We start from the raw sequence: 57,671 nt of genomic DNA on the forward strand, positions 1-57,671 counted from the left end.
CCCTGCCGAGCCAAGCGAATGTCCGTTCGAACACCCACCGGCAGGGCAAGACCTCGAAGCCGGTGGCTTTGTCAGACCGCTTTATGATTTCGATGGTCCAACGTCCCATGGAGGCCAGGGCCGACTTGAGCTTGTCCCCGGCATAGCCACCGCCAGCGAAGATATGCCGCGTCCACGGGAACCGCTTGCGGATTGCGGCCAGCACATCAACGGCACCGTCTCGATCCTGAATGTCGGCGGCATGAACGAGGATGAAGATCAGGAAACCGCAAGTGTCGGTCAGAATATGGCGCTTCCTGCCTTTCACCTTCTTGCCCGCGTCAGAGCCTGAAATTCCGCCACTTTCGGTGGTTTTGACCGACTGACTCTCAATCACCCCGGCACTGGGCGACGCCTCACGCCCCTCGATCTCACGCAAGTTCATGGCCAGGACCGTGTTGATTGCGTCGAACAGACCGGCATCCCGCCAGGCGTAGAAGTAGCGTCGCACCGTCGACACCGGCGGGAAGCATTTGGGCAGCAGGCGCCACGCGCACCCGCTCGCCGCAATGTAGAGCATCGCATCGAGAACCTCACGCATATCAGCGTACGCCGCCGCCCGCCTCTCTTCGCGGGCGGAAGGAACGGCGCTGCCAAAAGCTATTCCCGATCCGTCATATCGCTTGGATATCGCAATCCATCCCGGCTATGCTCCCGCCGGGCAATACCAGTCCATGCCACCATTCACTCCATCTCCTCGCAGAGAGTCGTGAATCACAACTTGCTGGTATTGCTCAACAACTTTTGGATCGGGCACTAAGGCGCTTGGGAGGCGAGCGAAGAGACTGGTTTCGCGCTGGATCTTCTCATTGAAGGGGTATGTAGCCAACATTGGGTTCCATGATCCACATGTCGCATTCGACATAGCAGTTGGACGCGCGCAATGCTTTAACGGCTCTGCTGTCGACATCTATTCGAAATGCTCCCAGTTGGATTTCACCTATCTTTTGGATTGGTCCCAGCGGCTCGCAGTCCCATCCCATAGTTTGCACGAAGTCCGACCATATGGCTTCGATGACCATGGTGAAGCTTTCGATCCCCATTAGAAGCCCGTACTGGACCAAAGCGCTAGCCAATTGATTGGCCACGATTCGCCGCCTCTTTCCTAATATCTTGGGAGATAGATGAATTTGATTGATCTCTCGGATCGAAAATCCCCTGGGGACCTCATTTTTGCACAAGTCGGGAAAGATCGAGCCAAGTACATGGGGGCGGTCCGTTCTTAGCAATCGTAATGAGCCGAGCTGCGTACTAACTGAAGGGTCCCTGACCACCAGATATTCAGTAAAATGATCGTCATAATTGTCCGGTTCATAAGGCCAGTCCCGTAGAATGATCGGACAATGAGAAAAATGAGAATTATGGCCGTAATAACTTAATCCGTGTCCTGACGGTATAATATTTCTTTTGGTAATATTGATTAGTCTCGAAGAAATATTAATAGGATATTTTATATCAAGATTCTGCCTTTTCTGTAAAATTTTAGAGCCCATATTCATACCATTCCTGATTGATACAGTGGGCCTTCCTCTTTACCCCCTCCAATATTTTGTCGCAAAAGAGATGTATAACAGTTTGTATTTTTTATGTATTGTATAATATAAAATCGCAATATTACTCCATTTTATTTATTATATCTATAATTTTATCGCTAATTAATTGGTGTATTATTATTAGTATACTAAATCTTATACTATAAAAATTGAAAGTGTCCAAATATAATATAACTATATAGAATACCTAAAATAAATGTCATAATAATTATATAATATATACCATGAGATTTACAAATAATATTATAAAACTTCTAGATAAAATCCGGGTAGAGGATCGTATCACGAGTAGAAATCAAAGCGGTTTTATCCCGGAGCCTTCGAAGCAGCCTCCGAAACGCTCCGGGATGCTCCAGAGCGCTTGCACGGTCGCCTGGAGAAGTGCCCCATAAGGGGGTGCACGCCGTACTGAGTGTGCGGGGGGCCGCTGAAAGCGGCTGGTACGGCATGGGTGCCTAGGCGCATGCGTCTAGGCTCTCAGCACGCGGGCAGGGGGGTCAGTCTCCCGGCTGAGATAAATAAATATTACGGAATTGGTGAAGGATGTACAAGCATTTATCGTAAATTCCATAAGAATCGATGCATAGACATTATGCTCATGCCGCAATTATTGCGCGATACGTACGATTCAGTGGCAGTGCCGGCATCATCTCCGCCCTCAACGGCCGCTTCACCGTATCCTACGATAGCAAAACAAGGAATCGAAGCGGTGTGGATTGGAGTGCAGAAATGGAGTCCGGCCCAGATTTGATGCTGTTTGCCGGGGAGGTTTTGATTGGTTCCTCAGACGGGGCAGCAGCAGCTTCGTCGGTTACGCGGCACGGCGGTGGAGCGCTTACGATATGAAGAATATGTTTGCTTGTAGGAGAATAATTAGGCCATTTTAGAAGAAGCGGAATGCGGCTCGCCATCGTCTGCTGGACCGATCATGGCCGAAGATATGTACGGGCTGTATCGCTGCTAACCGGAACGAACCAAGTATAGACTGATGATTGTCGCCCTATGTGATCTTCAACCGCTTGGATGACACTGTCGATTTCCATCGCGCACCAGATCTTCATTTTTATTCAGGATGCGCAAGGTGATTCTCCGGAGTGAACGATCATCGTCATTGCGATCCGTCATCTATCCCTTATCGGTGGACTGGTGCATTGCCGCTATCACGCAGTTGGTCCAGATAGTCACTCCACCACTGCGCCATTTCAACACGTTCGCCCCAATAGGCGGACTGGTTGTAAATGCGTCGCACGCTGCCCGCGACCATATGTGCCAGTGCCCGCTCGATGGCGTCGGGATTCCATTTGCCCGATTCGTTCAGGAGCGAGGACGCGGACGTGCGGAAGCCGTGCGCGGTCATCTGGTCCTTCGAATAACCCATGCGTCGCAATGCCGCGTTGATCGTGTTATCGCTGATTGGCCTCGCTCGCGTCCGTATCGACGGAAAGGCGTAGCGCCCAGAGCCGGATAGAGAACGCATCTCCGAAAGGATCGCCAACCCTTGCCTAGACAGAGGCACCGAATGGGGCTGGCGCATCTTCATCTTCTCTTCAGGAATGATCCAGACAGCTTTGTCGAAGTTGACCTCCTTCCATTCCAACTGTCGGATTTCACCGGGGCGCTGGAACACATGTGGCGTGAGTTTCAGGGCATACATGACGGCGGGATCGCCCTGATAATCTTCTATTGCCCGGAGCAATGCGCCGAACGTCGCGGGGTCGGTGATCGCCGGGAAGTGCTTGACCTTCGCTGTGGTCAGCGCGCCTATCAGCAGTTGAGCCGGGTCACGCTCCGCCCGCGCCGTTGCTACCGCATAGCGAAACACGCGACTGGCGAAGGATCGTAAGAGATTGGCCGTTTCCAGTCGGCCCCGCCGTTCATGTTTCCTCAGTTCATGCAGCAGTTCCTGCGGCGTGATGTCCGTTATGGGACGCTTGCCGAAATCGGTGCCAAGCAGCTTCACGAACCAGCGCATCTTTTCCAGCGTCGGCTCCGCCAGCCCCTCCCGCGTTTTCTTCTCGATCAGTTCTTCGGCCACGCTGCCAAAGCTGTTGCTGGCGCGGATGCTTGCCTCGATCCGCGCTTGCCGTTTGGCACTGTTCGGATCAATCGAATGAGCAAGCTGTCTGCGGGCAGCATCACGAGCTGCCCGCGCCTCGGCCAGAGTGATTTCCGGGTAGGACCCCAGAGCCAGTTTGCGCTCCACGCCATTCATTCGGTATTTGAGCCGCCACAGCTTGCTGCCCTTTGGGTTGACCAGTAGGTAAAGCCCCTGAGAATCTGTCACCTTGTAAGGCTTCGCTTTTGGCTTGGAGTTTCGGATTGCCGTATCGGTCAGCGCCATTGGGGGCCTCGATAATGTGGGGGCCTCGCGAGGCCCCCAAGGTAGGCCCCCAACGTCTGCGGTTGCAGGCAAATAGAGGCGGTCGCTGCCAACCAGCGATTACCTGTAAACTAGCGGAAATGAGGGGTTTTTTCAATTATCAGCGAGCGTTGGCTGACAGCAATCTGGAGGCCCGAGCCGGAATCGAACCGGCGTATACGGATTTGCAGTCCGCTGCGTCACCACTCCGCCATCGGGCCTCGGCGTGGGACGCCGCAGATGTGCGGCTTTTGGTGCAAAGTCAAGCCGGGCTGTGATAATGAGGGGCAAGATTCTGGCGACGGCGCACGCAAAGCCGCTTGGCGTGGCCTGTCCGCTGATTTAGAGGTCCGCATATGCCTTTTGCTGTATTGCTTTCCTAATACAGTTCCCATAGAAGCTATCCCAATCGAGGAATTGTCGTGACCGAGCAGAATTTTTCATCGATGCGGACCGCCATGGTTGAAAGCCAGCTTCGCACCAGCGATGTGGACGATCAGCGCGTGATCGCGGCGATGGCGCATGTCGCGCGCGAGGATTTCGTGCCGGCCGAGCGGCGCGCGATGAGCTATATCGATCGACCCATCCCGCTGGCTGGGGGGCGTTCGCTCAATCCGCCGCTGATCGTCGGCCGTCTGCTCAAGGAAGCGCAGATTGCCGACGGCGACAAGGTTCTGCTGATCGGCGCCGCCACCGGCTACAGCGCGGCCTTGCTTGCCAATCTGGGCGCGCGGGTGACGGCGGTCGAGGAAGAAGGCGGGCCGGAGATCGCCGTCGCGGGCGTGACGGTGGTGCGCGGCCCGCTCAACGGCGGTGCTCCCGAGGGTGCTCCCTATGATGTGCTGTTCATCGACGGCGCTGTGGAGGAAGTGCCCGCCGCGCTCGTTCAGCAGCTTGCCGAGGGCGCCCGGGTCGTGACCGGAATCGTCGAGCGTGGCGTCACACGCCTGTGCGGCGGCCGCTTGGTAGCCGGCTCTCTGGGCCTTGCGAGCCTCGCCGATCTGGAGATGGTTGTGCTTCCGGGCTTTGCCGGGCCGGAGAAATTCACGTTCTGAAAGGGCGCATTGGGGGGTCATGACAGCAAGGCATCAAGTTCTTCGGCGCCGTGCCGTATCGGTTCTGCTGCTCATCTCCTCCGCCATGACCGGGGCGGCGCAGGCGGAGACGTTGCAGGGCGCACTGGCCAAGGCCTATCGGTCCAACCCGACGCTGACGGGTGCGCGCGCGGGGCAACGGGCGACGGATGAGAGCGTGCCGATCCAGAAGGCCAGCGGGCGGCCCGGCCTGGACGTGACCGGCACCTATAGCGAAAGCCTGCAGAGGCCCACCATCAGCTTCACATCGCCGCAGCGGACCTTGGATGCGAATGCGCAGTTGCGGGTCCCGATCTATGCAGGCGGCGCCGTGCGCAACGGCGTCAAGGCCGCCAAGACCCGCGTCTCGGCCGGACAGGCTGATCTGCGCGGGACGGAGGCCACCGTGTTTTCGCGCGTGGTCGCGGCCTATATGGATGTGATCCGCGACAGTTCGGTGGTGGCGCTCAACCAGGCCAATGTGAAGGCGCTGGAGGTCAATCTCCAGGCGACGAGCGACCGGTTCGAGGTCGGCGATGTCACGCGGACCGACGTTGCCCAGTCCGAGTCGCGACTGGCGCTGGCGCGCTCGAGCCTCCAGACGGCTGAAGCGAACCTCATCACCAGCCGCGAAAATTATATTTCGCTGGTCGGAGAGGCGCCCGACGATCTGCAACCGCCCCCTGCGTTGCCCGGACTCCCCGCTTCGCCCGACATGGCCGTTCAGGTCGCGTTGAAGGACAATCCCGATATTCAGGCTGCCGCCAAGGCAAGGGAAGCGGCGGGTTATGACGTGAAGGTCGCGAAGGCCGGCGCGCTGCCTACGTTGAACGCGTTCACGCAGGCGGGCTACACCAATTATCTGCACTCGCTCAACTCCGCGGCGCAGGATGCGCAAGGCAATATCGTCGAGGGGCCACAGATCAACAAGCAGGCCGCGGCGGGCCTTCAACTGACCCTGCCCTTCTATCAGGGCGGCCGTCCGGGCGCGCAGGTGCGCCAGCGCCAGGCGCTCGAATCGCAGGCGATGGAGCAGGAAATCGAGGTGGAACGCGGGGTTATCGCCCAGACGCGGTCCGCTTATGCGAGCTGGCAGGCGTCGCTGGAAAGCATCCAGTCGAACCAGAAGGCGGTCGATGCCGCGAACCTTTCGCTGGAAGGGGTGAGGGCGGAAAATTCGGTCGGCAGCCGCACCATCCTCGACATATTGAATGCCGAACAGGAGGCGGTGAACGCCAAGGTCCAGTTGGTGACAGCGCGGCGCAACGCCTATGTTGCGGGGTTCAGCCTGCTGGCCGCCATGGGCCATGCCGAGGCGGACGACCTCAATCTGGAGGCGGGCGCGCTGTACGACCCGATGGTGAATTACGACCGGGTGAAGGGCAAATGGTTCGACTGGGGTTTCGACCCGGCACCCAAGGTCCAGTCGACGCGCACCGTTGACTCGCCCGCGCAAAACGCCAATGTGGACCCCGCATTGGCACAGCCTTAACGCTATTTTAACCTCGCAGGGCGTTCCTGGCTTCTGCTATAGTGTTGTGGCGACAGGAACAGGGGTTAACCATGGGCGACATGAGCAAGGAACCCTCGATGGAGGATATCCTCTCGTCCATCAAGCGGATCATCGCGGAAGAGGGCGAGGAGGTCGTGCAGACCTTGCCGCGCCGGGTGCGGGCCGAGGCCAAGGCGCCGCCGGCTGCGCGGGCGGCGGTCGAGCCGGTGGCCCCGACGGAGATCGAGCCTGAAATCGACGAAGTGCTGGAACTGACCGACGAGGTTGCCGTGGAGGAGCCGATGCCTGCCCACCGAACGTCCCGTGCGCCGCGCGCTGCGGTTGAGCAGGAGGATGCCACCATCCTGTCGGTCGAAAGCGAAGTGGCCGCCCGCCATTCCCTGTCCGCTTTGTCCTCCATGCTGGTGACGCCCAAGGAGGGTGAGGACAATACGCTGGACGGGCTGGTCCGGTCGATGCTGAAGCCGATGCTGAAGGAATGGCTCGACGCGCGGCTGCCGGCCATGGTCGAGGATATGGTCGCCAAGGAAATCGCCCGCATCACGGGCCGCTGAACCGCGGGCGGAAGGTGATTCGTCCCTCGCGGGCCAACGCTTGCGCTGCTGGCGTCGGCCTCCCGCCTTTTTGAATGTGGATTGCTAGGCGGTTGTTTCTTTATTTCGCGAGCGTGGTTGATCCTTGCCGGTCCTGGTAACGCCGCCTACACCTTTGTCATAGCTGTCGTGCGGCTCCTGAAAGGCGTTGCGCGATCCGATCCAAGGGTGTTTTTCATGAAATATCTTCTGCATGGCGTCGTGGGCGCGCTGGCGCTGGCCCAGATGCTGTCGCTCACCCCTGCCGCTGCCCGGCCATTCACGCCCAGCGACATGGTCGGCCTGAACCGGGTATCGGCGCCGTCGGTCTCGCCTGATGGCCAATGGCTCGCCTATCAATTGCGCACGACCGACCTGGCCGGGAACAGGGGGCGGACCGACCTTTATCTGCTGGACCTGCGCAAGGCGGCCTCTGCGCCGCGCATGATCGCGTCGGTGGCGGACAAGAATGAAAGCGCGCCGGTTTTTTCCGCGGACGGAAAGTCGCTTTATTATCTCTCCAACCAGAGCGGTGACGATCAGCTCTGGCGCGTGGCGCTGGCGGGCGGCAAGGCCGAGCAGGTGACGAGCGCGCCGGGCGGGATTTCGGGCTTTCTGCTCAGCCCGGCCGGCGACAGGGTAGCGTTGTGGGCCGACCGGCCGGTGGGGGCGAAAACGCTGGACGATGCGAAGGCCGCCCCGCCCCCCGGTGCCGGGACGGGCCGCACCTATGAGCAGCTGTTCGTGCGTCATTGGGACATGTGGGCCGATGGGCAGCGCTCGCAGATTTTCGTGATGCCGCTCAGCGGCGGTGGCAAGGCGATCTCCGTCATGGGCGCGCTGGTCGGGGACAGCCCGTCCAAGCCCTTTGGCGGCGCCGAGGAGATAGGCTGGAGCGCTGACGGCAAGACATTGTTCTTTGCGCTGCGCGAGGCGGGACGGATCGAATCGCTTTCGACCAACCTCGATATTTTCAGCGTTGCGGCGGACGGCAGCGCGGCGCCGGTCAATCTGACGCAGGCCAATCAGGCGACCGACACCATGCCCGCCGTGTCGCCGGATGGGAAATGGCTGGCCTATGCGGCGATGAAGCGGCCCGGCTATGAGAGCGACCGGCTGGTGCTGATGCTGCGGAACATCGCGACCGGTGAGGTCAGGGCGCTAACCGAAGGCTGGGACCGGTCGGTGGCGTCGATCGGCTGGGAGGCGGACGGCAAGGGCATCCTCGTCACCGCCGACGATGTGCTGGACCATCCGGTGTTCCGCGTAGACATGGCTTCGGGCAAGGTCGTGCGGCTGACGCAGGCGGGACATGTCGGCAGCGTCGTGCCGCTGCCCCAGGGCGGTTTCGTCTATGCGCTCGACAGCATCCAGTCGCCCGCGGATTTCTGGAAGATGCCAGCAAAGGGCAAGCCCGTGCGGCTCACCAGCGTCAATGCGGAGAAGCTGGCCGGAATCGATGACGTGTCGGTGCAACGCTACAGCTTCAAGGGCGCCAATGGCGACACCGTCTGGGGGCAGATCGTGAAGCCCCTGAAATCCTCCCAAGCCGGTGCAACGGGCAAGCTGCCGGTGGCATTCCTTGTCCATGGCGGGCCGCAGGGCAGCTTCAATGACAGCTGGTCCTATCGCTGGAATCCCAAGGCTTTTGCCAGCCATGGCTATGCGGCGGTGATCGTCGATTTCCACGGCTCGACGGGCTATGGCCAGGCCTTTACCGACAGCATCAACAAGGATTGGGGCGGCAAGCCGCTGGAGGATCTGAAGCTGGGTCTGGCGGCGGCCGCGGCGAAGGATGCGCAGGTCGATGCAGGCAATGCCTGCGCGCTGGGCGCCAGCTATGGCGGCTATATGATGAACTGGATCGCGGGCAACTGGCCGGACGGCTTCCGGTGCATCGTCCAGCATGACGGCGTGTTCGACGCGCGCGCCATGGCTTATGAGACGGAAGAGCTATGGTTCGACGAATGGGAGCATGGCGGCACCTATTATGAGAAGCCGGAAGAATATGAAAAATGGAATCCGGTGAACCATGTGACGAACTGGAAAACGCCGATGCTGGTCGTGACCAGCGAAAAGGATTTCCGCATTCCCTATACGCAGGGGCTGGCGGCGTTCACCGCGCTCCAGCGCCGGGGCGTCCCATCGAAGCTGCTGGTCTTTCCGGACGAGAATCACTGGGTGCTGAAGCCGCGCAATTCGCTGCAATGGTATGATGAGGTGCTGGGCTGGCTCGACAGGTGGACGAAGCAGTAAAAGCGCTGGAACGGGATGGGAAGGCAGATTAAGGCGCCTTCCCATGACCGAATTGCCCAAGACCTTCGACCCCGCCGAAATCGAGTCCCGCTGGTACGCCCATTGGGAGGAAAAAGGCCTGTTCCGTCCCGAACGCCCGGACGCGGAACCCTTTACCATCGTGAACCCGCCGCCGAATGTGACGGGCAGCCTGCATATCGGCCATGCGCTGGACAATACATTGCAGGACATCGTGATCCGCTACGAGCGGTTGCGCGGCAAGGATGCGCTGTGGGTGGTGGGCACCGACCATGCGGGCATCGCGACCCAGATGGTGGTCGAGCGGCAGATGGAGGCGCGGCAGGACAAGCGCACCAACTACACTCGGGACCAGTTCATCGAGAAGGTCTGGGAATGGAAGGCCGAGAGCGGCGGCGCGATCACGCGCCAGTTGCGGCGGCTGGGCTGCTCGATGGACTGGGCCCATGAGCGCTTCACCATGGACGAAGGCTTTTCGAAGGCCGTCATCAAGGTGTTCGTCGAACTGCACAAGCGCGGCCTGCTCTATCGCGACAAGCGGCTGGTGAACTGGGACCCCCGTTTCCGCTCGGCGATTTCGGACCTGGAGGTCGAGACGCAGGAAGTGAAGGGTGGCTTCTGGCATTTCCGCTATCCGCTGGCCGATGGCGTGACGCTGGCCAATGGCGCCGACCATATCGTCGTGGCGACCACGCGGCCGGAGACGATGCTGGCGGACATGGCGGTTGCGGTCCATCCGGAAGACCCGCGCTACAAGGATGTCATCGGCAAGGATATCCTCCAGCCGATCACCGGGCGCCGGTTCAAGGTCGTGGCGGACGAACATGCCGACCCGGAACTGGGTTCGGGCGCGGTCAAGATCACGCCGGGCCATGACTTCAACGATTTCGAGGTGGGCAAGCGGGCGGGCTTCCGGGCGGCCGAGATGCTCAACATGTTCGACGCCGACGCCAATGTGGTCCAGACCGCCGACGGGCTGATCCCGGAGCGGTTTCTGGGCCTGCATCGTTTCCGGCACGACGGCCGGGACGGCGCGCGCGAACTGGTCGTCGCGGAGATGAAGGCGCTGGGCCTGCTGGTCCCTTATGTGTCGAAGAACAAGGAGGGTGAGGAAGTCGAGGCGGATTTCGAGCCGCGCACCATCCAGACGCCCTTTGGCGACCGCTCCGGCGTGGTGATCGAACCTTGGCTGACCGACCAATGGTATGTCGATGCCGAGAAGCTGGCGGTCGCGCCGATGCAGGCGGTGCGCGACGGGCGGATCGAGATCGTGCCCAGGACATGGGAAAAGACCTTCTTCAACTGGATGGAGAATATTCAACCCTGGTGCGTGTCGCGCCAGCTCTGGTGGGGGCATCAGATCCCTGCCTGGTATGACGAGGACGGCAACCCCTATGTCGCAGAGAGCGAGGAAGAGGCGCAGGCGCTGGCCGGCAACAAGAAGCTGACGCGCGATCCCGATGTCCTCGACACCTGGTTCTCCTCGGCGCTCTGGCCCTTCGGCACGCTGGGCTGGCCGGAACAGACCGAGACGCTTTCGCGTCACTATCCCAATGACCTGCTGATCTCCGGCTTCGACATCCTGTTCTTCTGGGATGCGCGCATGGCGATGATGGGGATGGAGTTCATGGGTCCGGAGCGAAGCGACCCGCAACAAAAGGTGCCATGGCGCAAGCTCTATCTCCACGGGCTGGTGCGGGCGGCGGACGGGCAGAAAATGTCCAAGTCCAAGGGCAATGTCGTCGATCCGCTGGGCCTGATCGACAAGTTCGGCGCGGATGCGTTGCGTTTCTTCATGGCGGCCATGGAAAGCCAGGGCCGCGACGTGAAGATGGACGAGAGGCGGGTCGAGGGCTATCGCAACTTCGCGACCAAGCTGTGGAATGCGGCGCGCTTCCTGCAATCCAACGGTGTCACCGCTTCGACTGCCCATGAGGCGCCCCATGCGGAAGCGCCCGTCAACCGCTGGATCATCGCCGAAACGGTCGCCACCGTTCAGGCGATCGACATGGCCATGGCCGAACTGCGCTTCGACGCGGCGGCGAACGCCATCTATCACTTCGTCTGGGACCAGTTTTGCGACTGGTATATCGAACTGACCAAGGGCCAGATGGACCAGGAGACCCGCGCCGTCGCGGGCTGGGCGTTCGACCAGATACTGGTGATGCTGCACCCCTTCATGCCCTTCATCACCGAAGAGCTGTGGAACCTGACCGGCAGCCGCGAAACCGAGCTGATCGTCGCGCAATGGCCGCAGGCGCTCCATGCCGTGGACGGCGAGGCGCAGGCGGAGATGGCGTGGCTCATCAAGGCTATTAGCGAAGTTCGGGCCGCCCGGACGTTGGTGAATGTGCCTCCGGGCGCGAGAATGGAGGCTTGGATACTTCCCGTAAATGATGCGCGTGATCAGATGGTGAAAAGAAATTGGCCATTGATCGCAAAGCTGGCCCGGATCAATTTAAGCGATTTGCCCATAGATCAACTTGGCAAAGGGAATACCTTACAAGTTGTTGCCGATGATGTTGTTTTCGCTCTTCAATTAGAAGGCGTGATCGACATCGCCGCGGAAAGGGCGCGGCTTGCCAAGGCGCTGGCCGCAGCGGAGAAGGAAAGGGATTCGCTGGGCGGCCGTCTGTCCAATCCCAGCTTCGTCGAGAAGGCCAAGCCCGAAGCCGTTGCCAAGGCGCGCGAGGATCATGCCGAAAAGGCTGCCGAAGCGGAACGGTTGAAGGCGGCGCTGGAACGGCTGGCCTGACCGGCCGGCCTGGAGTCTGCAAGGGGACGAGGATGGAGGCCGGGAAGGGCAGGGCGAAAGATCTGACGCAGGGGCCGATCGCCTCGACCCTGCTGCTTTTCGCGATTCCGACGCTGGCGTCCAATATCCTCCAGTCGCTGAACGGGTCCATCAACGCCATCTGGGTCGGTCGTTTCCTGGGCGCGCAGGCGCTGGCAGCGACGGCGAACGCGAACATCATCATGTTCCTGATGTTCTCCGTCGTCTTCGGCTTCGGCATGGCGTCGACGGTGATGATCGCGCAGGCAGTCGGGCGCGGCGATCTGGACGCGGCGCGACGCGCCTTCGGATCGGCGGTGGGTTTCTGCACCATGCTGGGCGTGGTGGTGGCGACGGCGGGATGGATCGGCGCGCCTGTCTTGTTGCGGCTGCTGGCGACCCCGGCCGAAGCCTTTGCCATGGCGCTCACCTATTTGCGGGTGATCTTCATCGCCATGCCCGCCTCGCTCCTCAGCGTCATGATGATGATGGGCCTGCGCGGCACAGGGGATGCGCGCACGCCGCTGATCTTCATGTTCGTCAGCGTCGGCGTCGATCTGGTGCTGAACCCGGTGCTGATCCTGGGGCTGGGGCCGATACCGGCGATGGGGATTGGCGGGTCGGCGGCGGCGACGGCGGCGGCGGGCTTTATCAGCCTGGTCGGCATCATCCTTTATACCTATGCCAGGGATCTGCCGCTGCGGCTGCGGGGCAAGGAAATGGCCTATCTGCGCCCGGCGCTGGCGCAGATGCGCGTGTTGTTCGGCAAGGGGCTGCCGATGGGCCTGCAGATGATCGTCATGTCCGCGTCCGGGCTGGTGATGATCGGGCTGGTCAACCGCGAGGGCATACTCGTCACCGCAGCCTATGGCGCCGCGCAGCAGATCTGGACCTATTTGCAGATGCCCGCCATGGCGATGGGCGCGGCGGTCAGCGCCATGGCGGCGCAGAATGTAGGGGCAGGGCGCTGGGACCGGATCAGCCGGATCACCGGCTATGGCATGGGTTATCTGCTGTTGATCACCGGATCGATGGTGGCCGTGATCCTGCTGTTCCACGCGCCGCTGCTGTCGCTGTTCCTGGGGACGAACAAGGCGGCCGTCGCCGCTGCGTGGCACATGCAGTTGCTGGTTAGCTGGAGCTTCGTGCTGTTCGGATGCACCATGATCCTGTTCGGCGTGATGCGGGCCAACGGGGTGGTGGTGAAGCCCCTGCTGATCCTGATCTTCACCCTCTTCGCGGTGCGGCTCGGCTTCTATCATCTGGGCTATCCGCATCTGGGCGCGGATGCCCTTTGGCTCAGCTTTCCGGTCGGATCGGCGACGTCCTTCCTGCTGGCCGCGCTGGTCTACTGGAAAGGCGGCTGGCGCAAGGCGAAGCTGCTGGTCCCCGTCAATGAGGAAGAATGCCGCGAAAGCATCCAGGCGGAGAGCGAGCCCGCCGGTCGGATCGTCCCGGCGGGCTGAGGTCGATCTAACGCCCCTGGCTGCGCCAGCGGGTGATGGTGCGGTCGAGAATTTCCGCTTCGCCGCCGGACTGGCGCCACAATTCGGTGAAGCTGGGATCGCCCGAAGCCGGACGCCGTTCCTCCTCCAGATTGTCCAGCGCGACGCGGATCGGCACGGCGACGCCTTCGCCGCAGATGATCGCTTCCCGGTTGCGCAGCGCGGGGATGGAATCCAGGAAACCACGCGCACCTTCGGGCATGGCCGCCTTCACGAAGGCCTGGTCCCTGTCGTTGTTGAGGCGCATCGAGATGATCGTGCCGCATTGCGACAGCACGCCTTCGGCCAGGTCCGACGGGCGCTGGGTGATGAGGCCCAGCGAAACGCCATATTTGCGTCCTTCCTTGGCGATGCGCTCCAGGATGCGGCGCACTGCCTGACCGCCGCCGGTGGTGGTGGAGGGAATGTAGCGATGCGCTTCCTCGCAGACCAGCAGGATCGGCCGCTGCGGCTCGTCGCGCGCCCAGATGGCATAGTCGAATACGAGGCGCGAGAGCACCGATACGACGACTGAGGTGATGTCGGAAGGCATGGCCGACACGTCGATGATCGAGATCGGTTTGCCGCCCGCGGGCAGGCGGAAGATCTTGGCGATGAATTCCTGCATCGAATCCGCGACGAGCATGCCTGAAAACATGAAGCTGTAGCGCGGGTCGGTCTTGATCTCATCGATCTTGGTCTTCAGCCGCATATAGGGCAGCGATCCCGTCCCCTTGTCCAGCTTCCCCATCTCGTTCTGCAGGATGTTGGTGAGGTCCGAGAGCAGGTAGGGAACCGGCGAATCCACCGTCAGCCGCCCGATGCTCTCGGCAAGACGATTTCTTGAGCGCGCCGCGAGCAGGCATTTGGCGAGGATGTCGCAATCGACCGTCCGTTCCGAACCTTCGGAGGTGACGAACACCTCGCAATGTTCCTCGAAATTCATCAGCCAGTAGGGCAGGGCGAGATTGTTGATGTCGTATACCGCACCATTCTGCTGAAAGGCCGCGCCATATTCGCCATGCGGATCGATCATCACGATATGCCCCTCCGGCGAGAGGTCGCAGATGCGGTGGAGGATCAGGGCGGCGCTGGTCGACTTGCCGGTGCCGGTCGATCCCAGCAGCGCGAAATGCTTGCCGAGCATGGAATCGACATAGAGCGCGGCACGGGTGTCCGCTGTCGGATAGACGGTACCGATCTGCACATGGGGGCGGTCGTCCGCCGCATAGATTTGCCGCATGTCCTCGCTGGATACCGGATAGACCTGCGTTCCGGGCGTCGGATAACGGGTGACGCCCCGGCGGAAGCGATAGATGCGGCCGGTCAGCTTTTCCTCATCGCCTTCACCCAGAAAGTCGATGTCGGCGATGATGCTGGCGCTATCCTGCCGGTCCATCGCCATCGTCCGGACGCTGGCGATCAGCCATACATTGCCCACGCGCATCTTCACCTGGCTGCCGACCTGGCCCGCCATGGCGATGCAGGGGTCGGCATTATGGGCGAGCCCGGCAATGCGGTCGGTATCGACAATGATTTGCGAACTGGAGCCTGCGATCTGGAAAACCATGCCCATCGCATCGCCGGGCGCGGAAAAGACATGCGGCTGGGCGCTGGCGAAATGGTCTGCGCCGTGCATATGGGTCATAAGCCTTTGTTCCCCCTCGACCGGACTGGATTCCGGCACGCCGGACCGATTTAGCCGGTGACTGGTAAAGATTATGCTTATCTCCTGCCGGAAATCGGCGATGCGATGGGCGCGCCTTATCTGGTTCAGAGGAACAGAGTGTCGGGCTTCGCCGTTGAAACATTTGCCGAAAATCGGGAAAATCGCTTGGCTGTGACGTTGACGACCGACGCGGCGCGCCGATCCGATGCGATCTCCATCGCGCGCGTCATCTGCATCATGGGCGTGGTTTACGTCCACGCCTGGACCGGTCTCAACGGCCATGATCTGGAAAGCTTGCGGGGAACGCCGCAGGACAGCCTGCGCTGGGCGCTGATGGAGATTTTCGGGCGCAGTGCGGTGCCGCTGCTGGGCCTGATTTCAGGATGGCTGGTGGCCGGTTCCTCGCGGACGCAGGACTGGATCCGTCATGTCGGGCGGAAGGCGCGGACCATCCTGTTGCCGATGATCCTGTGGAACGGCATCGCGATCCTGTTCGTGTCGGGGGCAGCGTGGATGCTGGGACTGTCCGCTCCCATACCCTCTTCGACTGACTGGATGGTCCAGGAGCTGTTCATCGTCAGCCGGAACCCGGACATCAACGTCCAGATGCCGTTCCTGCGCGACCTGTTCCTGTGCATGATCGCAGCCCCCCTGTTCGTTCGGCTGCCGGGGTGGATGCTGGCGGCGATCGCGGCGGCTGCCGCCTTGTGCCAGATCATGGGCTGGGGACCGCCGGTGTTGATGCGCGCGTCGATCCTGTTCTTCTTCGTCATCGGCATCATCGCCCGGCGCGGGGGGCTGGCGGATCGCTTGGCGGCGTTGCCCTGGACGGCCGCGGCGGCGCCCTTCGCTCTGCTGATGAGCGCGCAGCTATTCGTCTCGCTGCACCCCGGCGCCATCACGCCCGGCATCGGTTCAGCGGTGCTGGATCTGGCGGTGCGGGTTGCGGCGGCGCTGTTCTTCTGGCGGCTTGCCTGGAGCCTGGCCGCTAGCGTCGCACGGGGAATGCTGCTGCGCATCGAGCCCTTTGCCTTCTTCCTCTTCTGTTCCCACCTGATCCTGATCTGGCTGGGCGGCCCGGTGCTCGGCGCATGGTTCGGCAAGCTGGGATCGCCCTTCTACCCGGCCTATCTGCTGGTGCAGCCGCTGCTCGTGCTGGTGGTGGTGGTGGTGCTGGGATCGCTGCTCAGCCGGGCGTCTCCGCGGCTGGCCAAGCTATTGAGCGGTGGCCGCCTCATGGCTGCCTGACGCCTCAGCATCGCCTGACAGGGCCGTGGCCGCCGCCATGGCGATTTCCAGGCTGCGCTTGCGTGCCTCGAAGTCGTAGATCTGGCCGCCCAATATGATTTCATCGACCTGGGTCCGGCGAATGAAGGTGGAAAGGTCACGCTCCATATCGGCCTGGGTGCCGATGGTGGAGGCACTCAGAACGTCGGCCAGCATCGCGCGCGCCTGCTGCGGCAGGCTCTCATAATAGCCGGGCACGGGCGGCTGAAGCCTGCCGGGGCGGCCGGTGCGCAGGTTGACGAAGGCCTGCTGCATGGAGGTGGCGATCAGTTGCGCATCCTCTGCCGTATCGGCGGCGAATATATTGTAACCCGCCATGACATAGGGATATTTGAGCTGCGCCGAGGGGCGGAAATCGCGGCGATAGATGGCGATTGCCTCATCCAGCACGCCCGGCGCGAAATGCGACGCGAAGGCATAGGGCAGGCCCAGTGCGGCGGCGAGCTGCGCGCCATAGAGGCTCGACCCCAGGATCCACAGCGGCACCTCCTCTCCGGCGGCTGGCGTCGCCTGAAAGCCGAGCCGCGCGTCGCCCGCGAAATAGGCCTGCAATTCCATCACGTCGCGCGGGAATTCGTCCGGGCCGCCGGTCAGGGTGCGGCGCATGGCGTGGGCCACTCGCTGGTCGGAGCCGGGCGCACGGCCAAGGCCGAGGTCGATCCGGCCGGGAAACAGCGCGGCGAGCGTTCCGAACTGTTCCGCGATCAGCAGTGGCGCATGATTGGGCAGCATGATGCCGCCCGCGCCGATGCGGATATGGCTGGTCGCCTGGCCGATATGGGCCAGCACCACCGAAGTCGCGGCCGATGCGATGCCCGGCATGCCATGATGTTCCGCCACCCAATAGCGGTGAAAGCCCAGCGCTTCGGCATGGGCGGCAAAGGCGGCGGCGCGGGCCAGCGCTTCGCGCGGCGTGCTGCCTTCGGTGACGGGGACGAGGTCCAGAACGGAAAAACGAGTCATGGCCCGGATATGGGGCACTGACCCGTTTTGTTTCAATACCTAATCGGCGACATCAGACCGCGCGGCCAAATCCCTGGGCGGGGCTGTCGACGCGGCGGCCGAAGCCGGTGGGCCGCCGGGCGACCAGAGGATTGGCGTCGCGGTCGAGCAGCGCCATCGTCTCGGTGAAACAGGGTCGCAGCGCCACCACATCCTCGATCAGTTCATCGGGAGCTTCGCGCGTCTCCACGCAGCGGCGTGCGACCATTTCGATCTTTTCGGCCAAGGCGCTCAGACGATAGGCCCCGAACTGGGCGGATTCACCCTTCAGCGTATGCGCCGGGGTGACGAGCGCGGTGGCGCTATGCGCGCGAATGGCCTCCTCGATCGCGCCGATGGCCTTTTCGCCGTCTTCCCGGAAATAGCCGAGAATCCGCAGGAAAGCGGTGCCCAATTCGGATCGGGATTTGGCAAACTCGGTCCAGTTGACCAGATCGGCCTCTTGATATGACACGCGACACTCCCTGCCTTGCCGGGGGAGAATAAGCGTTGCGCGTAAACGCCCGGTTAAGCCATATCGGTCGGGAAACGATTGCAGAAGGTCAGGCAGGCCGGGAAAAGGCGAAAAAATGCAGCCCGTCGCAGGTGAAGCGCCAACCCTGCTGCCGGGCAAGCGCCTCCAGCTCGCCGGGAGCGATCGGGTCGTCCGCCTCGATGGTGACCGCATCCGCCGTCCGCATGGCCCGGGCCACCCGCAGCGCCGGCCAGGGGCATTTCATCCCCCGCGCGTCGATATGCGCGGTGTCACTTGCTGGCATAGGGGTTTTTGGCGCTGCGCAGCGTCAGCCGCACGGGAACCGCGCCGAAACCGAGTTCCTTGCGGATGCCGTTCACCAGATAGCGGCGATAGCTTTCCGGCAGTTCGTCCAGCCGCGTGCCGAACAGCACGAAGGTCGGCGGGCGGGTCTTGTTCTGGGTGATGTAGCGCAGCTTGATCCGCTTGCCGCCCGGCGCGGGGGGCGGATTGGCCTCCAGCGCGCGTTCGAACCAACGGTTGAGGATGCCGGTCGAGACGCGCTGCGACCAGGCAGTGCGGGTTTCGAAGGCGACGCGGATCAGGTCGTCCAGCCCCTTGCCGGTGGCGGCGGAGACGGTCATGATCGGCACGCCGCGTATCTGGGCAAGGCCGTCGGACAGCGCCTGCTTGATGCCCTGATAGAGCGCCGAGCCATTCTCCACCGTGTCCCATTTGTTGAGCGCGATGACAAGGGCGCGGCCTTCCTCCAGCACCTTGTCGGCGATACGCAGATCCTGTGCTTCAAGGCCGCGGGTGGAATCGAGCAGCAGCACCACGACTTCAGCGAAATTGACCGCGTTGAGACCGTCCGACACGGCCAGCTTTTCCAGCTTGTCCTGTACCTTAGCGCGCTTGCGCATGCCCGCCGTGTCGATCAGGCGGACCGGACGCTCCTGCCCGTCGGGCGCGGTCCATTTCCAGTCGACGGCGATGCTGTCGCGGGTGATGCCCGCTTCCGGGCCGGTCAGCAGGCGGTTTTCGCCCAGCAGCCGGTTGATGAGGGTCGATTTGCCCGCATTGGGCCGGCCGACAATGGCGAGCTTGAGCGGCGCGGCTTCGAGGTCGGCTTCTTCGGGTTCCGCCTCCTCTTCCTCTTCTTCCCGGTCGATATAGGGAAGGAGGGCCTGGAACAGGTCGGCCATGCCCTGGCCATGCTCGGCGGAGAGCGGCACCGGCTCGCCCAGGCCCAGGCTGAACGCCTCCATCACGCCGTCCTCGCCCTGCCTGCCTTCCGCCTTGTTGGCGACCAGCACGACCGGGGCATCGCCCTCCCGCAGCCAGCGGGCGATTTCCTCGTCCAGCGGGGTGATCCCGGCGCGGGCGTCGATCAGGAACAGCGCGACGTCGGCGGTTTCCACCGCCGCCTGCGTCTGGAGCCGCATCCGGCCGGGCAGGGTCTGCGGATCTTCATCCTCGTAACCGGCCGTGTCGATGATGGTGAAATCGACGCCGAGCAGATTGGCCTGCCCCTCACGCCGGTCGCGGGTGACGCCAGGCTGGTCGTCGACCAGCGCCAGCTTCTTGCCGACGAGCCGGTTGAAGAGGGTGGACTTGCCCACATTGGGCCGCCCGACAATGGCAACTGTGGGCAGCATGATGAGGCCCGATTCCTTTAAAATATGAGTGCTCCTGCGAAGGCTGGAGCCCAGTTCCGCAGCATGGACTGGACTCCCGCCTTCGCAGGAGCACGGTTACTTACCATCATTGATGGCGTTAGCGAAACGCCGTCAGCCTGCCGTCATCGGCAAGAATATAGAGCGTGTTGTTGGCGACGACCGGCGAAAGCGACATGGACTTCTTCAGCCTGATCTCGGTCTGAATCTTGCCGGTCGTGGGATCGACATAGTTGAGGTCGCCATGGGTCGACACCAGGATCAGGCGGCCGCCCGCCAGCACCGGGCCGGTCCAGCGGATCGCCTTGTCCTTCTTCTTTTCCTTCTCCCAGCGGCGGAGCTGGCTGATCCACCGGATCTTGCCGGTGGCGCGGGCGACACAGAGCAGCTTGGCGTCGCTGGTGACGGCGAACACCCATTCGCCCACGACCGAAGGCGTGGAAATGCCGGCGATGTTGATTTCCCAGAGGCGCTGGCCACTCACCAGTTCATAGGACGCCATGCGACCGCCCTGACCGATGGCGAACACCCGGCCGCGATCGATCACCGGGTCGGCGTCGATATCGGTCAGCGAAGCCACCGCCGTCGAAATGCTGGTGCGCGAGAGGGCGTCACCCCAGAGCGTCCGGCCATTTTCGTAGCGATAGGCGGTCAGCTCTCCCGAACTGTAGCCCGCGATCACCGTGCCCTGCGCGGCGGCGGGCGCGGCGACGCCGAAAATGCCCGTGACCTGCAACGTGCCGCTGTCGGTCCATTGCACTTCGCCGTCACTCTGGTTGAGGGCGAAGATCTGATTGTCCTGGCCCATGACATAGACATGGCCATTGGCAAGCGTCGGCGCCCCGCGCAGCGGTCCACCGGGACGCTTCTTCCACAGGATGGCGCCCGTATTGGCGTCCAGCGCCGCGACGTCGCCGACGCCGGTGCTGGCATAAAGCTTGCCGTCGATGACGCTGACGCCGCCGCCGAACCGGGCGCGGCCGCTGCCTTCGGAGGGGAGGTCGGTTTGCCAGAGCCTGGCGCCGCTGTTGGCGTCGAAGGCGATCACGCGGGCATCGGCGTCGATGACGTAGAGCTTGCCGCCCACCACCACCGGAGCGGAAGCGAGGCGGGCTTGCGGCGTGCTGCCCGCGATGGACGCGGTCCAGGCCTGCGAGGGGGACGCGCCCAGCGCCAGATTGCCCATGGTCTTGGCAGGGCTGCCGCCGGGCTGCGACCATTGGTCGTTGACATAGGGTTCGGGCAGGCTGACGGGCACGTCCGCCAGCGAGGGATCGACCTCGACGCCCTGTTCATTGGTCAGGATCGAGGTGCGCTTGCCCACCACCGGGGTCTTGGGTCCGCCCTTCTTGCCGCCGACCACGCCGCAGCCTGCGAGCAGGCCGACCATCATCGCAACGGTCAGGGCGCGACGCGCGCCCGCAAAATTCGTCATGCTGTGCATCCTCAAGCGCCCCATCATCCCTTGACCGCCTCGGCGGGCGATTCCACCGCATCGACACCCAATAAACCTGCCATCTGTCGCGCGCGTGAACGGATCGACTGGGGCACATTGCGATCCTTGGCCATGGCAGCGAACAATGGCCCGGCCAGATCGGGCTTGCGCATCTTCATATAGGCGATGGCGACCAGTTCCCCGGCGCTGCCGAACCAGGGCGCGCCCTCGACCGCCAGAGGCTTCAGCCGGTCGACCACCTGCTGCGGCTGCAGGCTTTCAAATTCCAGCGTGGTCTGGCGGATCAGCGCCAGGTCGCGATAGGGCTGGTCGAGCGCGCTGTCATTGGCCATGGCCTGATAGGCGGCGATGGCGGCCTTGTTGTCGCCCTTTCGCGCGGCGGCGCCAGCCTTCACCAGCAGGGCAGAGGCACGGAAGCCGGGCTGGCTGGCGTTCGTCAGCTTGTCCAGATCCTTGGCATCCGGCGTGCCGCCGCCGACGGCGGTGGCGATCACCTTGTCCATTTGCTCCGAAACGGCCTCCGACCGGGTTTTCGTATAATGCTGCCAGTAGAGGAAGGCGCCGAACGCCACCAGGCCCAGGATCACCAGAATGACGATCCAGCGGCCGAAGCGCTGCCAGAAGGTCAGCAACTGGTCCTGACGGACGGCCTCGTCGACCTCGCGCATGAAGGCTTCGCTATTTTGGGGCGTCAGGGCCAAGACGGTCTCCAGGAAATCATAAAAAGCGCGCAGAAGGCGCGATCAATAGCGGCGCTATTGGCTCAGGCAAATCACTTTTTGGGCCGGTAGACCTGATCTTCGGTCGGAAATGTCCGGTTTCGGACCTCTGCGGCATAGCGGGCGGCGGCGTTGCCGATGGTGTCGGCGATATTTTCATATCGTTTCACGAAGCGGGGAACGCGTTCGAACATGCCGAGCATATCCTCCGCCACCAGCACCTGTCCGTCGCAATGGGCCGAGGCGCCGATGCCGATCACCGGCACGTCGACGCTGTCGGTGACGGCTACGGCGATATCCTCCATCACCCCCTCGATCACCATCGCGAAGGCGCCGGCCTGCGCCACGGCACGGGCGTCGGAGATGATCTTGGCATGCTCCTCCTGGCTCTTGCCGCGCGCGCCATAGCCACCCAGCGCGTTCACTGCCTGCGGGGTGAGGCCGATATGCGCCATCACCGGAACGCCGCGCTTGCTGAGGAACGCGATGGTTTCGGCCATCGCCTCGCCCCCCTCCAGCTTGACCGCCGCGCAGCCGGTTTCGGCCATGATGCGGCTGGCGCTGGCAAAGGCCTGTTGCGGGGAGGATTCATAGCTGCCGAAGGGCATGTCGACCAGCACGACGCTGTGATAGCTGCCCCGCACCACGGCGGCGCCATGGGCGATCATCATGTCGAGCGTGACCGCCAGTGTGGAGGGCAGGCCGTAAATCACCTGACCCAGCGAATCGCCTACCAGCAGCATGTCGCAATGCGGATCGAGCAGTTGCGCCTGCCGCGCCGTATAGGCGGTCAGCATCACCAGCGGTTCCTGCGTCTTGCCTTCGAACTTGCGGCGCTGGATGGCAGGCACGGTCAGGCGCTTCATCGGCGCGGGCGTGGGATTGGCGCGGCTGGTCGATGTGTCGAGCGTGAAGGTGGTGGACATGGGATGCGCTCTACCCCAGCGGCGCGCCGGGCGCAAATCGGACGCCATGCCAGTTGGTTGATGGCGGCATCAGAAAAAAAACGGGGAGCGACAGGGCCGTGTCGCTCCCCGCAGGGGGTGAACCTCTTCTAAAAGATCAGAAGGCGTATTTGATCGTTCCGCCCCAGGTGCGCGGATCGCCGGGCGTGCCGGCGATCAGGCCGGTATTGCCGGGCGCCACCTGAAGATTGTCGATATAGTTGACGTCAAAGGCGTTGCGGACCCAGCCGAACACATCGAACCCGTCGCCACGGAAGCCCGCGCGGAAGTTGGTGAGAGCATAGCCCTTCACATCCGTGTAGATGGACGGCGTGGCGTTGGAGTTCCAGTGAGAGCGGTAATTGCCGTCAACGCCGAAGTAGAGCTGGCCTTCCTTTGCCAGGAGCGTCACCGGGATGTTATATTCGGCGCCATAGGAGAAAGCCCATTTCGACACGCCGGGCAGGCTCTCGCCGGAAATGTCCACGAAGGGTGGGCTGACCTGGTTGGCCGTCGCTGCCGCGCCGATCGTTCCGGTATAGGCGCACTTGTCGGTCTTAGATACGACAATCCCCGTGCTCGACCCGCCGCTCAGTTCCGGCGGCGGCGGCGCGTTGCAGAACTTCACATATTTGGCATCGGTATAGGCGCCGTTGGCATAGGCGGTGAAACGATCGCTGGCGACGACCTTGAAGTCCGCCTCGATCCCCTGCGACCGCACCTTGTCGGCATTGGCGAGATAGCCGCGCGTCGTGCCGAACTGGCCGCCATTCACCGTCGCCTGGAAATCCTTGATCTCGGTGCGGAAGGCGGTGAGGTTGAAGGTGGCGCGGCGGTTCCAGAACTGCGTCTTGAGGCCCAGCTCGAAATGGTTGACCGATTCCGGCTTCACCGTGCCTGCGGCGTAGTTGACGGTGTTGTCGGAGTTGAGCGGCAAGCCGTTCTGGTTGATGCCCAGCGTCTTGAAGCTCTTCGCATAGGTCGCATAGGCGAGGATGTCGCGCGCGATCTTGTAATTGACGTTGAAGTCGTAGGTGAAGTTCCAGGCGCTGTCGGAAGGCGCGCTGATCTGCGGCTGGTAGATGCTGCACTGCGCCGTGAGCACAGCGTTGCCAGCCGTCGCGGTCGGGGCGCAGCTGGTGATGACCGCGCCTGAGCCGGTGGTCACCACGCGCTGGTAGAAGCCCGATTTCTTGTCATAGTTGAGGCGCGCGCCCGGCTGGATGGTCAGAGCATCCGTGACCTTCCAGCTCAGCTGGCCGAACAGGGCTGCGCTCTCGCTCTTCAGCCACTGCGTGTTGGTGGCGGTCAGGCCAGCCAGCGTCGCGGGATTGTTCGCGACATTGGTGGGATTGGTCGAAGGGGTCAGGTTCCACTTGGCCGCTGCCGTGCCCTGCTGTTCCGTGCCCTGGGTGTCGATCCGCTGCTTGAAGCCGAACAGGCCCACCACGAAGTCGACCTTCCGGCCTTCGACATTATAGCGGAATTCCTGGCTATACTGGTCCTGTTGCGAGGGGTTCTGGGATTTGGAGATGATCGGCAGGCCGGTGAAGTCGCGGTCGTTCGACGGGTTCCAGTCCCAGAAGCGCCAGGCGGTGACCGATGTCAGCGTGCCGGGCCCGACATTCCAGACCGCCTTTGCCGACACGCCGCCGATCTTGTTGCGGGCGTTCAATTCGGTGTCGAGATCGGTCAGCCGGTCATAAGGGTTGCGGCTGGGCACCACATAGCCCTGCGCGGCGGCCAACGCGTCATATTGACGGTTGGGCGCGCGCTGCGTCGTGCCGACGCGGACGAAGACGGTGCCGCAGCATTCCGGGTCCTGCCGGCTGTAATCGCCCGACAGGGTCAGGCTGAAATTATCGGTCGGCTTGAACAGCAGCTGGCCGCGAATGCCCAGATTGTCCTGTTCGTTGATCCAGCGCTTCGAGGTGACGTTGTAGATCGTGCCGCGGCGGCTGGTCGTCGCAACCGCGATGCGCGCGGCCAGCGTGTCGGACAGCGGGCCTGAAACAGCAGCCTTGCCCTGCTTGTAGCCAAGATTGCCGGCGGTCACTTCCGCGCGGCCCTCAAAATCGAAGGTCGGCTGGTTGGTCGTGATGTTGATCGCGCCGGCGGTCGTGTTCTTGCCGTAGAGCGTGCCCTGCGGGCCGCGCAGCACTTCGACCTGCGCGACGTCGAGAAAGTCGAAGGTCGCGGCGGCGACGCGCGAATTATAGACGTCGTCGACATAGATGCCGACGCCCTGTTCGAAACCGTCGCTGGTCAGGCCGAACGGCACGCCAAGGCCGCGAATGTTGACCGAAGTGTTGCGCGGATTGGTCGTATAGACCTGCAACGTCGGCGCCAGCTGCTGAAGCTTGATGACGTTGAAATTGCCGGTGGCTTCGATGCTGTCGCCCTTGATGACGGAGATTGCCAGCGGCACTTCCTGCGCCGTTTCCTGGCGGCGGCGAGCGGTGACGATGATGACTTCACCGCGGGGACTTGCCTGTTCGGCGTTGTCGGCGTCGGCGGCCTGGGCTGCTTCCTGCGCCTGTGCGCTGGACGCGATGAAGGATGCGCTCGCCACCCCGGCGAGCAACAGAAAACGCGCAATCATTATGATTCCCCTTCCGGATGTCCGGTTAAAATTGATCGCGGCAGTTCCGGCTGTCCGGTCAAAGCCGATGGTCTGCGGGAATGGTAGGTGCGGCCCACCCCTTGCCGCTTTTGTCTGCCACCTTGGCGGCGGCTTATCTTAGCAACCCTGTCTCACGCCCCCGCGTCACGAATCAGGCGGTCAGGCGCGTCTTTTCCGTTACGTCGATCTGCACCACCCGCGCGTCATGCACGGTCAAAGTGACGGATCCGAAACGAAGTGTCTCGAGCACGCTGCGCACCTTCTCGATGCTGACGGCGATGTCGTGGCGCTGCCCGTCGGTGCGACCGTTGCGGGCAAATTCAATCGATCGGTTTTCACTCATAAACACCTCTTCGCCGCTCTTTATCTCAACTGCATCAGTAGACAAAAAAGCAAATATAAAGGGCGCTCAAGTTTCTCTTTCGCGCCCTCATGGGAAATTCAGCCGTGGGCACGCAAAACGGCCAGCCGCCGCTCCTGATGCGCCAGCGGAATGGCGGGTCGCAACTGGCGCATGGCGGAGGCCTGCTCATGCGCATTGTCGATCAGTTTCTCCAGCAGGGCCTGGCCGAAACGCCATTCGCCCAGGCCCGAATCGGCGTTGATGTGCCCGCAATAGCCCGCATCGACGAAGCTGCTGCCCCAATTCTTGCCAATGCTGTGAGCACGCTCGAAAAAGATATAGGGATCGTTGCGGCTGGCGACGACGATCGAGGGGAAGGGCAGTTGCGCGCGGGGCGTGGGACCGAAGCCGCCGATCGTCTCGGGCGTTTCCATCCGGTCGCAGTCGGGCGGTGCCACCAGCAACGCCCCCGTCACGGGCCAGCCATAGGCCTGGCTCTGCAAGGCGCCCCACCAGGCGACGGCCAGACAGCCCAGACTGTGCGCGGCCAGAATGATCGGCCCGTCGACTTCGCGGATGGCCGCATCCAGCCGATTGACCCAGCTGTTGCGGCTGGGGCTGGCCCAACTGCCCAGATCGACGCGCTCGCAATCACCGCGCGTCTCTTCCCAAAGCGTCTGCCAATGGCCCGGACCGCTGTTGTTGAGGCCCGGAATGGTCAGCACGACCGGTTGGCGCGCGTCTCCAGAATGTCCGAATCGCTCCATGGTCTCATCCTCGTCCTGTTTGGAAGAGGAAGATAATTCTATTTATTAAGTAGACAATCGGCAAGCGACAAAATGTGTCGGAAATTGGGCGGCCCGATTAATCTGAGGTTCAGGAAAAAAGCGGGTATCGGACTTCTTCCGCCACGCTTGCCTCAACGCGTTGAAAACAGGCTTTTACCAGGCACGGATCAGCCCCAAATAGTGGATGACGCCGCAGCCGTGGGCATCATTATAGCCAGGCATTCATCCGGAAGATGGCGGCGCATCATCCACAATTTCCTGGGCCGGATCGACGAATGAGCTGCCTTTGCCGTCCTTATGCAGCACCGACCCGGTCGGAAGCGATCAGGTTGCCAGCATTTTCCGTCAAGGAATGGGCGCCAGACTCGGACCCAGGCTCGGACATTGTCACCCTCCTGCGAAAGAATCGCTTTATAAGGGGAAACCGTGGGGCGGCGGCGGGGTTTCTTGGAACGGCATAGGAGGAAAGTCATGAAGATCAATCGCAGCGGATCGGCGGTATGGAGCGGCGGCCTGAAAGACGGCAAGGGCGCGATCTCGACCCAGAGCGGCGCGCTGGACGCGCAGCCCTATGGCTTCGCGATGCGCTTCGAAGGGGTGCCGGGCAGCAATCCGGAGGAACTGATCGCGGCTGCCCATGCCTCCTGCTTCACCATGGCGCTCTCGCTGATATTGGGGGAGGCCGGGTTGACCGCCGAAAAGATGGAAACCAATGCGGTGGTGACGCTCGAACAGAAGGATGGCGGCTTTGCGATCACTGCGAGCAGGCTGACGCTCAAGGCGACCATCCCCGGCGCGGAGGACGCGCAGTTTCAGGAACTGGCTGCCAAGGCGAAGGCCAATTGCCCGGTATCGAAGGTGTTGAATGCGGAAATCAGCCTGGACGCCGAACTATTGGGCTGAGGTGCGACGCCTGGCGCGGACATGTTCGCGCCAGGCGATGGTGAGGCCGCTGGCGATGATGAGCGCTGCGCCGATCCAGGTGCTGCTCATCGGCCAGTCGCCCCAGATTGCCCAGCCGAGCAGCGTCGTCCAGATGATGGTGCTATAATCCATGGGCAGTACCACCGACACCGGACCCCAGCGCAGCGATGCGGTCAGGCAGATTTGCGCGATGCCGCCGACCACGCCGATCAGCAGCAGCAGGCCCCAGGTGACCGGATCGTGGGACTGGCCGTAGAACAGCATTCCCACCCCCAGGGGCGGGACCGAGAGCAGGGTGAACCAGAAGACAATCACCCCGGCATTTTCGGTGCGGCCCAGTTCGCGCAGGACCAGGCTGACGCTGGCGGTGACGAACGCGGCGGCGATGGCGACCGCGACGCCCGCAGCCGCGAAATGCCCAGCATCCGGCCGCACCATCACCAGCACGCCGAAAAAGCCGATCAGCACGGCGCCCCAGCGATAGATGCCGGTCGCCTCGCGCAGGATCAGGGCGGACAAAATGGTGCCGAAGATCGGCATGGTGAAGCCGATGGTCGCAGCCTCGGCGGGGGGCAGCAGGATGTAGGACAGGAAATTGAGCGCCATGCCGGAAAGGCCGATGACCATCCGCGTCGCGTGGACGCCGATCCGCCGGGTCCGGATCGATCCGATGCCGGTGGTCGAGGCGATCCAGGCGAACACCACCGGCAGCGCCATCGCCTGGCGGTAAAAGAGCGATTCCACGATATGTACGCCGTGCGCGTCCGCCAGCCTCACCGTCACGAACATGACCGACAGGCAGATCACCGCGGTCAGCCGCAGGCAGATGGCATAGATCGGACGATGGGGACGGTCATGAAAGGGAGCGGGCGGCACCGCTTCGCCTTAGCCCGGTCGCGCGAGGACGCAACCGGGAAGGGCGGGGCAACCTATTTTAGCGGCTTGCGGAATTTGAGCGTCATCCGGTCGCTTTCGCCGATGGCGAGATATTTCGCCTTGTCGGTTTCGCCGTTGCGCAGGGTTGGAGGCAGGGTCCATACGCCCTTTTCCCAATCGGCGGTGTCCTTGGGATTGGCGTTGATTTCCGACGATCCGACATATTCGAAGCCTGCGGCCTCCGCGATGCGGCGGACAGTCGAAACCTTGAGATAGCCGCTGGTCTTTTCCAGCGCCGAATCTCGGCTTTCGGGCAGGCGATGGTCTTCGATGCCCAGCGTGCCGCCGGGCTTCAGCAGGTCATAAAAGGTCTTGAAGGTCGCCGCTTCCGTCCCGCCCATCACCATATTGTGGATGTTGCGGAAGGTCAGCAGCGTGTCGACGCTGCCCGCCGGGATCAGACCGGTCTGATCGGGGAAGGCGGCCAGCTTCACCTTGCCGTAGATCTCGGGCTTGGTGGCAAGGAACGTCTTGAAACTGTCCAGGCCCCGTCCCGTAGGCTGAAGCGCATATAAAGTGCCTCTCTCGCGCAGCAGAGGGGCCAGAATCTCCGTATACCAGCCACCGCTGGGGGAATATTCCACTACGGTCTGGTTGGGCTTCACGCCGAAAAAGGCGAGCGTTTCAGACGGGTGGCGATATGGGTCGCGGGCGACGTTGGCGGGGGTGCGGCTGGGCGAGGCGACCGCCGTTGCGATCGGATCGGTCGCCTGGCGGGTGCCATGCCCGGCATGTTGTGCGGCGAGTGCTGCGAGGGGGAGAGTGAGACCAGTCAGCAACAGAGTGATGCGGGCGAGACGGTTCATCGGGAATCCTCTCTTCAGGGAGGCTTTCCGATGTGCTCCTCATAGCCCCGCCGTTCAAGCCGAGTGTCGGAAATTTTCCGTCAGCAACATCATGTTACCTGTCGGCCGTTACAGGCAGGCTTCCAGGAAAGGCTGATCGAAACCGAACTGCCGGGCCTTGTCGAGCGAATAGGGTCGCAGGCCCATCGAGCGATATTCGCCGATGATTTTCCCGCTGTCGTCCTCGTCATGATATTCGAACTTGAACAGTTCCTGGGTGACGATGACGTCGCCTTCCATGCCGATCACTTCGGTCAGGTTGGTGACGCGGCGGGAACCGTCGCGCAGACGCTTGACCTGCACGATCAGGTCGACCGAGTCGGCGATTTGCTTGGAAATGGCTTCCTTGGGGATTTTGATGTCGCCCATCAGGATCATATTCTCCATACGGCCCAGGCACTCGCGCGGACTGTTGGAGTGGAGGGTGCACATGGACCCGTCATGGCCCGTGTTCATGGCGGCGAGCAGGTCGAAGCACTCCGCGCCACGAATTTCGCCCAGGATGATGCGGTCGGGGCGCATACGCAGGGCGTTCTTGACGAGATCGCCGATGGTGATCGCGCCTTGCCCTTCCAGGTTCGGCGGACGGGTTTCCAGCGGCAGCCAGTGCGGCTGCTGAAGACGCAGTTCCGCCGCGTCCTCAATCGTCAGCACGCGCTCGCCCGGATCGATCATCTTCGACAGGGCGTTGAGCATCGTCGTCTTGCCCGAGCCGGTGCCGCCCGAAATCACGATGTTGAAGCGGCAGGCGCCCGCGATTTTCAGCGCGGTGGCCATTTTCTGGCTCATCGCCCCCCATTGCGCGAGCATGTCGATAGTGATCGGCTTGGCCGAGAATTTACGGATCGAGATGGCGGTGCCGCGCAGCGAGAGCGGCGGGACGATCACGTTGACGCGGCTGCCGTCGGGCAAGCGGGCGTCGGCCAGCGGCGTGGTCTGGTCGACGCGGCGACCGACCTTGTTGACGATGCGCTGGGCGATCTGGAACAGATGCTCCTCGTCGCGGAACTTGATCGGCGCGATCTGGAGCTTGCCCTTCTTTTCGATATAGGTCTGCTCCGGCCCGTTGACCATGATATCGCTGACATCCGGGTCGGCGAGCAGTTCCTCCAGCGGCCCCAGACCGAGCAACTCGTCGACGAGCACCTTTTCCAGCGCGAACTGCTCGCGCCGGTTGAGCGTCAGCTTGAGTTCCGCCAGCACCTCCATGATGATCGGCCGGAATTCCTCGGCCAGTTCATCCTTGGTCAGCGTCGCGGCGGCTTCGGGATCGACGCGCTCCAGCAGGCGGGGGAGCACCTGTTCCTTGATCTTGTGGACCGATGCCTCGAAGCCCTGCGGACCGGCATCGACCGCATGTTCGGCATTGGCGCGGTCGGACAGGCGCTGCATCGCGTCGGCATTGCGCTGCATCTGGCTGGTGGGCGCCGACAGCGGATCGACCGGCGTGTCCGCGGGCAGCGTGTTCATGTCCAGCGGCGGGAACTGGTCGCCGCCCTTCATCTCTTCGCGCGGCGCGGCGCCCTGCATGGGCCGGGCAATACCAAATCCCGGCTTGATACCCGCGGGTCCATTTTTCCGTCCAAACGCGCTCATGATTCTCCGCCGAAATGATGTGCATCAGCTATGGCTGCTAAAGGTGAATAGGGTGGAAACTTTGATAAATGGCTAATGGACGGATGCTCGGCTTCGGCGCCCCTCAATCGGTGGAGAATGTCCAACAGAAAAGGCCGCGATCCTTTACGGAGCGCGGCCTTCATTATGGATTTCGGTCAGATGGAGCGGCGTATCAGCCAGCATGCTCCGCTAGGACGGTCAGGCCCTTTTCGTTCACTTCGGCAAAGCCGCCGCGGACCGGGATGACTTCCGGCGCACCACCTGCGCTGGCGAAGATCTGGATCGCGCCGTCGCGAACGGTCGACATGAAGGGCGCGTGGCCTTCCAGCACGCCGAAGTCGCCGTCGGTGCCGGGAACGACCACCTGATAGACCTCCTCCGAGCGGACGAGCTTTTCGGGGGTCACGAGTTCGAAATGCAGTGCCATTCTTCGAAAGTCCTAAATCCCCTCCCCATGAAGAGGGAGGGGGATATGAGCGTTGATCAGGCGGCTTCCGCAGCCAGCTTCTTCGCCTTTTCGATGGCTTCGTCGATGCCGCCGACCATGTAGAAGGCGTTTTCGGGCAGATGGTCATATTCGCCTTCGACCACCGCCTTGAACGACTTCACCGTGTCCTCGATCTGGACGAACTTGCCCGAGATACCGGTGAAGACTTCGGCGACGTGGAAGGGCTGCGACAGGAACTTCTGGATCTTGCGGGCGCGGGCGACGGTCAGCTTGTCCTCTTCGGACAGTTCGTCCATACCCAGGATGGCGATGATGTCCTGCAGCGACTTGTACTTCTGCAGGATCGCCTGGACCGCGCGGGCGGTTTCATAATGTTCTTGCCCCACGACGCGGGGTTCCAGAACGCGGCTGGTCGAATCCAGCGGGTCGACCGCCGGATAGATGCCCAGTTCCGAAATGGCGCGATTGAGAACGGTGGTGGCGTCCAAGTGCGCGAACGAGGTCGCCGGCGCCGGATCGGTCAAGTCGTCCGCGGGGACGTAGACGGCCTGCACCGAGGTGATCGAACCCTTGTTGGTCGAGGTGATGCGCTCCTGAAGGGCGCCCATGTCGGTCGCGAGGGTCGGCTGATAGCCCACGGCCGAAGGAATACGGCCGAGCAGGGCCGACACTTCCGCGCCCGCCTGCGTGAAGCGGAAGATGTTGTCGACGAAGAAGAGCACGTCCTGGCCTTCCTGGTCGCGGAAATATTCCGCGATGGTGAGGCCCGACAGGGCGACGCGCGCGCGGGCGCCCGGGGGCTCGTTCATCTGGCCGTAGACCAGCGCCACCTTCGAACCTTCGCTGATCGCGTTGCCATCGGCGTCCTTGGCGATGACGCCGGCGTCGAGGAATTCGTGATAGAGGTCGTTGCCCTCACGAGTACGCTCACCGACGCCCGCGAACACGGAGGTGCCGCCATGGCCCTTCGCGATGTTGTTGATGAGTTCCTGGATGAGCACGGTCTTGCCCACGCCAGCGCCGCCGAACAGGCCGATCTTGCCGCCCTTCGCATAGGGGGCGAGAAGATCGATGACCTTGATGCCGGTGACGAGGATGCTGGCGTCGGTCGACTGGTCGACGAACTCGGGAGCCTTGGCGTGGATCGGGGCGGAGAGGGTGGTCCCCACCGGGCCGCGTTCGTCAATCGGCTCGCCGACGACGTTCAGGATGCGGCCGAGCGTGGCCGGGCCGACGGGAACGCTGATCTGCGCGCCGGTGTCGGTCACTTCCTGGCCGCGGGTCAGGCCGTCGGTCGAGTCCATCGCGATGGTGCGGACGGTGTTCTCGCCCAGATGCTGGGCGACTTCCAGCACCAGGCGCTGGCCGTTGTTGCTGGTCTCCAGCGCCGAGAGAATGGCGGGGAGCGCGTCAGGAAAGGTGACGTCGACGACGGCGCCGATGACCTGACTGATGCGGCCTACATTGTTGGTGGTTGCCATGACTACTGTCCTTGCCTGCACTTAAAGGGCTTCGGCGCCCGAGATGATTTCGACGAGTTCGGTGGTGATCGCGGCCTGACGGCTGCGGTTATACTGGATCGTCAGCTTGTTGATGAGGTCGCCGGCATTGCGGGTCGCATTGTCCATGGCGGTCATCGACGCGCCCTGTTCGGACGCGTTATTCTCCAGCAGCGCCTTGAAGATCTGCACCGTGACGTTGCGCGGCAGCAGGTCGTCGAGGATCGCTTCCTCGCTCGGCTCATATTCCACGGTCGCGCCGATGGCGTCGCGGTCAGCGTCGGCGGGAATCTTGACCGGGATGATCTGCTGCTCGGTCGGGATCTGGGCGAGAGCCGACTTGAAGCGCGAGAAGAAGAGGTGCGCGACGTCGAACTTGCCGTTCAGATACATGTCCGTCAGTTCATGCGCAATCGCTTCCGCCTGATCATAGCCGGGTTCCTTGACGCCGGTCGTGTCATACTGGGCGACGATCATGCCGGGGAAGGTGCGGTTGATGACCGGGCGGCCCTTGCGGCCGATGAGGTAGAAGCGGACGGTCTTGCCCTGCTGGATCAGCTCGTCCGCCTTCGCGCGGGCGGCCTTGACGATGTTCGCGTTGAACGCACCGGCAAGACCCCGGTCGGAGTTGGCGACGACCAGCAGATGGACGTCGTCCTTCCCGGTGCCGGCCAGCAGCGGGGAGGCGCCTTCGCCCGAACCACCGGCGATCTTCGATGCCAGCGAGGCGACGACCGCTTCCAGACGGCTGGAATAGGGGCGGGCGGCTTCGGCGGCGGCCTGCGCCTTGCGCAGCTTCGCGGCGGCGACCATCTGCTTGGCCTTGGTGATCTTCTGGGTCGATTTCACCGACCCGATGCGCAGCTTCAGTTCCTTGAGGCTAGCCATAGTTCAAACATTCCGAGCAAGGGCCAGACGGCCCGCGAGACCAAAGAAACCGACGCCCATGGCGCCTTCGAACCAGCGCATCGCGCCGCTCTGCCCGACCTTGCGTCCCGCCTTGGTGGCGAGCACCGCCAGAAGGGCGCACCAGAAAAAGCCCAGCGCATAGACGATGGCGATCAGCAACATGCCCTGCCATGGCGCGTCCGGGCCGGTGCCGACGAATTGCGGCAGCGCGGCGAGGAAGAAGATCGCGACCTTGGGGTTCAGCACGGTGCTGACGAACCCCTGGGCGAAGGGCGATCCGCCGATCCGCACCCTGGGCGTTTCCGAAGCGGGCGAGGGCCTGATGGCTCCCCGCAACATCGAAAGGCCCAGCCATGCGAGATAGATCGCACCGGCAATCTTCACCGCCATGAACAGCCCCGGCACCGCATTCAGCACGCTCAGGAAGCCGAAGCCGCAGAGCGCCATGTAGAACAGCCCGCCGAGCTGGATGCCGCCGATGGCCGCCATCCCCGCCTTCAGCCCGCGGCGTGCCGCGTGACCGGCCACCAGCATGGTGTCCGGTCCCGGCAGCAGCACCAGACCGATCGACATCACGGTCCAGGCGAGAAGGGAATGGGCGGTCAGCACAGCGTCTTAGGCGCCCGTCTTAAGCAAAGGTCTTGCCGAAGCTGTCCAGCGCGGCGACCAGCTTAGCCTTGGCATCGTCGCCCAGATCCTTGCTGTCGCGGATCGCGGCGAGGATATCGGCATGATCGTGACGCAGATAGGCGAGCATCAACTCCTCATAGCGCGTCACGTCCTTGACCGGGATACCGTCCAGATAGCCGCTGGTGCCCGCGAAGATCGACGCGGTCTGCTCTTCGAAGGGCAGCGGCGAGAACTGGGCCTGCTTCAGCAGCTCGGTCAGGCGCGCGCCGCGGTTCAGCAGCTTCTGGGTCGAAGCGTCGAGGTCCGAACCGAACTGGGCGAAGGCCGCCATCTCGCGATATTGGGCCAGCTCCAGCTTGATCGAGCCGGACACCTTCTTCATCGCCTTGGTCTGCGCGGCCGAGCCGACGCGCGACACCGAGAGGCCGACGTTGATGGCCGGACGGATGCCCTGGTAGAAGAGGTTGGTTTCCAGGAAGATCTGGCCGTCGGTGATCGAGATCACGTTGGTCGGGATATAGGCCGACACGTCGCCCGCCTGCGTCTCGATGATCGGCAGAGCGGTCAGCGAACCGGCGCCGTTGGCGTCGTTCATCTTGGCTGCACGCTCCAGCAGACGGCTGTGCAGGTAGAAGACGTCGCCGGGATAGGCTTCGCGGCCCGGAGGACGGCGCAGCAGCAGCGACATCTGACGATAGGCGACGGCCTGCTTGGAGAGGTCGTCATATACGATCACGGCATGCATGCCGTTGTCGCGGAAATATTCGCCCATGGTGACGCCGGTGTAGGGCGCCAGATACTGGAGCGGGGCGGGTTCCGAAGCGGTCGCGGCGACGACGATGGAATATTCCATCGCGCCGTTTTCCTCAAGCTGCTTGACGATCTGCGCGACGGTCGAGCGCTTCTGGCCGACGGCGACATAGATGCAGTAGAGCTTCTTGCTCTCATCGTCGCCCGCGTTGATGCCCTTCTGGTTGATGAAGGTGTCGATCGCGACGGCGGTCTTGCCGGTCTGGCGGTCGCCGATGATGAGTTCGCGCTGGCCACGGCCGACGGGGACGAGGGCGTCGATGGCTTTCAGGCCCGTCTGCACCGGCTCGTGCACCGACTTGCGGGGGATGATGCCCGGCGCCTTGACTTCCACGCGCTTGCGTTCGGTGTACTGGATCGGGCCCTTGCCGTCGATCGGGTTGCCGAGGCCGTCGACCACGCGGCCGAGCAGGCCCTTGCCCACGGGCACGTCGACGATGGTGCCGGTGCGCTTGACGGTGTCGCCTTCCTTGATCTCGGCGTCCGAGCCGAAGATCACGACGCCGACATTGTCGGCTTCCAGGTTCAGCGCCATGCCCTGCACGCCATTGGCGAACTCGACCATTTCGCCCGCCTGGACGTTGTCGAGGCCATGGACGCGGGCGATGCCGTCACCCACGGTCAGCACGGAACCGACTTCGCTCACCTGCGCTTCGGTGCCGAAATTGGCGATCTGGTCCTTGATGACCTTCGAGATTTCTGCGGCGTTGATATCCATGTTCAGCCTTTCATCGAAGCCTTTGACGGCTTTCAGCCTTTCATCGCGTGGGCGAGACTATTCAAACGGGTGCGGATGGAGGAATCGATCATCTGGCTGCCGATCTTGACGACCAGCCCGCCCAGGATCGCGGGATCGACCTTGGCGTCGACCGCGACTTCGCGACCGACACGGGCCTTGAGGCTCTTTTGCAGAGCGGTGATCTGGGTTTTGGTCAGGGGATGCGCGCTCGTCACTTCGGCGCGGGCTTCACCCTTGTGATTCGACAGCAGCGTCTCATAGGCGCGGATGACCGCAGGGAGCTGCGAGAGGCGACGGTTCTGGGCGAGGACGCCGAGGAAATTCGTCGTCAGCGCATCAATTCCCATGGAGGATGCGACAGCGGCGATCGTCTTGCCCTGTGCGTCACGGCTGAGGACGGGGCTGTTGATCAGGCCCTTGAAATCGGCCGATTCGGCCAGTGCCGCCTTGAGCGCCGCCAAGCTCGCCGCGACGGTGTCGAGCGTCTTGCCGTCGCGGGCCAGATCGAACAGCGCCACCGCATAGCGGCCGCTGAGGCTGGCCTGAATACCGCCGGTCGTCTCCACGCGCTTACCGTCCTCCGTTAGTTTTGCCGGTCATGCAAAAAGAGGGGCGCGGCCTGCCGTCCCGAACCCCTGTTGGGGGGCCGGTTAGCAGCGGGATTATGACTATGCAAGTCATGGAACGCGATTCGACCGTCAGGATGAAATCAATCGGATTTGACTGAGTTTTTATGACGTCCGATTCGGCTATTTTTCGGCGTCGGACGGAGCGAGCCGGCCCTTCTGGCAATGATAGACGATCCGCTCATTGGGTTGGGCGGGCAGCAGGGCGGAAAGATCGGTCTGGAGCGAGGCGATCCTGGCCAGCAGCGCGGAGTCGCTGCCGCAACCCTTGATCGGGCCGTTCGTGAGCGCGCGGGCCTTGGCCATGGTGTCGAGGTCGGGCAGCCAGCGCTGGACCCGCAGCGTGCCGGTGGCGGGATCGAAGCGGCTGACGGTCACGAAACCATGGTCGTCCGGCACATTCGCCCGCTGCCAGCCAGTGCCGGAGGACACATATTGCATATTGCCGTCGACGCAGCCGCCATCGGCCCAGTTGAACGCGATGTCGTTAGGCTCCGATATGGTGAGGCGGCTGCGGCCGAGGTCGACCTTGCAGATATTGTCGCCCGCCCAGGCATAGGCATTGTTGGCGGTGACGCCCTTGTCCTCGGGCAGCCTGATGCGTTCGTCGATGCTGGAAAAGCTGGGCTTCAGGAAGAACAGCCCGATCGCGCCGAACAGCAGCAGGCCGCCCCCCGCCAGCCACCAGGTCGCGCGCTTTTCCCGGCCCTGGCTGTAGAACAGCCCGCCCGCGCCCAGGCCCAGCACCGCCAGCGCCAGCAGCACTGCCGCCCCCGCCATGGCATTTTCGCGGGCGGAGATGACATCGCGCTCGGCCGTGTCGCGGGCCTTGGTGATCGCCGCTTCGCGGGCGTCGGCGCGGGCGCGCTCGGACTGCTCGCTCCGCGCCTCCTCGCGCTGAGTCAGCGCGGCTTCGGCGGCATCGGCCTCCGCCATGGAGCGGCAGGGAACGACGGTATGCAGCGAGGAGACACCCGCCTGCCGCAAAAAGGAAGCAACCTCGCGCCAGGACACTGCAAATCCGAATTCGGCATCATTGCCGTCCGAGACCGATCCGAAGCTGTTGACGCCCAGCACCCGGCCGCAATCGTCGACCAGCGGCCCGCCGCTGTTGCCCGCCGCCAGCGGCGCTGTGTGCAATACCGTGTCGAAGCTTTGGCTGGCACGGCCGGAGGACACGGTGCCGCTGGTTTTCACCGTGGCCAGCGGCTCGACCAGTTGCTTGAGGCCCAGGCCCTGCGCGCGGTCCACCGTGCCGGGATAGCCGATCGCCGTGACATGCTGGCCGTCGGTGACGGCGCCTGCGTAGAAGGTGCTGACCGGCAGGCTGCCTTCTTCGAGCTGGATCAGCGCCAGGTCATTGCCGGGCGAAAAGGCGATGATCTTGCCGCCATAGGTCTTGGTGCCTTCGGAAGGGATGACGCCGATGACGAGATCCTTTTCCTCCCGCGTCAACTCGACCACATGGGCGTTGGTGATGATCTTGTCCGGCGCGACCGCAAAGCCGCTGCCATGGCCGACGAAATAGGCGTCCGACCCATTGGTCGCGACCAGCACGACCCGAACCACCCCGCGCGCGGCGGCAGCGATATCCTGTTGCTCGGCGCGCGCGGCGAGCGGCGCTGCAATCGCGAGGAGCGCGGCCAGAACAGGGGCGAGGCGACGGAGAAGGGCGACCATGATTGGCGGCATTCATATGCGATGGTAGGATTGAGGCAATGCGGAAATGCGCTAATCGGCTTTTGAGCGCAAGCGGCGGGAAGTCTGGCGTCTTTCGGGCGGCTATCCCATATGCATGAGCAAGATGTCGCACCCTGAAGCCCCCATCGCCTCCATGCCGGACCCGGACGCCTGCTGGGACGCATTCATACGCCGGGATCGCGGCTTGGACGGCCGGTTCGTGGGCGCGGTGCTGACCACGGGCATCTATTGCAAGCCGAGCTGCGCAGCGCGGCACCCCAGGCGCGAGAATATGATCTTCCTGTCCGATCCCGCGGCGGCGCGGGCGGCGGGTTTCCGCGCCTGCCTGCGGTGCTGTCCCGACGAAGTGGGCCGCGACCGGCTGGCGGTGGAGGCGGCGCGAGCCTTCATCGCGGGGGCCGAAACCCCGCCTTCGCTGGAGGAGGTGGCGGCCCATGCGGGCTACGCGCCCCATCATTTCCACCGGCTGTTCAAGCGGGAAACCGGACTGACCCCCGCCGCCTACGCGCGATCCCTGCGGGCCGAACGGTTGAAATCGGCTCTGGCCGAGGGAGGCAGCGTGACCGCAGCCATTTATGAAGCAGGCTATAATGCGCCCAGCCGCGCCTATGCGGACGCGGAAAAGCATCTGGGGATGACGCCCAGCGCCTGGAAGGACGGGGGCAGGGATGTGGTGATTCGCCACAAGGTGATCGCCACCAGCCTTGGCCCTCTATTGGTGGCGGCGACGGAACGGGGCCTGTGCCGCATCAGTTTCGATGAAGCGGAGGAAGACCTCAGGCAGCGCTTCCCCAAGGCGCGCATATCGCCCGCCGATGCCCGGCTGGACGGGCTGGCGGCACATGTCGCACGGCTGATCGACGATCCGGCCCATGCGCCCGACCTGCCGCTGGATGTATGCGGCACAGCCTTCCAGCAGGCGGTATGGGCCGCGCTTCGCGCCATTCCGCCGGGCGAGACGCGCAGCTATGGCGAAATCGCGGCCGCCATTGGGAGGCCTGGTGCCGTGCGGGCGGCGGGAACGGCGTGTGGCGATAACAGGCTTGCCGTCCTGATCCCCTGCCATCGCGTTTTGCGGAATGACGGGAGCCTGGGCGGCTATGCCTATGGTCCGGAGCGCAAGCAGGCTTTGCTGGAGCGCGAGAAGCGCACCTAACCTTTCCTCAACCGCTCCATGATGGCCCTGCGCTGGGCCTTGCTCATCCCCGTCCAACGGCGGATTTCGTCGACCGTGCGGCCGCATCCGGTGCAGACCCGCCTGGCCTTGTCCAGCTTGCAGATGTTGACGCAGGGGGTTTCCATCGAATTTTCAGGCCGTCACATGAAACTGTACGGGTCGACGTCCACCGCGACGCGCGTTCCCGATTTCCATGTCAGATTGCCCAGCCACTCCCGAATTGCGCCCTGCACGTCGACCTGCCGGGTCGCTTGGATCAGCAGTCGGTGGCGATGCCGCCCGCGCAGCACCGAAAGCGGGGCGGGGGCGGGACCATAGACGCGCATCCCCTCGATCAGCGGGGCCGATTTCCCGATCAGCCGGGCGACCTCGGCCGCTTCGTCGGCATCATCGCTGGAGATGATGATCGCGGCGAAGCGGCCGAAGGGCGGGGCGTTCGCGTGCCGCCGATTGGCTGTCTCGACTTCATAGAAACGGTCGGAATCGCCCGCGATCAACGCCTTGATGACCTCCGCCTCCGGCATGCGGGTCTGGATGAAGACGCGGCCCGGCTTCTCCCCGCGCCCGGCCCGCCCCGCGACCTGCACGATCTGCTGGAAAGTGCGTTCCGACGCGCGCAGGTCGCCGCCCTCCAGCCCGAGGTCGGCATCGATGACGCCCACCAGGGTCAGGTTCGGGAAATGATAGCCCTTGGTGACGAGCTGGGTGCCGACGATGATGTCGACGATGCCCGCCTCGACGGATTTCACGAACTCCGCGACCTTGGCAGGCGACCAGAGCGTGTCGGAGGTCACGATGGCCGTGCGCGCATCGGGCCAGAGCGCCTTCACCTCATCCGCGATCCGCTCGACGCCGGGGCCGCATGCGACCAGCGAATCCTCCTCCTTGCATTCGGGGCAGAAGCGGGGGGCGGGCACGACATGGCCGCAATGATGGCAGGCGAGGCGATGGGTCAGCCTATGCTCGACCATCCAGGCGGTGCAATTGGGGCATTGGAAGCGATAGCCGCAATGGCGGCAGAGCGTCAGCGGCGCATAGCCCCGGCGGTTGAGGAACAGCAGGCTCTGCTCCCCCCTGGCCATGGTCTCGTCCATGGCCCTGACCAGCGGCGGCGCGATCCAGCGGCCCCGCTCGGGTGGATCGGTGAGCAGGTTGACCTGTTCGATGGCGGGCATCTGCGCCCCGCCGAAGCGCGCTGGCAGTTTGATCTCGCGATAGCGGCCCAACTCGACCTGATGCCGCGTCTCGATGGCGGGCGTGGCGGAGGCGAGGATGACCGGGAATTTTTCGATCAGGCCGCGCATCACTGCCACGTCGCGCGCGTGGTAATGGACGCCATCCTCCTGCTTGAAGCTGGACTCGTGCGCTTCGTCGACGACGATCAGGCCCAGATTGGGATAGGGCAGGAACAGCGCCGAGCGCGCGCCCACCACCACTGCGGCCTCGCCTGCCGCGATCGCCCGCCACGCCCGGCGGCGTTCGCTCTGGCGCAGGCCGCTGTGCCAGTTAACCGGGACGGTGCCGAACCGCCTTTCGAAGCGTTCGAGAAATGGCTCTGTCAGCGCGATTTCCGGCAGCAGCACCAGCACCTGCCGTCCTTCGCGAATGGCGGCGGCAATGGCCTCGAAATAAACCTCCGTCTTGCCCGATCCGGTCACGCCGTCCAGCAGGAAGGGCGCGAAGGCCCGTTCCCCGACCGCCTCGATGAACTGGTCGGCGGCGGCGCCCTGCTTGTCGGAAAGGAGTGGCGGCGCATGGTCCGGATCGGGCATGGGAAAGGGCGTGTCGACGCTGACCTCCACCGCCTCGAAGGCGCCCGCCTTGATAAGCCCGCGAATCACCGCGTCGCTGACCCCGCCGATCATCGCCAGTTCGCGGATCAGCCCCTGTCGCTCGCCGATGCGCTCCATCGCCTGCGTGCGCTGTTCGGTCATGCGGTCGGGAAGGTCGCCGGTCGCCCGATATTCGATGACGGTCCGCGCGCCCTCCAGCGCCGCCATCGATGCCAGCGTCATCCGCAGCACGGCAGCGATGGGGGCGAGATAATAGTCCGCCGTCCACTCGATCAGTCGGCGGACGGATTCCGGGACGGGTGGCGCATCGACCGTGCCGGCGACGTTGCGCAGCCGGTTGTCGCCCACCGTCTCGATATCGGGAAAGCTGTCCTCGTCCCATACCACGCCCACGATCTGGCGCGGCCCCAGCGGCGCAACGACGATGCTGCCGGGTTTCACGCTCACCCCATGCGGCACGCGATAGTCGAGCGGCCCCAGGGCGGCGTTCAGCAGGATGACACGGGCGCGCGAACTCATGGCCCACTCCCTAAACTGCGGGACGGGAGAGGCAAGGTCAGGAAGAGTCAGATTTTCCAGCTCAATGCCAGCCAGGGAACATGCACCACCGAATCCGGCTTGCCGTCGCGGAAGGTCTGCTGCCGCATGTAGAGTAGCTGTGCGTCGAGCGTCCTGGTGATCGGATGGCGCAGGCCGATCTGGTTGCGCATGACGGCAAGTCCCGTCTTGTCACTGGGCTTTGCGCGGTTGAGGTGAAACATCAGCTCGGTTGCGGCGATCAGCATCCATTGCTTTGCGCTGTCGAGCGGGACTGATAGCTGCACCCGCTGCCGTAGGCGCCAACTTGCCTTGTCGGCGGTGTCGAAAAATCGCTGCTCGATCCGGGTCCGGGCAAGCCAGAGCCCCCTGGCCATCGACATTTGCTGGAACAGGCGCATTTCCTGCTCGGGACCGGAGCGGAAATAGGCAAATCCCCCACCGATCTGCACGCCCGTCGCGATGCGATGGTCAAGCGAGACGCGCGCGACCTGCTGGTCGCCATTGGAGCTTTCCCGGCGAAAGCGCTGGCTGGTGTCGAGCATGACGGTGTCGGCATCGCTCGCCCTGACGATCAGCGATTCGGTCACCCACCCCTGGGATTCGCTGTTCGTGGCGGCGGCGGGTGCGGCTGCGCTGATAGCGATAAGCAGGGTCGCGTCGCAAATGTGGCGTGGACGCTGAAGGGGGAGCATGGATCGGTCCTTTGGAAAGGTACCGCCGTCATAATATTGCGCAGGCGTTTCGGTAAAGTCTCCGCGCTGGCAATAATGGCTAATTCCGCGATCAATCGCTAAACGGGGCGCGATTCGTCCATCCCTCCTGCTGGAGCTGAACCCATGAAATTCTTTGTCGACACCGCCGACACCAACGAAATCCGCGACCTTGCCGCCACCGGCCTGCTCGATGGCGTCACCACCAATCCCTCGCTGATCCACAAGTCGGGCCGCAAGTTCCTGGAAGTGGTCGAGGAAATCTGCGGTATCGTCGAAGGCCCCGTGTCGGCCGAGGTCGTCGCGCTCGACCATGAGACGATGATGAAGGAAGCCGCCGTGCTGCGGAAGATCGCGGACAATGTCTGCATCAAAGTGCCGCTGACCATCGACGGCCTCAAGACCTGCAAGGCGCTGACCAGCGATGGCGTGATGGTGAACGTCACCCTCTGCTTTTCGGCCAACCAGGCGCTGCTGGCGGCCAAGGCGGGCGCGACCTTCATCTCCCCCTTCGTCGGCCGTCATGACGATAATGGTTTCGACGGCATGAAGCTGATCGAGGATATCCGCCTGATCTACGACAATTATTCCTTCGCTACCGAAATCCTGGTCGCGAGCGTGCGCCACCCGATCCATGTGTTGGAAAGCGCAAGGATCGGCGCCGACGTGATGACCGCTCCGCCCTCGGTCATCAAGGCGCTGTTCAACCATGTGCTGACGGACAAGGGCATTGCCGGCTTCCTGGCCGATTGGGAAAAGACCGGCCAGTCGGTCCTCTGAAAGCGGTACTGGGACGCTCCGACCTGTGCATGGGAAGGTAAGGCGGCAATTGCCGCGGGGACGGACAATGCGCTTCGTTCAATATCTTTCCGCCTGCATCCTGCTGCTCGTTTAGGCTCATTGCCCGGCTTTCGCGATGCCGCTGCGGCATCCCGGGGCGCTGGATGACGGCGTGGAATTCTCCGCGATCAAGTTGGCCGTGGCCAGGGGACGTTCTCCCTGGGCCGATGTGTTTGCCCGCATGCGCGCCAACAGGCATGACGATCCGGCCTATATGCCCCATCCGGTGGCTGTGCTGGTGCGGGGCGCGGGGCGGGGGCAGCCGCCCCAGAATTATGCGAGCCTCTTCAACGACGCGGCGGTCGCCTATGCGCTCTCGCTCGACTGGCGGATCAGCGGCAATGCGGCGCGTGGTGCGGCCGCGGCGCGCATCCTCAATGGTTGGGCCCGCGGCCTTACCTCCATCACCGGCACCTCGGACAAATATCTGGCCTCGGGCCTCTATGGCTATCAATTGGCCATAGCGGGCGAAACGTTGCGCGATTTTCCCGGCTGGGCGCAGGACGACCGTGCCGCCTTCCGCCAGATGCTGCTCAATGTCTTCGCGCCGATGAACCGCGATTTCCTGCTCCGCCACAATGGTGCGAAGATCGATCATTATTGGGCCAACTGGGATCTGTCCAACATCGCGGGGCTGATGGCGATCGGCATATTCGCGGATCGCCGCGACCTGTATGAGGAAGCGCGCGATTATTATCTGCACGGGGCGGGGAACGGCGCCATTCTCCATGCTGCCTGGAAAGTCCACCCGGGCGGTCTTGCCCAATGGCAGGAAAGCGGGCGCGACCAGGGGCATTCCCTCCTGGGCATCGGCTTGGCCGGCACGATCTGCCAGATGGCATGGCATCAGGGCGACGATCTGTTCGGCGCCTATGACAATCGCCTGCTTGCAGCGGCGCGCTATGTTGCAAGCTATAATCTGGGACAGGACGTTCCCTATGCTCCCTACAGCAACAGCGACGTGACCCAGCCGGCCATCTCATCGGGCGGTCGTGGGCAGGCGCGACCCATCTGGTCGCTGCTTTACGCTCATTATGTGCAGGGAATGGGGTTGCACGCGCCCGAACTGGCCCGGATCATCGCGGCGCAGGGGCCGGATGGCGGCGGGGGCGATTATGGGCCCAATAGCGGCGGATTCGATCAGCTTGGCTACGGAACGCTCACTTTTCTGAAGCCCTGAGCATCAGGATGGCGAGGCCGCCCGGCTCACGGGAACGGGAGCGCGCTGATGGCGCTCCCGCAAATGAACTGCACAGACATTGAGCCGCCGGTTCAATGTCCCCAATAACCCCAGCCCGCATGCCGGTAGTCCCAACGGGCTTCCCTGTTCTCGTGGGCGGCGAAGCGCGCATCGCGATAGGCACGGGCTCTCTGGACGTCGGCGGCGTGGGCATAGGCCTCGGCGGCGGCATAATCGCCATGATGGGCCGCGACATTGGCGGCATGCTGATCCCGCCGGGCTTCATGTTCGCGGATGTCGGCGCTCCGATAGGCTCGGTCGGCCATATGCGAGTCATAGGCCCAATATTGTGCATGGGCCGTACCGGCCATCAGCGATGCCGCGCCAGCCAAAGCTGCAACCAAAATCTTCTTGCCTGCAATCATGTCATGCCTCCGATGCTGTGCTCCGAATGGGCATGATCTTTCTAGGTACATGGGCATGAACACCGGTTGAAATTCATGTTCATCAGATATTTATGCCCCCACCGGTTGGCGTTATACCCGCGGGCGCGAAGGGGAGTCGGTATTTTGTCGCAACTTCCGCCGCCGCGCATCATTCTCCTGAACAAGGGAGAGAATCGATGTTCGTGGCAGTCTATTGGTGGCGGGTTCACCCCGGCAAGGAAGAGCAGTTCCGCAAGGCTTGGGCGCGGGGAACCGACCTCATTCGGGAAAGATATGGCAGCTATGGGTCGCGGCTGCACCGCGATGCCGACGGCCGCTTCGTCGGCTATGCCGAATGGCCGGACGAAGCGACCTGGCGCGCCGCTTTCGACCAGAAGATGGTCTATGACGAACCCGAGACCCGCGCTGCCTTCGTCGATGCCATTGCGGAGGTGCCGCCCGACGCCGACCCCATTTTCACCATGACCGTGACTGACGACCGGCTGCTGCGATCGTTGGGTCAGCCGTGAAGGGAGGCTGGACTCGCGATGCCGTATATGGTCTCCATTCCTATGGGCGTTCGAACCCGTTGGACGGCTCGAATGGCGCACATGATCTTCGGCAGGGCAAGGTGACGGATTTGCGGAGCGATGCTTTTTCGGGCCGAGCGGCCATTGATGCTTGAGCGGGACGCGCGTGCGGCGCTGGCGCGCGGCGACCTGCCGGCCGCGGCAGCGGCGGCGAAAAGGTTGACCGAAGTCAGTCCCCATCAGCCCGAAGGCTATTTCCTCCTCGCCATGGCAGCGGTCGAGGCGGGACATGTCACCAGGGCCATTCCCCTGGTCGAGATCGCGGTCGACCGTGGAGAACAGGCCGAGCATCTGGCCCAGCTTGCCAAGCTTCTGGTCCTCGTCCGGCGCGATGGGGAAGCAAGGGCCGCCGCACGCAGGGCCATGGCGGCGTCACCGGCGGATCCGCTCACTTTCGATACCATCGGATGCGTCCTGGCGCGGCTGGGCGATCATGAGGGGTCGCTGGCACCCTTTGCCGCGGCGGTGGAGGGGGAACCCGAAAACCTCGAATATCGATATAATCTGGCGGCCGCCTGCGGCTTCACCGGGGACGTCAAGCAGGCGCGCGCGCATTATGAGGCCATTCTGGCGCGCGATCCGGGCAATGGGCGCGTCCATTATGCGCTGGCGATATTGTCGCGCCAGACCGCACAGGCCCACCATGTCCCCCGGCTGGAGGCGGCGCTGGCATCGGCGGCGCGGCCGGAGGATGCGCTGCGCATCCGCTATGCCCTGGCCAAGGAACTGGAAGACCTTGGCGAAACCGGGATGTCGCTTCACCACCTGTCCAGCGCCAACGAGGCGCAGAGGAGCGCCGTCGGTTATGATTTCGCGCAGGATGCGGGGATCTTCGATGCGATCGAGGCGCTGTTCGCGGGCGACGGGTCCGGTCTGGCGGCCGGTGAAGGGCAAAGCGGCGAAGCGCCGATCTTTGTCGTCGGCATGCCCCGGACGGGCACCACGCTGGTCGATCGCATCCTGTCATCGCATCCCGCCGTCGAGGCGGCTGGCGAGTTGCAGGCGATGCCGCTCGCGGTCAAGCAACTGGCTGCCCCCTATCTTGCCGGAGCGGCATCGCGCCGGGTGATCGATCCGGAAACCGTCGCAGCCAGCGGGCGCATCGATCCGGCCGCGCTCGGAGATGCCTATCTGGCGCGCGCGAGCGTCCACCGGGCGCACGGCAAAGCGCGGTTCACCGACAAGCTGCCCGCCAACTTCCTCTACATCGGTCATATCATGCGCGCCTTGCCGGAAGCGCGGGTGGTCTGCCTGCGGCGTCATCCGATGGATACGGTGTGGAGCAACTACAAGAATCTCTTTGCCAGCCAGTCGGCTTATTATGCCTATTCCTATGATCTCATGGACACGGCGCGCTATTTCGCCCGGTTCGATCGGCTGATGGCCCTTTGGGACCAGCTATGGCCTGGCCGGCTGTTGCAGCTTTCCTACGAGGCGCTGGTCACCGACCAGGAGGCGCAGACCCGCAGCCTGTTGGCGTATTGCGGGCTGGAATGGGACGATGCCTGCCTGTCATTCCACCAAAATCACGCGGCAGTGGCGACTCCCAGTGCGGCGCAGGTCCGGCGGCCGATGAACGGGGATGCGCTGGGGCGATGGCGTGCCTACAGCGCCGCACTGGAACCGGCCCGCCTTTGGCTGGCGGGGCAGGGAATAGCGGTGGATTAGTTTAGACCCCGAAGCATCCGGGCACGGAACGCGGAAGAATTGCACGGCTTACGATGGAAAAGCGCCGCTGCTCCGGGAGGAGCAGCGGCGCTTTTCCGAAGGACGCGGCGCCAACGGGGCGCCGCGTCACTTCCGTCAATATTTGATCCGCGCCTCCACGCCGACGGTGCGCGGCGTGAGCACGGTCTGGCGATAATAGCGTACCGCCACGCCATCGTTGACGCCGATCCGCGAGCGATCCTGACCAACGGACACCACCGCATATTTGTCGAAGATATTGTTCGCGAACAGGCTGACCGAGTATTTGTCCGTTTCGTAGGACAATGCGGCCCGATGGAGGACATAGCTCGGGATCTTGTCGCCATAGCCGCGATCCCAGCCGACCCGCGAGATCACGTTGCCGCGATAGGTCGCAGTCCAGTTGGCGCTGAAGCTGCCGTCCGCCATCGGGATGGTGTAGGTCGCGCCCAGGCTTCCCGAATTCTTTGCGGAGCCCGGCAAACGATCGCCCGCAAGCGCGTCCAACTGGGTGAATTTCGGACGCGTGTCGTAATTGTTAGGCGTGGTGCGGATGGTGATGATGCGGGGCACGTCCTCGGTCAGCTTGGCGTCGGTATAGGAATAGCTGCCCTGAATGGCCAGTTGCGGCACCGGCTTGAACTGGAAGGATGTCTCGAAGCCCTGCGATTTGGCCGCGCCGCCGTTCACGGTGATCCCGGTGACGCCGTAATAGGTGGCGGAATCCACCTGAATCCCCTCCCATTTGATGTGGAAAACGTCGAAATTGAACGACAGCTTGCGGTCGAACAGCTGCATGCGCACGCCGATTTCCGCATTCCTCGTCTTGTCGGGTCCGTACTGGATTTCGTTCGGCAGGGCGCAGGCGTTCTGCTGATCGACCGGCACCGGATCCGGGCAGGGAGCGACCCGGTTGGGGCCGCCGATGCGATAGCCCTTGCTGTAGGTGGCGTAGGCCATCAGGTCCGGCGTGAAATTGTAGGAGGTGTTGAATTTCCACACCCAGCCGTCCTGCTTCGCCTTGCCGCCGGCAGCTTTGACATCATAGGGACTGAGCGGATCGCCCAGCAGCGGCAACACCAGCGCGCCCTGAATGTCGGACGTATATTTGAAGTAGCGCGCACCGGCGGTCACCTGCCATTGCGGCGTCACCTTGAAAGTGCCTTCGCCGAAGATCGCCTTCTCGGTGATCTTCGACTTGGTGTAGCTCACATATTCCAGATCGTCGGGGTTGCCGGTGATGCCATAGAAGTCCGACAGGCCGGGCGTGTGTTCGGCATAGTCACTATGATATTTCTGCCGGTTGTAGAAGCCGCCGAGCACCCAGCTGAACGGGCCCCCATGGCGCGAGACGAGCCGGATTTCCTGGTTCAATTGCTTGCGGCGGCCGTCAAGCTCGTTCCAGCTCGAGAAGGCGGGGAACAATTCATAATCATAGTCGAGATCGAGCAGCAGGTCGGTATTGTCTGACCGTGATTTTACTCGGACATTGGTATAGGCCGTGGTCGAGACGAGGTCTGCAATGTCCGCGATGTTCGCGTTGATTTCCATGCTGGCCAGGTGCGCGCGGCGGTTGACCGGCTCCTCGTAACGGCTCGCATTTTCATATTTGCCGGTTCCCAGAACGCCAGCGCTGTTCGACTGCGCACCCTCCGTCTTGGTCCGTTGGAAGGCGTAGGTGAAGATGACCTTCAAGTCTTCGCTGGTCTGGACGAGCAACTGGTTGCGGGTCGTGAAGGTCTTCTCGAAGTTGAGATCCTTGCGCCGACGCAAGTTCGCGCCATAGTCCGCCAGAGACACGCTGTCGGGCCCGCTGGGCTGAGGGAGCGAGACGCCTGGTGTCTTGATCAGCAGCGGATAGTCGATGAAGCCCGGATCGTAATAATAGCCGGTCGCCGAACGGAAGGCGACATGGTCCCTTATCAGCGGAATGTTGATCATCCCGTCGACCTGATAGCCGAAATTGTCCGAATGGCTCTTGGCATAGCCACGGCCATGCATTTCGCCTTCGAATTCGTCCACGTTCGGCCGGTTCGGAATATAGCGGATCGCACCGGCAAGCGTTCCCAGGCCATAGAGCGTGCCCTGCGGGCCGAGCAGCGTTTCGACGCGCTCGATGTCGAGCAGCTTGAAGTCGTAATAGAGCGGAACCTCGCCCAGATAGATGCCGAGCGAATCGTCATAGTTGACGCCGCCGGAGTCCACATCCGAGGCGTTCAGGCCGCGCAGCACGATCGATCCGGTCGAACCCGGGCCGGTGTCCGAGATCGTCAGGCCGGGCGTGAAGTCTGCCAGGTCGCGCACATCGTCGATCCGCTGGCGCGCAATCTCATCCGCGCTGATGGCCGAGATGTTGATCGGCGTGTCCATGATCGTGGTCGCGCGGCGCGTGCCGGTGACGATGATGGCATTGCCGTCATCGGCCACGGCTGCATCCTGCGCCATGGCCGGCAGGGCAAGCGCCGTGCTGGTGAAGATGGTTGCGGACAGCAGCCCGGCCCTCAATTTCGCGCGATATGTCATGTCTTTCCCCATTTTCGATTGACGTGGCTCGTCTCGGCCCTGTTCCTGCCTGGTCTGGCGGATTTTGATTTGCGGACCTTTGATTCATGGGCCGACCATCGCTTGGCGGATGTTGTGTCGACGCACATGCTGCTCCCGACGGTCTCAAACCTCCGTCGAGGCGTTCACTCCCTGAAACCGGTACTTTGCTGGTGGATCAACTGGCCCCAGCCATGGCTTGACTGCGCTTCGTTCTGATCCGGTCGATCAACGGCTGGAACGGGAACATGAACTGTTCCCGGATGGACAGGCGCCTCAGATCGTCCTGGCCGACGATCACGCCTTCGCCTTCGCGGTATGTACCCAGGACGCGATCGATGAGGATCAGCGAATTGGCGTAGTTGCAGCGCGTGCTCTCATAATCCGCCGAATGGTGCAGGCTATGGTGGCGGATGGTGGTGAAGAACAGCGAGTAGAATTTCGGCGGGTCCGAACGCACATTGGCATGGGCGAAGGTCGATACCACGTTCAGCACGTTGAAGGCGCAGAAGATCGCCGTCGGCGAGAAGTCGAACAGCGCCACCGCGCTCAGGCTGATGAGGAACAGTTCGATCGGATTGCCCACCGCGCCCTTTGCGGCATTGAGCTGCGTGATGTGATGATGCGGGGCATGGGTCAGCCAGAAGGGCGTCCAGTTGTGCATCAGGCGATGCATCCAATATTGGCCGAACTCGATGATGAAGACCACCGCCGCCACCTGTGCCAGCCAGGGCAGGTGCATCGCCCATGGGGTGGTGATGCCCAGCGATGTCTTGACCCCTTTGAGCGGTTCATCGGCCAATATGCTCGTTGCCCAGGAGATCACGGTGGCGCTCAGCACCACGTAGAACAGGTCGGTGAAGAATTCACGCCAGTTCATCCGCCAGCCGGCATGCCGCTCATGCACGAACTCCAGTCCCAGCACGATCAGCGTGATGAGCGCCGAGGTGACGACGATGGTCCAGTCATTGCCCGTCACCTCTTTCGGCGCGAACGCCCAGAAGGCGATGATGATGGCGACGAAGGCAGGCGGAACCAGGTTGAACAGCGTCTGCTTCCAGCCGACGTCGCTGCGGTCTGCGGCAACCGGTCCCTCCTCCGGGACAAGCGTGTTGCGGACTGGCAGTTTCTCCATCGAAAACCCCCTATCCAGGCCAGTTGACCAGCCTGTCGCTAAAAGATTCTCTCTCCTTTTCCCGTCGCTCTGCCAGGCGATGGAAACCATGCTATGGATATTACGTTTCTCGTCAAGCGTATTAATTCAGGGCGCAAGCTTTTGGCGGTGAGGCGCATGAAACCGCGCAAGAGGGTCGTTGCGTAACAAGGGCGTAACACGATTCCGCTGCCCGGAGCGACCAAGATTCCGGGCGAAGATCATCACTGATTCGCCATCGGACGCATGATGTCGTGTCAGGAGTAGCGATAGGGATTCCGGTCGATGGTGGTCGTCCCGCGCGTCTGGTTGCACAGGAATACCGTGCCGGTGAAATAGATGCCGGGTGCGGTGATCTTCTGCGCATAGGCCCAGGCCTCGCGCAGTTGCTGCACGGTCATCTGCACGGGCGCTTCATCGGGCTGGTAGGTCATGCCATAGGCATAGTCCTCGCCATCCTTGCTGATTTCCACATGGCATCCCATCACATGCGTCACCGGATGGGTGTCGCAAAAGTCGATCAGGCGCTTCATGCTGTCGAACCACGCCTCCCAGAAGCTGATGTAGCAGCGCCCGCGATAGAACATGTCGCCGGTGTAGAGGATCTGCGTATAGCTGTCATAATAGGCGAATTCCGAGACGACGTGCCCCGGAGAACCCCAGATCAGGATGTCGCGCCCGCCCAGGTCGAGCGTCACGCGCTCCTCCGGGAAATTGGTCATGCCCCAGAAACCGACCATCTCCTCATGGGTGAGACCCATATAGCGGGTATTGGAGCGGTCGGCGAACTGGTTGGTCGCGGCATAATGGTCCGCATGCAGATGGCTGAACGCGACCAGCAGTTCCAGGCTGGCAGGATCGCGGCCGTTGCGGCGGCACCAGTCCTCGATGCACTGGTCGACGACGCCGCGCAGATCCCAGTCGTTGCGCAACTGCACGAAACCCTCGTCGAGGAGCAGGACGCGTTCATTGCCGAAATAAAGCGGGGCGAACGGCGCCTCGTAGCTATAGGCCTTGTTCTGGCGCAGGATGGCCGTGTGCGGATTGTACCAATGGACCTGCACGGGTGGATCGTCATTGTCCATGCAGGAGGAGGAACCGCAAATCCACCGTTCCGGGAAGCTGCCGGGGGCGGGCAGGCTGCTCTTGAAGTCGATGGGCGGCGGGAGGGTTGCGGCCGACGCCGCATGGGAGAGCGCGTTCAGCGCGCCTCCCGTCAGCGGCACGGCGGCAATGGCGGCGTTGAGCGTCAGGAAAGAGCGTCGATCCACGACAGGTCTCCTCTATATCGAAAATCTTTGATCAGAAAGGACGCGGCGGGTTGATGTTGGGTACGCCCTCGGGCCAGACGGACGTGCGCTGGTCAGGGCTGACGCCGTTGAACAGGACGAAGTCCGGGCGGATCAGCATCATGTCCTTGCCCTTCACTTCGCGGGCATATTGCAGCGCCTCGTCGATCAGGTCCGGCGTCATCTCCAAGACCCGCTCGAAGGGTTTGTAGGTCGCGAAACGGGGATAATATTTGCCTGGCACGAACATCATCTCGATATGGCCGCCGAGCAGCCATTTGACCGGATTGGTGGCGGCAAAGGCCTTGAGCCGTTCCAGCGATGCGATGAAATCGCCATCATTGCCGATATTGATCTTGCCGGGAAACAGCAGGTCGCCGGTGAACAGAAAGTCGCAATAGGGATCGTAGAAAGTCACGCCGTCGCGATGGGCTCCCGGTGTCGGGATCACGGAGATCACCCGGTCGCCAAGATCGATCCGGCCCGTGCCCGAAGGCCAGTTCGCAAGGCCATGGAAACGCTGCATCAGTGCCAGCGGCTTGGGCACTATGCTGGTATCCGGCCGGCCCGCGAACTGCGTCAGGCCCTGATTTTGCGCGATATCCTCCCCCGACGTGAGTGCGATCGTCAGGGGCGGGATGCGGCGCCCGCGGGCCTTCGCCCAGCGAGCGATGATGGCATCGACCGTCTCCCGCAAGGGATAATGGCGGGCGTTCGCGGTGGCGCCGCTATCGATCAGCAGGGCGCCTTTGTTGCCGAACAGCAGATAGGTGAAGGGGGCTTCCCAATGCACGCAGACATTCTGGCGCAGGACGAAGCTGTCCTCATTATACTGAACCACCTGCACGCGCGGATCGCGATTCTTGGCCGCGACATTGGAGCCATAGGTCCAGCGTAAGGAAAGGCTGCCCGGCGCCGGGCCATCGCAGGCATAATCATGGACGACCGGTTTGCCGCGGTGGAGCGGCATCGCGCTGTCCGTGTTGCGCACGCCCGGCGGATTATATCCCAGCGCCGGGTTTCCGTTGGGATAGGCGCGCCCGGTGGCGGCCTGGGAACTGCCGGAAAAGCCGGTGTTGCGACCTGGATTCTGTGCCAAGAAATACCCCCGGAATGATGGGGAGCCGGAAAGACCGGCCCGACATCGAATCAGGATAGAGATATTACGAAGCTCAGCAATGTTAATATTTTTTTGCAGTAACGATATCGTTCACCGTCGATCAGCGGGTGTATCATCGGTCAGCTTTGGTATAGGAGGGGCGTCCTGCCGCTTGCAGGACGACATAGGTTTCGAGGATATGATGATGAGTGAGAGGGGCGCAGCGTGAGTAACGATCCTGCCAGTCTGGCCCGGCTTAGCATGAGCCTTCCCGCCGACCTGTTCCGCCAGCTTGATGCGATGGTCGAGGAACGCGGTTTGCCTTCCCGCTCACAGCTTATCGCCGAACTGATCCGCCACGCGCTGGCCGAACATGAGGCTTTGACGCGCCCGGAGGAGATGCTCGCGGGTACGATCACCTTGGTCTATCGCGGCGACAAGGGCCGCGTGCGCCACCAGCTTGCCCAGAGCCAGACGGACTATCTGAAGGAAGTCATCTCATCGCAGCATGTTTTTCTGGAAGACGATCAGTCGCTGGAAGTGCTGCTGGTGCAGGGACCGGCGGAGCGGTTGAAGGAATTGTGCGATGCACTGCGCGCCATTCGCGGCGTGCACCAGCTCAAGCTCGTGACCACGACGGCGCTGCTGCCGCCGCTGCACGAGCAGGACGGGATCGCACAGCATCGCTCTGCGGCAAGGCATGGCCTGCAAACCAAGAAGGACGTGGCGGCCTGACGGGCGTGGGCGCTGGCAGCGCTGCCTTATGGGTGCTCGGGGGGTATAAGTCGGCGTCTATGGCATGGAGGGAAGGGAAAGCGACAAGTATTACAAAATGATCACGACGTAATAATTTCGATGGACAACCCCTCGAATCGCAGCAATGTTGCACCACGAAAGGGGACCGAGTCATGATCGTTTCGATCCGCAACATTGCCAAAGCCGGGCTGATCGCCGGAATGCTGCTCACCGCCGGCTGCTCGCAGACGCCGGGCGAAGCGCCCAAGCATAGCGAGTTCAACATCGGATGGTCGATCTATGCGGGCTGGATGCCCTGGCCCTACGCCCAGCAGGCCGGCATCGTGAAGAAATGGGCCGACAAATACGGCATCAAGATCAATGTGGTCCAGGTCAACGACTATGTTGAATCGGTCAATCAATATACTGCGGGCAAGCTGGATGGCGTGACTGTCGCCAACATGGACGCGCTGACCATTCCGGCTGCGGGCGGCAAGGATACCAGCGCGATCATCGTGGGAGACTATTCCAACGGCAATGACGGTATATTGATGAAGGGGGCCAGCGATCTCAAGGCGATCAAGGGCCAGTCCGTCAATCTCGTCGAGCTTTCCGTCTCCCATTATCTGCTGGCACGCGGGTTGAACTCGGTCGGGCTGCAGCTCAAGGACGTGAAGACGGTCAATACGGGCGACGCCGATATCGTCGGCGCCTTCGCCAGCCCGGATGTCAAGGTTGCGGTGGCCTGGAATCCGCAGCTCAACGCCATGAAAGAACAGCCGGGTGCGAAGCAGGTCTTCAGTTCGGCCGATATTCCGGGCGAGATACTGGACCTGCTGTGCGTCGATACCGCGACGCTCAAGGCGAATCCCAATCTGGGCAAGGCGCTGGCGGGCATCTGGTATGAAACGACCGCGCTGATGGTTCGCCAGGACGCCGAAGGCAAGGCAGCCCGCGCCGCGATGGCCAAGCTTGCAGGCGCGACGCCGGAGTCCTTCGACAAGCAGCTCACGACCACCTATCTCTATTCGGACCCCAAGGCCGCCGTGGCGGCGACCGATGCCCCCGCCCTGATCACGACCATGACCCGCGTGCGGGACTTCAGCTTCTCCAAAGGCCTGTTCAAGGGCGCCGCTTCGGCGGACGCGGTGGGCATGGCCTTTCCCGGCAACAAGACGCTGGGCGACGCGCACCATGTGACGTTGCGTTTCGACGACAGCTTCATGAAGCTGGCAGCCGACGGCAAGCTGTGAGCGGGTTGGCCAGACCATGCGCATGGACGCATGGCTGGCGCCGCAACATCCGTCGGCAGCGGATTTTCACTAGGTGGGATCAAGAAGAATGCGTTGGGTGAATCGTCATGTCGGGCGAGGGGACCGGCTGCTGCTGGGGGCGGCGCCGATCCTGCTGATCCTGCTGGTCTATATCCTCATGGCCGCGAGCCGCCATGCGGCGAATCCGGCGGACAAGATCCTGCCGCTGCCCGGCGCGATGGCGCAGAGCATGTCCGCGCTGCTGTTCGTGCCGGACCAGCTCACCGGTCAGCTGCTGTTCTGGGCCGACACGATGGCCAGCCTGCAGCGCCTCGGCATCGGCCTTGGCGTCTCGACCCTGATGGCCCTGATCGTGGGCCTCGCGCTGGGAGCGTTGCCGCCGGTGCGCGCCACGCTGGGCCCGCTCGTCACCGGCATTGCGGTCATTCCCCCGATCGCGTTGCTGCCGATCCTGTTCATCGCATTGGGACTGGGTGAGACCGCCAAGGTCGCCCTCATCATCATTGGCATCGCGCCGGTCATGATCCGCGATATCGCCGCCCATGTCGCCGCGCTGCCGAGGGAGCAGATCATCAAGGCGCAGACCCTGGGAGCGAGCAGCTGGCAGGTGATCATTCGTGTCGCCCTGCCGCAGGCGATGCCGCGGCTTTTGCACGCGATGCGCCTCGCGCTCGGCCCGGCATGGGTCTTCCTGATCTCGGCCGAGGCGATCGCGTCGGATGTGGGTCTGGGGTACCGCATCTTCCTCGTGCGCCGTTATCTCTCCATGGACGTGATCCTGCCCTATGTCGCATGGATCGCGGTGCTGGCGATCATCATGGACGTGACGCTGGTCTTCCTCAGCCGGCGGCTGTTCCCCTGGGCCCATGGAGAAAGCCATTGAGCACGCTCCTGCGCTTCCGCGACGTCTGGGTCGAATATGGCGACCGGATCATTATCGAGAAGCTCAACCTCGATATCGAGCAAGGCTCCTTCGCGTCCATCGTCGGCCCGTCCGGTGCGGGGAAGAGCAGCTTCCTGCGCCTGATCCTGGGGCAGGAGGCGCCTCGGCGTGGTACCATCGCCCTGGACGGTGAACCGCTGACGCCCGAATGCGGGCCGGATCGCGGCGTGGTGTTCCAGCGCTATTCCGTGTTCCCGCATTTGACCGCGCTGCGCAACACGATCCTGGGCATGGAATGCGAGAAGGCACCCTTGCTCGGCCGCCTGTTCGGCGGCGCCAGGCGCGCTGCGGAGGAGGAAGCGGTCGCAATGCTCGAGGCGGTCGGCCTCGGCCACAGCCTTCATCTCTATCCCGCGCAGATGTCCGGCGGCATGCAGCAACGTCTGGCGATCGCGCAGGCGCTGGTGAAGCGGCCGCGCATCCTGCTGCTCGACGAGCCGTTCGGTGCCCTGGATCCCGGCATTCGGGCGGACATGCATGTGCTGATCCGCAGATTGTGGCGCGAATATTCGCTGACGATCGTGATGGTGACCCACGATATCCGGGAGGCCTTCACGCTCGGTACCCGCGTCCTTGCGCTCGACAAGCGGCGCCACGATCCCCATGCGCCTCACCGTTTCGGCGCGACCGTTGTCTATGACCTGCCCTTGCGGGCGCGGCAGGAAGAGGATCTCGATCAATCCGAAAATATTACCATTGACGAAAACGGTAATAATTGAAAGAGAATGGGCATGGGCTCCGAAACCACAGGTCTGGCGCGACTCAGCATGAGCCTGCCTGCCGATCTCTTCAGGCAACTCGACATGATGGTGGCCGAACGCGGCCTGCCCTCCCGATCGCAGCTCATCTCCGAACTGATCCGCCACGCGCTGGCGGAACATGGCTCGCTCATGCGGCCCGAAGAGACGCTCGCGGGGACCATCACCCTGATCTACCGGGGCGAGCGGGGCCGGGTGCGGCACCAGCTTTCCCAGACGCAGGCCAGCTACCTCAAGGAAGTGATCTCCTCGCAACATGTCGTGCTGGAGGACGACCAGTCGCTCGAAGTCCTTCTGGTGCAGGGGCCGGCCCTGCGGCTGAAGGAACTGTGCGACGCCATCCGTCGCGTGCGCGGGGTGCAGCAGCTGGAACTGGTCACCACCACCTCCCTCCTGCCGCCGCTGTACGATCAGAGCGGCGATGATTTCAAAAGCATCGGAGCGCATTCATGACCGAGACCCTGGCCGATCCGCTTGCGGCGCGCGACCATGCCCGCGCGATGGCGGGCACTGTCGTCGAGAGCATGCCGTTCCTGCCTCCGGTGGCCGATGATCTTCCCGAGGGAGTCGGTCCCGAAGATCATGTGTGGGAGGAAATCATCGCCGCGGGCGGCTATGCCACGCGGCGCCTTTCGCGCGGGTCGCGGCTGCGG

General features: G+C 63.0%; 50 protein-coding genes, 1 tRNA gene and 1 pseudogene (1 of these 52 running past the window's edge). 19 read left to right on the forward strand and 33 right to left on the reverse strand.

The features are described from left to right. From MJ601_RS07080 to MJ601_RS07095, 4 genes and pseudogenes are all read right to left on the reverse strand, one after another. Positions 1–723 (reverse strand): annotated as a pseudogene (locus MJ601_RS07080) (IS5 family transposase); the annotation flags it as partial. Positions 724–845: 122 nt separating this feature from the next. Next, complete coding sequence (locus MJ601_RS07085; RefSeq protein WP_348635563.1) at positions 846–1,538, reverse strand: acyl-homoserine-lactone synthase; 693 nt, start codon at positions 1,536–1,538, stop codon at positions 846–848. 1,186 nt (positions 1,539–2,724) lie between these two features. Next, positions 2,725–3,933 (reverse strand): tyrosine-type recombinase/integrase, encoded by a 1,209-nt coding sequence (locus MJ601_RS07090; protein ID WP_242124785.1) that lies wholly within the window; start codon positions 3,931–3,933, stop codon positions 2,725–2,727. Between the two features lie 165 nt (positions 3,934–4,098). Then, a tRNA-Cys gene (locus MJ601_RS07095) sits at positions 4,099–4,172 on the reverse strand. Positions 4,173–4,373: 201 nt separating this feature from the next. Here MJ601_RS07095 and MJ601_RS07100 point away from each other — a divergent pair. The 6 genes from MJ601_RS07100 to MJ601_RS07125 all read left to right on the forward strand — a co-directional run bounded on the left by MJ601_RS07100 (position 4,374) and on the right by MJ601_RS07125 (position 13,622). Further along, a complete protein-coding gene (locus MJ601_RS07100) occupies positions 4,374–5,006 on the forward strand; it encodes a protein-L-isoaspartate O-methyltransferase family protein (RefSeq protein ID WP_242124786.1) in 633 nt (210 codons plus the stop codon). A 19-nt stretch (positions 5,007–5,025) separates the two neighbouring features. Continuing rightward, complete coding sequence (locus MJ601_RS07105) at positions 5,026–6,516, forward strand: TolC family outer membrane protein (RefSeq protein WP_242124788.1); 1,491 nt, start codon at positions 5,026–5,028, stop codon at positions 6,514–6,516. A 71-nt stretch (positions 6,517–6,587) separates the two neighbouring features. Then, positions 6,588–7,091 carry a DUF2497 domain-containing protein gene (locus tag MJ601_RS07110; protein ID WP_242124790.1) on the forward strand — a complete coding sequence of 168 codons (504 nt, stop codon included), beginning with the start codon at positions 6,588–6,590 and terminating at the stop codon, positions 7,089–7,091. Positions 7,092–7,307: 216 nt separating this feature from the next. Continuing rightward, a complete protein-coding gene (locus tag MJ601_RS07115) occupies positions 7,308–9,365 on the forward strand; it encodes a S9 family peptidase (protein ID WP_242124792.1) in 2,058 nt (685 codons plus the stop codon). 43 nt (positions 9,366–9,408) lie between these two features. Next, positions 9,409–12,138, forward strand: coding sequence for a valine--tRNA ligase (locus tag MJ601_RS07120; RefSeq protein ID WP_242124795.1), 2,730 nt, complete (start codon positions 9,409–9,411; stop codon positions 12,136–12,138). A gap of 32 nt (positions 12,139–12,170) precedes the next feature. After that, positions 12,171–13,622, forward strand: a complete 1,452-nt coding sequence (locus MJ601_RS07125; protein ID WP_242124797.1) for an MATE family efflux transporter — start codon at positions 12,171–12,173, stop codon at positions 13,620–13,622. A 7-nt stretch (positions 13,623–13,629) separates the two neighbouring features. Here MJ601_RS07125 and MJ601_RS07130 read toward each other — a convergent pair whose 3' ends face one another. Next, positions 13,630–15,288 carry an ATP-binding protein gene (locus tag MJ601_RS07130; protein ID WP_242124799.1) on the reverse strand — a complete coding sequence of 553 codons (1,659 nt, stop codon included), beginning with the start codon at positions 15,286–15,288 and terminating at the stop codon, positions 13,630–13,632. Between the two features lie 186 nt (positions 15,289–15,474). On the opposite strand from MJ601_RS07130, the gene MJ601_RS07135 reads away from it, so the two are divergent. Then, the gene (locus tag MJ601_RS07135) at positions 15,475–16,557 is read left to right on the forward strand and encodes an acyltransferase family protein (protein WP_242124801.1); all 1,083 of its coding nucleotides are present in this window, start codon (positions 15,475–15,477) and stop codon (positions 16,555–16,557) included. Here the strand turns inward: MJ601_RS07135 and MJ601_RS07140 are convergent. The 10 genes from MJ601_RS07140 to MJ601_RS07185 all read right to left on the reverse strand — a co-directional run bounded on the left by MJ601_RS07140 (position 16,525) and on the right by MJ601_RS07185 (position 26,580). Next, complete coding sequence (locus MJ601_RS07140) at positions 16,525–17,559, reverse strand: LLM class flavin-dependent oxidoreductase (protein ID WP_242124803.1); 1,035 nt, start codon at positions 17,557–17,559, stop codon at positions 16,525–16,527. The two genes, MJ601_RS07135 and MJ601_RS07140, sit on opposite strands and share 33 nt — an antisense overlap. 52 nt (positions 17,560–17,611) lie before the next feature. Beyond that, positions 17,612–18,052: an Hpt domain-containing protein gene (locus MJ601_RS07145; RefSeq protein ID WP_242124805.1), complete on the reverse strand. Its 441-nt coding sequence runs from the start codon at positions 18,050–18,052 to the stop codon at positions 17,612–17,614. A gap of 88 nt (positions 18,053–18,140) precedes the next feature. Beyond that, positions 18,141–18,356: a sulfurtransferase TusA family protein gene (locus tag MJ601_RS07150; RefSeq protein ID WP_242124807.1), complete on the reverse strand. Its 216-nt coding sequence runs from the start codon at positions 18,354–18,356 to the stop codon at positions 18,141–18,143. Beyond that, on the reverse strand, positions 18,343–19,710 hold the full coding sequence (gene der, locus MJ601_RS07155) for a ribosome biogenesis GTPase Der (RefSeq protein ID WP_242124809.1): 1,368 nt from the start codon (positions 19,708–19,710) through the stop codon (positions 18,343–18,345). The genes MJ601_RS07150 and der overlap by 14 nt, the downstream gene beginning before the upstream one ends. 118 nt (positions 19,711–19,828) lie before the next feature. Beyond that, positions 19,829–21,172: an outer membrane protein assembly factor BamB family protein gene (locus tag MJ601_RS07160; protein ID WP_242124811.1), complete on the reverse strand. Its 1,344-nt coding sequence runs from the start codon at positions 21,170–21,172 to the stop codon at positions 19,829–19,831. A gap of 14 nt (positions 21,173–21,186) precedes the next feature. Next, a complete protein-coding gene (locus tag MJ601_RS07165; protein WP_242124813.1) occupies positions 21,187–21,885 on the reverse strand; it encodes a tetratricopeptide repeat protein in 699 nt (232 codons plus the stop codon). 71 nt (positions 21,886–21,956) lie between these two features. Next, entirely contained in the window at positions 21,957–22,829 is an 873-nt protein-coding gene (panB, locus tag MJ601_RS07170; protein ID WP_242124814.1) for a 3-methyl-2-oxobutanoate hydroxymethyltransferase, read from the reverse strand. Between the two features lie 136 nt (positions 22,830–22,965). Continuing rightward, entirely contained in the window at positions 22,966–25,449 is a 2,484-nt protein-coding gene (locus MJ601_RS07175) for a TonB-dependent receptor (protein ID WP_242124816.1), read from the reverse strand. A 172-nt stretch (positions 25,450–25,621) separates the two neighbouring features. Continuing rightward, positions 25,622–25,813: a YezD family protein gene (locus MJ601_RS07180; RefSeq protein WP_242124817.1), complete on the reverse strand. Its 192-nt coding sequence runs from the start codon at positions 25,811–25,813 to the stop codon at positions 25,622–25,624. Between the two features lie 98 nt (positions 25,814–25,911). Then, the gene (locus tag MJ601_RS07185) at positions 25,912–26,580 is read right to left on the reverse strand and encodes an RBBP9/YdeN family alpha/beta hydrolase (RefSeq protein WP_242124818.1); all 669 of its coding nucleotides are present in this window, start codon (positions 26,578–26,580) and stop codon (positions 25,912–25,914) included. Positions 26,581–27,072: 492 nt separating this feature from the next. Between MJ601_RS07185 and MJ601_RS07190 the strand changes: the two genes are divergently transcribed. Then, complete coding sequence (locus tag MJ601_RS07190) at positions 27,073–27,504, forward strand: OsmC family protein (RefSeq protein WP_242124819.1); 432 nt, start codon at positions 27,073–27,075, stop codon at positions 27,502–27,504. Here the strand turns inward: MJ601_RS07190 and MJ601_RS07195 are convergent. From MJ601_RS07195 to MJ601_RS07240, 10 genes are all read right to left on the reverse strand, one after another. Continuing rightward, positions 27,493–28,401: a DMT family transporter gene (locus MJ601_RS07195; protein WP_348635564.1), complete on the reverse strand. Its 909-nt coding sequence runs from the start codon at positions 28,399–28,401 to the stop codon at positions 27,493–27,495. The genes MJ601_RS07190 and MJ601_RS07195 overlap by 12 nt on opposite strands. Positions 28,402–28,454: 53 nt before the next feature. Then, complete coding sequence (locus MJ601_RS07200; RefSeq protein ID WP_242124820.1) at positions 28,455–29,267, reverse strand: class I SAM-dependent methyltransferase; 813 nt, start codon at positions 29,265–29,267, stop codon at positions 28,455–28,457. Between the two features lie 108 nt (positions 29,268–29,375). Continuing rightward, positions 29,376–30,902 carry a TadA family conjugal transfer-associated ATPase gene (locus tag MJ601_RS07205; protein ID WP_242124822.1) on the reverse strand — a complete coding sequence of 509 codons (1,527 nt, stop codon included), beginning with the start codon at positions 30,900–30,902 and terminating at the stop codon, positions 29,376–29,378. Between the two features lie 193 nt (positions 30,903–31,095). After that, a complete protein-coding gene (locus tag MJ601_RS07210; protein ID WP_242124824.1) occupies positions 31,096–31,350 on the reverse strand; it encodes an ATP synthase F1 subunit epsilon in 255 nt (84 codons plus the stop codon). A gap of 56 nt (positions 31,351–31,406) precedes the next feature. Beyond that, positions 31,407–32,852, reverse strand: coding sequence for a F0F1 ATP synthase subunit beta (gene atpD, locus MJ601_RS07215; protein WP_025551231.1), 1,446 nt, complete (start codon positions 32,850–32,852; stop codon positions 31,407–31,409). A gap of 21 nt (positions 32,853–32,873) precedes the next feature. Further along, positions 32,874–33,758 (reverse strand): F0F1 ATP synthase subunit gamma, encoded by an 885-nt coding sequence (locus tag MJ601_RS07220; protein ID WP_242124826.1) that lies wholly within the window; start codon positions 33,756–33,758, stop codon positions 32,874–32,876. Between the two features lie 3 nt (positions 33,759–33,761). Beyond that, positions 33,762–34,388 carry a LysE family translocator gene (locus MJ601_RS07225; RefSeq protein WP_242124828.1) on the reverse strand — a complete coding sequence of 209 codons (627 nt, stop codon included), beginning with the start codon at positions 34,386–34,388 and terminating at the stop codon, positions 33,762–33,764. A 19-nt stretch (positions 34,389–34,407) separates the two neighbouring features. Further along, positions 34,408–35,937, reverse strand: coding sequence for a F0F1 ATP synthase subunit alpha (gene atpA / locus MJ601_RS07230; protein WP_242124830.1), 1,530 nt, complete (start codon positions 35,935–35,937; stop codon positions 34,408–34,410). A gap of 32 nt (positions 35,938–35,969) precedes the next feature. Beyond that, positions 35,970–36,524: a F0F1 ATP synthase subunit delta gene (locus tag MJ601_RS07235; protein ID WP_242124832.1), complete on the reverse strand. Its 555-nt coding sequence runs from the start codon at positions 36,522–36,524 to the stop codon at positions 35,970–35,972. A gap of 183 nt (positions 36,525–36,707) precedes the next feature. Next, a complete protein-coding gene (locus MJ601_RS07240; RefSeq protein WP_242124834.1) occupies positions 36,708–38,264 on the reverse strand; it encodes a S1C family serine protease in 1,557 nt (518 codons plus the stop codon). A 115-nt stretch (positions 38,265–38,379) separates the two neighbouring features. Between MJ601_RS07240 and ada the strand changes: the two genes are divergently transcribed. Next, positions 38,380–39,441, forward strand: coding sequence for a bifunctional DNA-binding transcriptional regulator/O6-methylguanine-DNA methyltransferase Ada (ada, locus tag MJ601_RS07245; RefSeq protein WP_281061218.1), 1,062 nt, complete (start codon positions 38,380–38,382; stop codon positions 39,439–39,441). On the opposite strand, the gene MJ601_RS07250 is transcribed toward ada, so the two are convergent. The 3 genes from MJ601_RS07250 to MJ601_RS07260 are packed head-to-tail and all read right to left on the reverse strand — an operon-like array spanning position 39,438 to position 42,487. Continuing rightward, on the reverse strand, positions 39,438–39,587 hold the full coding sequence (locus tag MJ601_RS07250) for a DUF1289 domain-containing protein (RefSeq protein WP_242124837.1): 150 nt from the start codon (positions 39,585–39,587) through the stop codon (positions 39,438–39,440). The two genes, ada and MJ601_RS07250, sit on opposite strands and share 4 nt — an antisense overlap. Before the next feature lie 15 nt (positions 39,588–39,602). Beyond that, positions 39,603–41,774 carry a primosomal protein N' gene (locus MJ601_RS07255; protein WP_242124840.1) on the reverse strand — a complete coding sequence of 724 codons (2,172 nt, stop codon included), beginning with the start codon at positions 41,772–41,774 and terminating at the stop codon, positions 39,603–39,605. A gap of 47 nt (positions 41,775–41,821) precedes the next feature. Beyond that, positions 41,822–42,487: a DUF2490 domain-containing protein gene (locus MJ601_RS07260; protein ID WP_242124842.1), complete on the reverse strand. Its 666-nt coding sequence runs from the start codon at positions 42,485–42,487 to the stop codon at positions 41,822–41,824. Positions 42,488–42,631: 144 nt separating this feature from the next. On the opposite strand from MJ601_RS07260, the gene fsa reads away from it, so the two are divergent. Then, on the forward strand, positions 42,632–43,285 hold the full coding sequence (gene fsa / locus MJ601_RS07265) for a fructose-6-phosphate aldolase (RefSeq protein ID WP_242124844.1): 654 nt from the start codon (positions 42,632–42,634) through the stop codon (positions 43,283–43,285). A 136-nt stretch (positions 43,286–43,421) separates the two neighbouring features. Next, positions 43,422–44,525, forward strand: a complete 1,104-nt coding sequence (locus MJ601_RS07270) for an alginate lyase family protein (RefSeq protein ID WP_242124846.1) — start codon at positions 43,422–43,424, stop codon at positions 44,523–44,525. A 92-nt stretch (positions 44,526–44,617) separates the two neighbouring features. Here the strand turns inward: MJ601_RS07270 and MJ601_RS07275 are convergent, their stop codons facing one another. Further along, positions 44,618–44,950 carry a hypothetical protein gene (locus tag MJ601_RS07275; protein ID WP_242124848.1) on the reverse strand — a complete coding sequence of 111 codons (333 nt, stop codon included), beginning with the start codon at positions 44,948–44,950 and terminating at the stop codon, positions 44,618–44,620. A gap of 197 nt (positions 44,951–45,147) precedes the next feature. Here MJ601_RS07275 and MJ601_RS07280 point away from each other — a divergent pair, with 197 nt between their 5' ends. Both MJ601_RS07280 and MJ601_RS07285 read left to right on the forward strand, forming a co-directional pair. Beyond that, positions 45,148–45,480 carry an antibiotic biosynthesis monooxygenase family protein gene (locus MJ601_RS07280; RefSeq protein ID WP_242124851.1) on the forward strand — a complete coding sequence of 111 codons (333 nt, stop codon included), beginning with the start codon at positions 45,148–45,150 and terminating at the stop codon, positions 45,478–45,480. 147 nt (positions 45,481–45,627) lie between these two features. Next, the gene (locus MJ601_RS07285) at positions 45,628–47,208 is read left to right on the forward strand and encodes a tetratricopeptide repeat-containing sulfotransferase family protein (RefSeq protein WP_242124853.1); all 1,581 of its coding nucleotides are present in this window, start codon (positions 45,628–45,630) and stop codon (positions 47,206–47,208) included. A gap of 135 nt (positions 47,209–47,343) precedes the next feature. On the opposite strand, the gene MJ601_RS07290 is transcribed toward MJ601_RS07285, so the two are convergent. From MJ601_RS07290 to MJ601_RS07305, 4 genes are all read right to left on the reverse strand, one after another. Then, positions 47,344–49,749, reverse strand: coding sequence for a TonB-dependent receptor (locus tag MJ601_RS07290; RefSeq protein ID WP_242124855.1), 2,406 nt, complete (start codon positions 49,747–49,749; stop codon positions 47,344–47,346). A 196-nt stretch (positions 49,750–49,945) separates the two neighbouring features. Beyond that, complete coding sequence (locus tag MJ601_RS07295; RefSeq protein ID WP_242124856.1) at positions 49,946–50,902, reverse strand: sterol desaturase family protein; 957 nt, start codon at positions 50,900–50,902, stop codon at positions 49,946–49,948. Positions 50,903–51,177: 275 nt separating this feature from the next. Continuing rightward, positions 51,178–52,191: an MBL fold metallo-hydrolase gene (locus MJ601_RS07300; protein WP_242124858.1), complete on the reverse strand. Its 1,014-nt coding sequence runs from the start codon at positions 52,189–52,191 to the stop codon at positions 51,178–51,180. 31 nt (positions 52,192–52,222) lie between these two features. Then, positions 52,223–53,308, reverse strand: a complete 1,086-nt coding sequence (locus MJ601_RS07305) for an MBL fold metallo-hydrolase (RefSeq protein WP_242124859.1) — start codon at positions 53,306–53,308, stop codon at positions 52,223–52,225. Between the two features lie 261 nt (positions 53,309–53,569). Here MJ601_RS07305 and MJ601_RS07310 point away from each other — a divergent pair, with 261 nt between their 5' ends. From MJ601_RS07310 to MJ601_RS07335, 6 genes are all read left to right on the forward strand, one after another. Next, positions 53,570–54,043 (forward strand): CopG family ribbon-helix-helix protein, encoded by a 474-nt coding sequence (locus MJ601_RS07310; RefSeq protein ID WP_245405705.1) that lies wholly within the window; start codon positions 53,570–53,572, stop codon positions 54,041–54,043. Between the two features lie 173 nt (positions 54,044–54,216). Then, complete coding sequence (locus tag MJ601_RS07315) at positions 54,217–55,296, forward strand: putative urea ABC transporter substrate-binding protein (RefSeq protein ID WP_242124863.1); 1,080 nt, start codon at positions 54,217–54,219, stop codon at positions 55,294–55,296. An 88-nt stretch (positions 55,297–55,384) separates the two neighbouring features. After that, the gene (locus MJ601_RS07320; protein ID WP_242124865.1) at positions 55,385–56,200 is read left to right on the forward strand and encodes an ABC transporter permease; all 816 of its coding nucleotides are present in this window, start codon (positions 55,385–55,387) and stop codon (positions 56,198–56,200) included. Next, on the forward strand, positions 56,197–56,979 hold the full coding sequence (locus MJ601_RS07325; RefSeq protein WP_242124867.1) for an ATP-binding cassette domain-containing protein: 783 nt from the start codon (positions 56,197–56,199) through the stop codon (positions 56,977–56,979). The genes MJ601_RS07320 and MJ601_RS07325 overlap by 4 nt, the downstream gene beginning before the upstream one ends. Before the next feature lie 12 nt (positions 56,980–56,991). Continuing rightward, entirely contained in the window at positions 56,992–57,471 is a 480-nt protein-coding gene (locus MJ601_RS07330; RefSeq protein ID WP_242124869.1) for a CopG family ribbon-helix-helix protein, read from the forward strand. After that, positions 57,468–57,671: the 5' end (the start) of an urea amidolyase associated protein UAAP1 gene (locus MJ601_RS07335; RefSeq protein ID WP_242124871.1), read on the forward strand. The gene runs 621 nt beyond the window's last position; the window shows 204 of its 825 coding nt (coding positions 1–204); its start codon is at positions 57,468–57,470; its stop codon lies off the right edge, out of view. The genes MJ601_RS07330 and MJ601_RS07335 overlap by 4 nt, the downstream gene beginning before the upstream one ends.

The sequence above is a fragment of the Sphingobium trunci genome (assembly GCF_022664535.1).
Taxonomy (GTDB): Bacteria; Pseudomonadota; Alphaproteobacteria; order Sphingomonadales; family Sphingomonadaceae; genus Sphingobium.

Excerpts from the sequence above, each read along its gene's own strand:
- MJ601_RS07315 (WP_242124863.1), top strand. The coding sequence starts at position 54,217 with ATGATCGTTTCGATCCGCAACATTGCCAAAGCCGGGCTGATCGCCGGA.
- fsa (WP_242124844.1), top strand. The coding sequence starts at position 42,632 with ATGAAATTCTTTGTCGACACCGCCGACACCAACGAAATCCGCGACCTT.
- MJ601_RS07260 (WP_242124842.1), bottom strand. The coding sequence starts at position 42,487 with ATGCTCCCCCTTCAGCGTCCACGCCACATTTGCGACGCGACCCTGCTT.
- MJ601_RS07205 (WP_242124822.1), bottom strand. The coding sequence starts at position 30,902 with ATGAGCGCGTTTGGACGGAAAAATGGACCCGCGGGTATCAAGCCGGGA.
- MJ601_RS07310 (WP_245405705.1), top strand. The coding sequence starts at position 53,570 with ATGAGCCTTCCCGCCGACCTGTTCCGCCAGCTTGATGCGATGGTCGAG.
- MJ601_RS07250 (WP_242124837.1), bottom strand. The coding sequence starts at position 39,587 with ATGGAAACCCCCTGCGTCAACATCTGCAAGCTGGACAAGGCCAGGCGG.
- MJ601_RS07185 (WP_242124818.1), bottom strand. The coding sequence starts at position 26,580 with ATGGAGCGATTCGGACATTCTGGAGACGCGCGCCAACCGGTCGTGCTG.
- MJ601_RS07330 (WP_242124869.1), top strand. The coding sequence starts at position 56,992 with ATGGGCTCCGAAACCACAGGTCTGGCGCGACTCAGCATGAGCCTGCCT.
- MJ601_RS07285 (WP_242124853.1), top strand. The coding sequence starts at position 45,628 with ATGCTTGAGCGGGACGCGCGTGCGGCGCTGGCGCGCGGCGACCTGCCG.
- ada (WP_281061218.1), top strand. The coding sequence starts at position 38,380 with ATGAGCAAGATGTCGCACCCTGAAGCCCCCATCGCCTCCATGCCGGAC.
- MJ601_RS07150 (WP_242124807.1), bottom strand. The coding sequence starts at position 18,356 with ATGCCAGCAAGTGACACCGCGCATATCGACGCGCGGGGGATGAAATGC.
- MJ601_RS07290 (WP_242124855.1), bottom strand. The coding sequence starts at position 49,749 with ATGACATATCGCGCGAAATTGAGGGCCGGGCTGCTGTCCGCAACCATC.
- panB (WP_242124814.1), bottom strand. The coding sequence starts at position 22,829 with ATGTCCACCACCTTCACGCTCGACACATCGACCAGCCGCGCCAATCCC.
- MJ601_RS07295 (WP_242124856.1), bottom strand. The coding sequence starts at position 50,902 with ATGGAGAAACTGCCAGTCCGCAACACGCTTGTCCCGGAGGAGGGACCG.
- MJ601_RS07175 (WP_242124816.1), bottom strand. The coding sequence starts at position 25,449 with ATGATTGCGCGTTTTCTGTTGCTCGCCGGGGTGGCGAGCGCATCCTTC.
- MJ601_RS07280 (WP_242124851.1), top strand. The coding sequence starts at position 45,148 with ATGTTCGTGGCAGTCTATTGGTGGCGGGTTCACCCCGGCAAGGAAGAG.
- MJ601_RS07240 (WP_242124834.1), bottom strand. The coding sequence starts at position 38,264 with ATGGTCGCCCTTCTCCGTCGCCTCGCCCCTGTTCTGGCCGCGCTCCTC.
- MJ601_RS07275 (WP_242124848.1), bottom strand. The coding sequence starts at position 44,950 with ATGATTGCAGGCAAGAAGATTTTGGTTGCAGCTTTGGCTGGCGCGGCA.
- MJ601_RS07190 (WP_242124819.1), top strand. The coding sequence starts at position 27,073 with ATGAAGATCAATCGCAGCGGATCGGCGGTATGGAGCGGCGGCCTGAAA.
- atpD (WP_025551231.1), bottom strand. The coding sequence starts at position 32,852 with ATGGCAACCACCAACAATGTAGGCCGCATCAGTCAGGTCATCGGCGCC.
- MJ601_RS07140 (WP_242124803.1), bottom strand. The coding sequence starts at position 17,559 with ATGACTCGTTTTTCCGTTCTGGACCTCGTCCCCGTCACCGAAGGCAGC.
- MJ601_RS07180 (WP_242124817.1), bottom strand. The coding sequence starts at position 25,813 with ATGAGTGAAAACCGATCGATTGAATTTGCCCGCAACGGTCGCACCGAC.
- MJ601_RS07255 (WP_242124840.1), bottom strand. The coding sequence starts at position 41,774 with ATGAGTTCGCGCGCCCGTGTCATCCTGCTGAACGCCGCCCTGGGGCCG.
- MJ601_RS07200 (WP_242124820.1), bottom strand. The coding sequence starts at position 29,267 with ATGAACCGTCTCGCCCGCATCACTCTGTTGCTGACTGGTCTCACTCTC.
- MJ601_RS07270 (WP_242124846.1), top strand. The coding sequence starts at position 43,422 with ATGCCGCTGCGGCATCCCGGGGCGCTGGATGACGGCGTGGAATTCTCC.
- MJ601_RS07130 (WP_242124799.1), bottom strand. The coding sequence starts at position 15,288 with ATGACCCATATGCACGGCGCAGACCATTTCGCCAGCGCCCAGCCGCAT.
- atpA (WP_242124830.1), bottom strand. The coding sequence starts at position 35,937 with ATGGATATCAACGCCGCAGAAATCTCGAAGGTCATCAAGGACCAGATC.
- MJ601_RS07210 (WP_242124824.1), bottom strand. The coding sequence starts at position 31,350 with ATGGCACTGCATTTCGAACTCGTGACCCCCGAAAAGCTCGTCCGCTCG.
- MJ601_RS07090 (WP_242124785.1), bottom strand. The coding sequence starts at position 3,933 with ATGGCGCTGACCGATACGGCAATCCGAAACTCCAAGCCAAAAGCGAAG.
- MJ601_RS07105 (WP_242124788.1), top strand. The coding sequence starts at position 5,026 with ATGACAGCAAGGCATCAAGTTCTTCGGCGCCGTGCCGTATCGGTTCTG.
- MJ601_RS07110 (WP_242124790.1), top strand. The coding sequence starts at position 6,588 with ATGGGCGACATGAGCAAGGAACCCTCGATGGAGGATATCCTCTCGTCC.
- MJ601_RS07320 (WP_242124865.1), top strand. The coding sequence starts at position 55,385 with ATGCGTTGGGTGAATCGTCATGTCGGGCGAGGGGACCGGCTGCTGCTG.
- MJ601_RS07160 (WP_242124811.1), bottom strand. The coding sequence starts at position 21,172 with ATGCACAGCATGACGAATTTTGCGGGCGCGCGTCGCGCCCTGACCGTT.
- der (WP_242124809.1), bottom strand. The coding sequence starts at position 19,710 with ATGCTGCCCACAGTTGCCATTGTCGGGCGGCCCAATGTGGGCAAGTCC.
- MJ601_RS07115 (WP_242124792.1), top strand. The coding sequence starts at position 7,308 with ATGAAATATCTTCTGCATGGCGTCGTGGGCGCGCTGGCGCTGGCCCAG.
- MJ601_RS07125 (WP_242124797.1), top strand. The coding sequence starts at position 12,171 with ATGGAGGCCGGGAAGGGCAGGGCGAAAGATCTGACGCAGGGGCCGATC.
- MJ601_RS07085 (WP_348635563.1), bottom strand. The coding sequence starts at position 1,538 with ATGAATATGGGCTCTAAAATTTTACAGAAAAGGCAGAATCTTGATATA.
- MJ601_RS07220 (WP_242124826.1), bottom strand. The coding sequence starts at position 33,758 with ATGGCTAGCCTCAAGGAACTGAAGCTGCGCATCGGGTCGGTGAAATCG.
- MJ601_RS07120 (WP_242124795.1), top strand. The coding sequence starts at position 9,409 with ATGACCGAATTGCCCAAGACCTTCGACCCCGCCGAAATCGAGTCCCGC.